The sequence below is a fragment of the Mucilaginibacter aquatilis genome, from assembly GCF_009755275.1.
Lineage (GTDB): Bacteria > Bacteroidota > Bacteroidia > Sphingobacteriales > Sphingobacteriaceae > Mucilaginibacter > Mucilaginibacter aquatilis.
In genome coordinates this window covers 115,343-173,013 of the sequence record NZ_WQLA01000005.1, presented here as the reverse complement: position 1 = coordinate 173,013, position 57,671 = coordinate 115,343, and the positions used below count along the sequence as shown (strand labels likewise).

51 protein-coding genes (2 of these 51 running past the window's edge) are annotated in these 57,671 nt (G+C 41.4%); 20 read left to right on the top strand and 31 right to left on the bottom strand.

Translation table 11 applies throughout. From position 1 onward, the window contains the following. Positions 1-613 carry the 5' portion of a DUF5107 domain-containing protein gene (locus tag GO816_RS13440; RefSeq protein ID WP_157542453.1) on the bottom strand. 2,741 nt of this gene lie to the left of the window's left edge, so only the first 613 of its 3,354 coding nucleotides appear in the window; the start codon lies at positions 611-613; its stop codon lies off the left edge, out of view. A 14-nt stretch (positions 614-627) separates the two neighbouring features. Next, on the bottom strand, positions 628-1,977 hold the full coding sequence (locus GO816_RS13435) for a sugar porter family MFS transporter (RefSeq protein ID WP_157542452.1): 1,350 nt from the start codon (positions 1,975-1,977) through the stop codon (positions 628-630). Positions 1,978-2,109: 132 nt separating this feature from the next. On the opposite strand from GO816_RS13435, the gene GO816_RS13430 reads away from it, so the two are divergent. Together GO816_RS13430 and GO816_RS13425 are read left to right on the top strand one after the other, a co-directional pair. Then, positions 2,110-3,000 carry an AraC family transcriptional regulator gene (locus tag GO816_RS13430; protein ID WP_198171519.1) on the top strand — a complete coding sequence of 297 codons (891 nt, stop codon included), beginning with the start codon at positions 2,110-2,112 and terminating at the stop codon, positions 2,998-3,000. A 119-nt stretch (positions 3,001-3,119) separates the two neighbouring features. After that, a complete protein-coding gene (locus GO816_RS13425) occupies positions 3,120-4,403 on the top strand; it encodes an MFS transporter (protein WP_317163636.1) in 1,284 nt (427 codons plus the stop codon). Between the two features lie 28 nt (positions 4,404-4,431). Here the strand turns inward: GO816_RS13425 and GO816_RS13420 are convergent, their stop codons facing one another. Continuing rightward, positions 4,432-5,835 carry an MBL fold metallo-hydrolase gene (locus tag GO816_RS13420; protein WP_157542450.1) on the bottom strand — a complete coding sequence of 468 codons (1,404 nt, stop codon included), beginning with the start codon at positions 5,833-5,835 and terminating at the stop codon, positions 4,432-4,434. Between the two features lie 152 nt (positions 5,836-5,987). On the opposite strand from GO816_RS13420, the gene GO816_RS13415 reads away from it, so the two are divergent. Both GO816_RS13415 and GO816_RS13410 read left to right on the top strand, forming a co-directional pair. Continuing rightward, positions 5,988-6,359, top strand: coding sequence for a BlaI/MecI/CopY family transcriptional regulator (locus GO816_RS13415; protein ID WP_157542449.1), 372 nt, complete (start codon positions 5,988-5,990; stop codon positions 6,357-6,359). 15 nt (positions 6,360-6,374) lie between these two features. After that, positions 6,375-8,069, top strand: a complete 1,695-nt coding sequence (locus GO816_RS13410) for a M56 family metallopeptidase (protein ID WP_157542448.1) — start codon at positions 6,375-6,377, stop codon at positions 8,067-8,069. A gap of 12 nt (positions 8,070-8,081) precedes the next feature. On the opposite strand, the gene GO816_RS13405 is transcribed toward GO816_RS13410, so the two are convergent. Continuing rightward, positions 8,082-9,116 (bottom strand): glycosyltransferase family 4 protein, encoded by a 1,035-nt coding sequence (locus GO816_RS13405; protein ID WP_157542447.1) that lies wholly within the window; start codon positions 9,114-9,116, stop codon positions 8,082-8,084. A gap of 775 nt (positions 9,117-9,891) precedes the next feature. On the opposite strand from GO816_RS13405, the gene GO816_RS13400 reads away from it, so the two are divergent. After that, on the top strand, positions 9,892-12,045 hold the full coding sequence (locus tag GO816_RS13400) for an LruC domain-containing protein (protein WP_157542446.1): 2,154 nt from the start codon (positions 9,892-9,894) through the stop codon (positions 12,043-12,045). Between the two features lie 100 nt (positions 12,046-12,145). After that, positions 12,146-14,272 carry an LruC domain-containing protein gene (locus tag GO816_RS13395; protein WP_157542445.1) on the top strand — a complete coding sequence of 709 codons (2,127 nt, stop codon included), beginning with the start codon at positions 12,146-12,148 and terminating at the stop codon, positions 14,270-14,272. Between the two features lie 72 nt (positions 14,273-14,344). Here the strand turns inward: GO816_RS13395 and GO816_RS13390 are convergent, their stop codons facing one another. From GO816_RS13390 to GO816_RS13360, 7 genes are all read right to left on the bottom strand, one after another. Next, on the bottom strand, positions 14,345-15,298 hold the full coding sequence (locus GO816_RS13390) for a tryptophan 2,3-dioxygenase family protein (RefSeq protein WP_157542444.1): 954 nt from the start codon (positions 15,296-15,298) through the stop codon (positions 14,345-14,347). 60 nt (positions 15,299-15,358) lie between these two features. Then, entirely contained in the window at positions 15,359-17,815 is a 2,457-nt protein-coding gene (locus GO816_RS13385; protein WP_157542443.1) for a S9 family peptidase, read from the bottom strand. 172 nt (positions 17,816-17,987) lie between these two features. Further along, positions 17,988-18,647 (bottom strand): hypothetical protein, encoded by a 660-nt coding sequence (locus tag GO816_RS13380; protein WP_157542442.1) that lies wholly within the window; start codon positions 18,645-18,647, stop codon positions 17,988-17,990. Then, on the bottom strand, positions 18,644-19,477 hold the full coding sequence (locus GO816_RS13375) for an ABC transporter permease (protein WP_157542441.1): 834 nt from the start codon (positions 19,475-19,477) through the stop codon (positions 18,644-18,646). The genes GO816_RS13380 and GO816_RS13375 overlap by 4 nt, the downstream gene beginning before the upstream one ends. Continuing rightward, positions 19,474-20,328: an ABC transporter ATP-binding protein gene (locus tag GO816_RS13370; RefSeq protein WP_157542440.1), complete on the bottom strand. Its 855-nt coding sequence runs from the start codon at positions 20,326-20,328 to the stop codon at positions 19,474-19,476. The genes GO816_RS13375 and GO816_RS13370 overlap by 4 nt, the downstream gene beginning before the upstream one ends. Beyond that, entirely contained in the window at positions 20,329-20,871 is a 543-nt protein-coding gene (locus tag GO816_RS13365; protein ID WP_157542439.1) for a hypothetical protein, read from the bottom strand. A 146-nt stretch (positions 20,872-21,017) separates the two neighbouring features. After that, positions 21,018-23,477, bottom strand: a complete 2,460-nt coding sequence (locus GO816_RS13360; protein ID WP_157542438.1) for a PIG-L family deacetylase — start codon at positions 23,475-23,477, stop codon at positions 21,018-21,020. A gap of 286 nt (positions 23,478-23,763) precedes the next feature. Here GO816_RS13360 and GO816_RS13355 point away from each other — a divergent pair, with 286 nt between their 5' ends. From GO816_RS13355 to GO816_RS13340, 4 genes are read left to right on the top strand one after another with little or no spacing between them, the layout of a single operon-like run. Further along, the gene (locus tag GO816_RS13355) at positions 23,764-24,411 is read left to right on the top strand and encodes a TetR/AcrR family transcriptional regulator (protein ID WP_157542437.1); all 648 of its coding nucleotides are present in this window, start codon (positions 23,764-23,766) and stop codon (positions 24,409-24,411) included. After that, on the top strand, positions 24,395-25,762 hold the full coding sequence (locus GO816_RS13350) for a TolC family protein (RefSeq protein WP_157542436.1): 1,368 nt from the start codon (positions 24,395-24,397) through the stop codon (positions 25,760-25,762). The genes GO816_RS13355 and GO816_RS13350 overlap by 17 nt, the downstream gene beginning before the upstream one ends. Positions 25,763-25,786: 24 nt before the next feature. Beyond that, positions 25,787-26,848, top strand: coding sequence for an HlyD family secretion protein (locus GO816_RS13345; protein WP_157542435.1), 1,062 nt, complete (start codon positions 25,787-25,789; stop codon positions 26,846-26,848). 5 nt (positions 26,849-26,853) lie between these two features. Next, positions 26,854-28,401, top strand: a complete 1,548-nt coding sequence (locus GO816_RS13340; RefSeq protein WP_157542434.1) for a DHA2 family efflux MFS transporter permease subunit — start codon at positions 26,854-26,856, stop codon at positions 28,399-28,401. 241 nt (positions 28,402-28,642) lie between these two features. On the opposite strand, the gene GO816_RS13335 is transcribed toward GO816_RS13340, so the two are convergent. The 4 genes from GO816_RS13335 to dinB form a co-directional block, all read right to left on the bottom strand. Beyond that, positions 28,643-29,227, bottom strand: coding sequence for a carboxymuconolactone decarboxylase family protein (locus GO816_RS13335; protein WP_157542433.1), 585 nt, complete (start codon positions 29,225-29,227; stop codon positions 28,643-28,645). A gap of 227 nt (positions 29,228-29,454) precedes the next feature. Further along, entirely contained in the window at positions 29,455-30,000 is a 546-nt protein-coding gene (locus GO816_RS13330; protein ID WP_157542432.1) for a peroxiredoxin, read from the bottom strand. 118 nt (positions 30,001-30,118) lie between these two features. Further along, complete coding sequence (locus tag GO816_RS13325; protein WP_157542431.1) at positions 30,119-30,679, bottom strand: hypothetical protein; 561 nt, start codon at positions 30,677-30,679, stop codon at positions 30,119-30,121. A 37-nt stretch (positions 30,680-30,716) separates the two neighbouring features. Further along, entirely contained in the window at positions 30,717-31,820 is a 1,104-nt protein-coding gene (gene dinB / locus GO816_RS13320; protein ID WP_157542430.1) for a DNA polymerase IV, read from the bottom strand. Between the two features lie 97 nt (positions 31,821-31,917). Here dinB and GO816_RS13315 point away from each other — a divergent pair, with 97 nt between their 5' ends. Continuing rightward, positions 31,918-32,388 (top strand): helix-turn-helix transcriptional regulator, encoded by a 471-nt coding sequence (locus GO816_RS13315; protein ID WP_157542429.1) that lies wholly within the window; start codon positions 31,918-31,920, stop codon positions 32,386-32,388. A 154-nt stretch (positions 32,389-32,542) separates the two neighbouring features. Beyond that, positions 32,543-33,079, top strand: coding sequence for a DUF4199 domain-containing protein (locus GO816_RS13310; protein ID WP_157542428.1), 537 nt, complete (start codon positions 32,543-32,545; stop codon positions 33,077-33,079). A gap of 13 nt (positions 33,080-33,092) precedes the next feature. Here the strand turns inward: GO816_RS13310 and GO816_RS13305 are convergent, their stop codons facing one another. The 3 genes from GO816_RS13305 to GO816_RS13295 form a co-directional block, all read right to left on the bottom strand. Continuing rightward, positions 33,093-34,229 (bottom strand): glycosyltransferase family 2 protein, encoded by a 1,137-nt coding sequence (locus GO816_RS13305; protein WP_232336572.1) that lies wholly within the window; start codon positions 34,227-34,229, stop codon positions 33,093-33,095. After that, positions 34,213-35,184, bottom strand: coding sequence for a lysylphosphatidylglycerol synthase domain-containing protein (locus GO816_RS13300; protein WP_317163635.1), 972 nt, complete (start codon positions 35,182-35,184; stop codon positions 34,213-34,215). The genes GO816_RS13305 and GO816_RS13300 overlap by 17 nt, the downstream gene beginning before the upstream one ends. A 222-nt stretch (positions 35,185-35,406) precedes the next feature. Further along, positions 35,407-36,963, bottom strand: a complete 1,557-nt coding sequence (locus tag GO816_RS13295) for a Do family serine endopeptidase (protein WP_157542426.1) — start codon at positions 36,961-36,963, stop codon at positions 35,407-35,409. Between the two features lie 184 nt (positions 36,964-37,147). Between GO816_RS13295 and dapF the strand changes: the two genes are divergently transcribed. Together dapF and GO816_RS13285 are read left to right on the top strand one after the other, a co-directional pair. Then, positions 37,148-37,972, top strand: a complete 825-nt coding sequence (dapF, locus tag GO816_RS13290; protein ID WP_157542425.1) for a diaminopimelate epimerase — start codon at positions 37,148-37,150, stop codon at positions 37,970-37,972. Positions 37,973-38,003: 31 nt separating this feature from the next. Next, the gene (locus GO816_RS13285) at positions 38,004-38,387 is read left to right on the top strand and encodes a hypothetical protein (protein ID WP_157542424.1); all 384 of its coding nucleotides are present in this window, start codon (positions 38,004-38,006) and stop codon (positions 38,385-38,387) included. Between the two features lie 25 nt (positions 38,388-38,412). Here GO816_RS13285 and GO816_RS13280 read toward each other — a convergent pair whose 3' ends face one another. From GO816_RS13280 to rplM, 9 genes are all read right to left on the bottom strand, one after another. Then, positions 38,413-40,197 (bottom strand): ABC transporter ATP-binding protein, encoded by a 1,785-nt coding sequence (locus GO816_RS13280; protein WP_157542423.1) that lies wholly within the window; start codon positions 40,195-40,197, stop codon positions 38,413-38,415. A 236-nt stretch (positions 40,198-40,433) separates the two neighbouring features. Next, positions 40,434-42,191, bottom strand: coding sequence for an ABC transporter ATP-binding protein (locus GO816_RS13275; protein ID WP_157542422.1), 1,758 nt, complete (start codon positions 42,189-42,191; stop codon positions 40,434-40,436). A 157-nt stretch (positions 42,192-42,348) separates the two neighbouring features. Continuing rightward, positions 42,349-42,912 carry a ribosome recycling factor gene (gene frr / locus GO816_RS13270; RefSeq protein WP_157542421.1) on the bottom strand — a complete coding sequence of 188 codons (564 nt, stop codon included), beginning with the start codon at positions 42,910-42,912 and terminating at the stop codon, positions 42,349-42,351. A 117-nt stretch (positions 42,913-43,029) separates the two neighbouring features. Continuing rightward, the gene (pyrH, locus tag GO816_RS13265; RefSeq protein ID WP_157542420.1) at positions 43,030-43,734 is read right to left on the bottom strand and encodes a UMP kinase; all 705 of its coding nucleotides are present in this window, start codon (positions 43,732-43,734) and stop codon (positions 43,030-43,032) included. A gap of 17 nt (positions 43,735-43,751) precedes the next feature. Next, entirely contained in the window at positions 43,752-44,885 is a 1,134-nt protein-coding gene (nagA, locus tag GO816_RS13260) for an N-acetylglucosamine-6-phosphate deacetylase (RefSeq protein ID WP_157542419.1), read from the bottom strand. A 62-nt stretch (positions 44,886-44,947) separates the two neighbouring features. Beyond that, complete coding sequence (gene tsf, locus GO816_RS13255; protein ID WP_157542418.1) at positions 44,948-45,799, bottom strand: translation elongation factor Ts; 852 nt, start codon at positions 45,797-45,799, stop codon at positions 44,948-44,950. Positions 45,800-45,947: 148 nt separating this feature from the next. Further along, positions 45,948-46,793: a 30S ribosomal protein S2 gene (gene rpsB, locus GO816_RS13250; protein WP_157542417.1), complete on the bottom strand. Its 846-nt coding sequence runs from the start codon at positions 46,791-46,793 to the stop codon at positions 45,948-45,950. A 21-nt stretch (positions 46,794-46,814) separates the two neighbouring features. After that, positions 46,815-47,201 (bottom strand): 30S ribosomal protein S9, encoded by a 387-nt coding sequence (gene rpsI, locus GO816_RS13245; RefSeq protein WP_157542416.1) that lies wholly within the window; start codon positions 47,199-47,201, stop codon positions 46,815-46,817. Between the two features lie 19 nt (positions 47,202-47,220). Further along, entirely contained in the window at positions 47,221-47,664 is a 444-nt protein-coding gene (gene rplM, locus GO816_RS13240) for a 50S ribosomal protein L13 (protein WP_295770001.1), read from the bottom strand. 196 nt (positions 47,665-47,860) lie between these two features. Between rplM and GO816_RS13235 the strand changes: the two genes are divergently transcribed. After that, positions 47,861-48,520, top strand: coding sequence for a hypothetical protein (locus GO816_RS13235; RefSeq protein ID WP_157542415.1), 660 nt, complete (start codon positions 47,861-47,863; stop codon positions 48,518-48,520). A gap of 48 nt (positions 48,521-48,568) precedes the next feature. Here GO816_RS13235 and GO816_RS13230 read toward each other — a convergent pair whose 3' ends face one another. Continuing rightward, entirely contained in the window at positions 48,569-49,027 is a 459-nt protein-coding gene (locus tag GO816_RS13230) for a response regulator (protein ID WP_157542627.1), read from the bottom strand. Continuing rightward, positions 49,014-50,135 carry a sensor histidine kinase gene (locus GO816_RS13225; RefSeq protein ID WP_232336571.1) on the bottom strand — a complete coding sequence of 374 codons (1,122 nt, stop codon included), beginning with the start codon at positions 50,133-50,135 and terminating at the stop codon, positions 49,014-49,016. Before GO816_RS13225 ends, GO816_RS13230 begins: the two co-directional genes overlap by 14 nt. Positions 50,136-50,419: 284 nt before the next feature. On the opposite strand from GO816_RS13225, the gene GO816_RS13220 reads away from it, so the two are divergent. From GO816_RS13220 to GO816_RS13210, 3 genes are all read left to right on the top strand, one after another. Beyond that, positions 50,420-51,460, top strand: a complete 1,041-nt coding sequence (locus GO816_RS13220) for an LLM class flavin-dependent oxidoreductase (protein ID WP_157542414.1) — start codon at positions 50,420-50,422, stop codon at positions 51,458-51,460. A 159-nt stretch (positions 51,461-51,619) separates the two neighbouring features. Then, complete coding sequence (locus GO816_RS13215; RefSeq protein WP_295770015.1) at positions 51,620-52,357, top strand: acyl-CoA desaturase; 738 nt, start codon at positions 51,620-51,622, stop codon at positions 52,355-52,357. Positions 52,358-52,521: 164 nt separating this feature from the next. Beyond that, positions 52,522-53,775 (top strand): pyridoxal phosphate-dependent aminotransferase, encoded by a 1,254-nt coding sequence (locus GO816_RS13210; RefSeq protein WP_157542413.1) that lies wholly within the window; start codon positions 52,522-52,524, stop codon positions 53,773-53,775. Positions 53,776-53,871: 96 nt separating this feature from the next. Here GO816_RS13210 and GO816_RS13205 read toward each other — a convergent pair whose 3' ends face one another. Next, the gene (locus GO816_RS13205; protein ID WP_157542412.1) at positions 53,872-54,993 is read right to left on the bottom strand and encodes an acyltransferase family protein; all 1,122 of its coding nucleotides are present in this window, start codon (positions 54,991-54,993) and stop codon (positions 53,872-53,874) included. Between the two features lie 161 nt (positions 54,994-55,154). Between GO816_RS13205 and GO816_RS13200 the strand changes: the two genes are divergently transcribed. Further along, positions 55,155-55,865 (top strand): SAM-dependent methyltransferase, encoded by a 711-nt coding sequence (locus GO816_RS13200; protein WP_157542411.1) that lies wholly within the window; start codon positions 55,155-55,157, stop codon positions 55,863-55,865. Positions 55,866-55,932: 67 nt separating this feature from the next. Next, the gene (locus GO816_RS13195) at positions 55,933-57,552 is read left to right on the top strand and encodes an FAD-dependent monooxygenase (RefSeq protein WP_157542410.1); all 1,620 of its coding nucleotides are present in this window, start codon (positions 55,933-55,935) and stop codon (positions 57,550-57,552) included. A 15-nt stretch (positions 57,553-57,567) separates the two neighbouring features. Here the strand turns inward: GO816_RS13195 and miaE are convergent, their stop codons facing one another. Next, a protein-coding gene (gene miaE / locus GO816_RS13190; RefSeq protein WP_317163634.1) for a tRNA-(ms[2]io[6]A)-hydroxylase crosses the window boundary here: on the bottom strand, positions 57,568-57,671 show its final stretch. It continues 496 nt past the right edge of the window; only the last 104 of its 600 coding nucleotides appear in the window; its start codon lies beyond the right edge, outside the window; it ends in the stop codon at positions 57,568-57,570.

Genomic DNA, 57,671 nt, shown 5'->3' with positions numbered 1-57,671 from the left:
ATTGGTAATCATCATTAACTTTTACAGCCGGGTTAGCCCACCATAAAAACGTTTGTGGTAATGGTGTACGGTTAAATAGTTTTGCTTTTATTTCAAGGTATGCTTTGTCGGGGTGTAGCGTAAAGCCCGCCATTCCCTTGGTTCCAAACATGCGCTCAACTTCGTTCACCCACACCGTTTTGCTTCCGTCGTTATTTTCGGTGATTTTGTAATCAACCGGCTCAAACGTACTAGGGCGATGGTGCTGCGGCCAGTTAAATTCAATTCCGCCTGATATCCATGGACCGGTAAGGCCAACCAGGGCAGGTTTTATTACCTGGTTATAATATACAAAATGCCGCTCTTTAATTTTATCATATGCCATTTGAACACGGCCGCCCAATTCAGGCAGTATCATTATTTTCAGGTACCGGTTCTCTAGGTAAAGGGCATTGTAGGTTTGATCGTGTTTCTCGTCGTAAATTTTTTCGATAACCGGGTTGGGGTAAACTGCACCACTGCTACCCTGGTAAACCCGTTTTTCAAAAAACATAGGATTTTTGTCGGGCTTTCCAACGCTATAGGTTGGTATTACAACTTGTTCTTCCCAAACCTGTACGCCGGAATAATTCATGTGTCAATAAAAATTTAGTGTGCTGAAAAACTTTGTTCTAATTGCTCGAGTGTTTGTCCTTTGGTTTCCTTTACCTTTTTCAGAACAAACAAGAATCCGAGGAAGCAGATGACTGAGTATAGGTAGAAAGGGCCGTATGTTCCCAGCTTTTGAGCTAAAACCGGGAATGTAAAAACCAGGATAAAATAAGCGCCCCACAGCGATACAATAGCCACAGATGACGCTACTCCGCGGATTTTGTTCGGGAATATCTCTGAAATGAGTACCCACGTTACCGGAGCCAGTGACGTTGCGTACATGCTTATTGCCAGCAGCACCAGCAAGGATATTAAACCTGCTGCTGCTTTGTTTTGCAGAAAGTAAGCCAGTAAAATATAAGTTACCGAAAGGCCTATTGAACCAATAAGCATTAGTGGGCGGCGGCCAAGCTTATCAACCTGCCACATGGCAATTAGTGTGAAAAAAAGGTTTACTATGCCTATAGCTACGGTTTCGAGCAGTTGCCTGTTTAAGTTTGCACCAACCGATTCAAATATGGTTGATGTATAATTGAATACTACATTAATGCCGCAAAGCTGCTGGAAAACTGCAAGGGTAATGCCTACCATTACAGCGGGGCGCACAGCTTTATTGAAAACAGCAGAATAGCTTTGTTTTTGAATATCACCCCCGAGCGATTTTTCAATATCATTTATGGTGCTGTTTACGAAATCAACCGAACCAATTTTTTGAAGTACTTGCCGGGCTTTATCATCATGCCCTGCCTTAAGGAGCCAGCGCGGACTTTCAGGCAGCCATAGTACGCCTAATAAAAATAACCCTGATGGTATAACGCCCAAGCCAAACATCCAGCGCCAGGCCTCGGGGCCGTTATCGGCCAGGGCGTAGTTAACCAGGTTTGTAATGAGTATGCCAATTACTATGGTTAGTTGGTTAATGGCTACGTTGCGGCCGCGTATTAATGCAGGCGATACCTCGGCAATGTACATAGGGCTTAGCATTGACGCCATGCCTACGCCAATACCGGCGGCAAAACGCATGGCAACAAAAAAGAACAGATTGCCTGCAACGGCCATCCCAAAAGATGAAAAGGCAAATACTGCGGCAGACAGCATCAGTCCTGGTTTGCGGCCATACCTATCGGCAAGATTGCCGGCTATGAGGCAACCTGCAATGCATCCTAATGCCAGTGAGCCGGTTAAAAAGCCTTCCCACCACGCATCGAGACCGAAAGCGGTACGCAAAAAAGGTAAAGCGCCTGATATTACAGCAAAATCGAACCCAAACAAATATCCCCCTAAGGCCGAAATGAAGGAAATGCCAATGATATAGCTATTGTTGAAACCTGCCTGTATTTGAGCCATGAAGTATTATTGGTTAATAAAATTGGTTGCATAAAGTTACACATAGGACATTGGCTCGAAATGGATAAAAATTTTTAAAAAATGGATTATCTTACGATTTTATATCAGTTTAATACATATTGGATTGCAATAATGGATAATTTGACGATGGTAACAAATAAGGTTTCTGAGGGCTTCATTGGGCAGCGAAGTGTGTTGGTTCCAACAAACAACCAAAGCAAGCTTGCATTAAATCCATTATCGTCCATGCTGTATGTTACGGCTGCAGGTTATTATCCGTTAGCTTTAAACCATGATAGGGAGCGTACGTATGGCAGCGAAGATTATATTTTAATTTATTGTGTAGATGGCAGCGGATGGATTGAAATTGACGGCGTGCGCAATATTGCAGAGGCAAATACCTTTTATATTATTCCTCCGGGGCAGCGGCACCATTACGGCAGTTCGGGTAAAAACCCGTGGAGTATATACTGGCTGCATTTTACTGGCAGCAATGCTGCTGTAATATACAATAGCTATGAAAGCTTCGCTTTAAAAAACAACTATGTGGTTTATAATCAAAATCGCATTGATGAATTCAGCTACTTAATGGATCTATTGGAAAGTGACCTTAACCCTTATTTTTTAGAAGTTGCCTACGTAAAACTAATAGGACTTTTAGGAACATTTATATTTGCCGGTGATGCCGGTTATACCCCTGAGCCAGATAGCATTGATGCTTCTGTTGCGTTTATGAAGCTGCATATTAAAAGCAACTTTTTAATAAGCGACTTTGCCAGGCAAGCCAATTATTCGGTATCACGCTATTCAGAACTTTTTCGACAGCGTACGGGTTACGCGCCAATGCAATATTTTAACCATTTAAAAATTCATATGGCTTGTCAGTACCTCTCATTTACCTCCATGAGCGTAAAGCAAATTTGTAATGAACTTGGGTATGATGATCAGTATTATTTTTCGCGCCTGTTTAAAAAAATAACAACTCATCCACCGTTAAAGTACAGGAAAGCAAATAAAATTTGATGCAAGTAGTATGGGGAACAACCGTCATGGTATGAAGAATCATACTTTTATATTTTAAATTTTACAAATCTGCTTGCTTCAAATGCCTTAACTTTGCCAGGCATTAACACTTATAGGTTGTGGAAGAACGACAGGAGACCCCCGAGAAGAAAGATTCATTTGCTGCTTTACGATACAAGGACTTTCGCGCATACATAGGTATGCGTTTCTTTTTTACGTTTGCCTACCAAATGCAAGCGGTGGTACTTGGGTTTTATATTTACCAGCTTACCCACAGCAAGCTAGCCATAGGTGCTATTGGTTTATGTGAGGCCATACCTGCTATCACCATAGCTTTATACGGCGGATACATTGCCGATAAGTATGAAAAACGTAAGCTGCTGCTTACCATATTTTCTGTTGTGCTGTTTTCTTCTTTCTCCATATTTTTAGCAACGCACGATGCTATGAGGCCATATATACCGGCCAACCGCATTGCCACCATTATTTATGCAATGGTGTTTTTAAACGGTGTTGCCCGTGCATTTTATGGTCCGGCTACCTTTTCTGTTTATGCGCAAAGCATTCCTAAAGAACTTTATCCAAACGGTAGCACCTGGAGTAGTTCGGCGTGGCAAATTGCAACCATATTAGGGCCCGCTACAGGAGGTTTGATTTTTGGACATTGGGGTATAACGCCAACATTTGTATTGATTGTAACGCTTTTGGTTATTTCATTTGTGCTTACGTATTTGCTCAGGCAGTATCCGGCTATATTTGTTCCTAAGGAAAGTATATTCAAAAGCTTATCTGAAGGAATTAATTTTGTGTTTAAAAATAAAATGATGCTTGGAGCCATGAGCCTTGATTTGTTCTCGGTATTTTTTGGCGGAGCTATAGCCTTATTACCTGTGTTTGCTCATGATATTTTAAAGGTAGGCTCAGAAGGTTTGGGTTTTATGCGTGCTACAACAGCATCAGGTGCGGTACTTACCATGTTGGCCATGACGCGGTTTTCGCCCATGAACAGGCCATGGCGCAATCTGCTTATTGCGGTTGCTGGTTTTGGGTTGTCAATACTATGTTTTGGCTTGTCTAAAAACTTTTATATATCGCTCATCTTTTTGTTTACCGAGGGTGCTTTTGATAGTATAAGCGTAATTATACGCAGTACACTTATGCAACTGCTTACGCCCGATAATATGAGGGGACGGGTTTCGGCGGTAAATTCTATGTTTATCGGGTCATCTAACGAAATAGGCGAATTTGAGTCGGGGCTTACCGGTGAGCTAATGGGTACGGTGCCATCAGTGGTATTTGGTGCATGTATGACGCTATCAATTGTAACTATAACATTCTTTAAAACGCGTAACCTTATACCCGTTAAACTTAAAGACATTAACAGCGCTAACGAAAAAGGCTAAGCATATTTGCTTAGCCTTTTTAGGGTTATTAGTCAAGATCGGCACGTTCGTGTTGGTACGGAATCTCGATGTTTTTGTAACCTTTTTGCACAAGGGTTTCCGCAAACTTTTGCTGGGTATCATATTCGCCGTGCACTAAAAATATCTTTTTAATTTTGTCTGCATCCTGGCAGTTTAAAAAGTGCAGCAAGTCTTCATAGTCGCCGTGTGCACTCATGCTTTTAATTACGCAAACTTCGGCTTTCACCTCATACTTGTCTCCAAATATGTATACATCCTTATCACCACGAATAAGGTGACCGCCCAACGAGCTGGGTTCGGCATAGCCAACCATTAGTATGGTGTTTTTTGAGTTGTTGATATTGTTACGAATATGATGCCTGACCCGGCCGGCCTCGGCCATACCCGATGAGGATATGATAACACATGGCCGCGTATCGGTATTTAAAGCCATCGACTCTTCTGTCGATTCAACAAAGCGCAGATTTTTAAACCCAAACGGGTCTGCATCAACCTTCATTACTTCCTTAACTTGCTTATTATATTCTTCGGGGTGGTCTTTAATAACCTGTGTAGCTTGCAAACTCAACGGACTATCAACATAATACTGGGTGTCCGGCAACTCCCCTCGTAACTCAAGCGCATTTAAGGCGTAAAGTAGTTCCTGGGTACGGCCTACACTAAAGGCCGGTATAATAACTTTTCCTTTTCGTACTATGCAGGTTTCATGAATTATATCGCGCAACGAATCTTCAATAGGGCCAAGGTCTTTGTGAAGCGAATCGCCATAAGTTGATTCAAGCATAACGTAATCGGCCTGCGGGAATTTTTGCGGGTTGCGCAGTAGTAAGTCTCCATAACGGCCAACATCTCCGCTAAAAGTGATATTGGTGGTTTTACCCTCTTCGGTAATTGCCAGGTGTATAGCAGCGCTTCCTATTACGTGGCCGGCATCGGTAAGAATGAATTTTATATCTGGCGTTATTTCTACTTCTTCATTGTATTCTACAACCTTGAATAAGCTCAAAGCCTCCCTGGCCTGGTCTTCGTTGTAAAGCGCGGTCAATTCAGCCTCGTTATTTTTTTTGCGTTTGCGGTTTATATAATCCGTGTCCTGTTGCTGTATTTTGGCCGAGTCGAGCAGTAGAATACGGGCTAGCTCCATAGTAGGGGCGGTACAGTATATGGGGCCATCATAGCCTTCGGCAACTAATTTGGGAACTAAGCCGCAATGATCAATATGAGCGTGCGACAGTATCATATAGTTTACCTTGCGCGGGTTAAAACCCAGGTGTTCGTTCATGTCCTCAGTTTTTTCGCCAAGGCCCTGAAACATACCGCAGTCAAGCAGTATGCTGGTACCGTTATTAAGCTGAACAATATGTTTGCTGCCGGTAACATTGCGGGCAGCACCATGAAATGTTATATGCATTTGTAAGTAATTGGTACGAATTGAACTTACATGTTGTACTAAATGTTCTGCAGGTACCAAAAAAAGTTTGACCGACTAAGTAATTAGTTGTAGATTTAAATATTGTTTACAAGCGGTTTGCATTGCTGCCGTTTACTTAAGTGTTTAAAAATATGGAAATTAAGGAGCTAACCCGTGCAGAGGAACAACTTATGCACGTGCTTTGGCAAATAAAAAAAGGCTATGTTAAGGAGGTAATTGAGCATTTACCCGAACCTAAACCGGCCTATAATACGGTATCAACCATTATTAGAATTTTAGAAACCAAAGGGTTTGTTGGCCATACGGCTTATGGCAAAAGCCATGAATATCATCCGCTTATAAGTAAAGATGAGTACCAGAACTTTGCCTCTGATAAATTGCTTACCGGCTATTTTGATAATTCGGTAAAGCGCATGTTCTCGTTTTTTGTGCAAAAGGAAAAGATTGATGTGAAGGAGGCCGACGAGATAATGAAACTGATAGAAAAACTTAAAGATAAATAATAAAACTGTTTGCTTATGACCTGGTGGCACTACCTGTTGCTCAGCAACCTGTATCTCATCCTGTTCTTCGGTTTTTACGCTTTACTGCTTCAGCGCGAAACGTTTTTCCAGCTTAACCGCGTTTACCTTGTAGGGTCGGCATTGTTATCGTTTTTTATACCGGTAATACATCTTGATGTAGTTCAAAGCTGGTTTATTACCCAAAAGGTACATCAAACCATATACAACGGTAGTGCAGATGCTGTATACGTTTTTAACGCCCAGCCTGACCGCCTTACCTTGGGCGAAGTTGCCGGGATGATATATATAGCCGGCATAATTATACTAACGTTTAAGTTGGTTTGGCAGCTAAGTGCGCTAAGTCAAATTATCAAAAGTGATCAAATAGCTGCACCGTGGTCGTTTTTCGGAAAAATCAAGGTTGATGAAAGTATACAGGGTCAGGATGCCATTATAGCTCATGAAAATGTACATGCAAAGCAATGGCACTCGGCCGATGTACTGCTTATTGAAATACTAATGATCATTAACTGGTTTAATCCGGTAATGTATTTGTACCGCAGGTTCATAAAGCAAACGCACGAATTTATTGCCGACCGTGATGCCATTAAAGCCGGAACGGGCAAGGCCGAGTATGCGATGTTGTTGCTTAACCAAACCTTCAATAATCCTGCGCACCATCTTTTAAATCCTTTTTTTAGCAACAGCGTGCTCAAAGAGCGGATAAAAATGCTGCAAAAGAATAAGTCGGGTTATACAGCTTTAATTAAATATGGCTTTTCGGCGCCGTTGTTTGCATTAATGCTTGCCTTGTCATCTGCCACTATAAACAACAGTAAGGTGGTTAAAAAAATACAAAGCGAAGCTTTGGAGGTTTTTGATGCCCCAGCAAATATTATAAGCGGGACACCCGTACAAATTGAGGAACTTACGGTTAAAAAACCCCAACAAGAGGAGCTTACCGCAAATACACCGGCATTTAAAATGAACGATAATATGCTGGTAAAAGATGAACCAGTATCGCATGAACTCGCTTCATCAACTACTGATAGTGCTAAAACCAGTGAAAATAGTGAAGTGTTTACATCGGTTGAAAAGCTGCCAAACTTTGTAGGCGGAGTCTCCGGCTTCATTACTTTTTTAAGGCAAAACCTGCGTAACCCCAATAACCAGCAGGGGCGGGTAAACGTAACATTTATTGTTAAAAAAGATGGAAATTTAGCAAACGTACAAGCATTGCGCGTAACCGACCCGGCACTTGCTGCAGAGGCTATACGTGTGGTAAGTGCTTCTCCGCGCTGGATTCCGGGAGAGCAAAATGGGCATAAGGTTAACGTGCAGTACACCGTGCCTGTAATGTTTGTAAACAGTAACGAAAGTGGGGCTGATACAACAAAGCGTGTACAGAGTATAACGTTTCACAAGTTCTCGAATGTTAGGACTGCTAGCGCTACTTTCGATTCTACGAAAACAATGGCTAGCGCGGCTACTGAAAGAGCAATGGTTTATGCGTTTAACGGTACGGCTGGTGGCAAGTCACCCCATTTTATTATAGACGGAAAAGATGTAACCGTTGATAAGGTAAAGGCACTTGACGCAAAAAACATCGAGAAAATCCAGGTTTTTAAAACTGAAGAATCTGCCAAGCAATTTGGTGTAAAATATGACCAAAATGGCGTTGTAGCAATTACTACCGTAAAAAGGCAGTAAGTATAATTGTTACTAAAAGTGTTCAATCACTTTCTTAGTCACAGCCATCCTGTTACGCTGGCTATACCATAGTCTTAGCTTATCACGAACGGCCTGCTTGTTTGTTATAGGTAAAGGTGAATTATAGTCAAAGTAATCTACATTGCGCGTTAACCCATCCAAAAGCGGCTGATTGAGCTCATTGAAATTAATAGGTATAACTTCAAATGCCGCATAAGCCGATTGTATGCCAGATTTTCCTAAAAAACGTATAGGGTACTCAATGGCTCCGTAAGTTGCCTTGTTTAAATAAACGGCAATGTCTTCAGCCGGCAATTTGCCCAATTTTTTGAATAGTACGCCAGGTACGTTGCAATTCATATCGCCTGCGCCAATATCATAAATGGTTTTCACACCAAGCTTTTCTATTACACTTGCAAAATGTGTGCTTGTGTATATATTACTGCGTGATGTTGCCGAACCGAATATAACCATGCAGCTTTCATCTTTAGCGATATTATGATCATAGTAAGCTTCGGGGATATTAGAATATAAGCCAGTTATTATCACATTATTAGGCTTGCCCCCAAGAGCATTTGATAAACGGGTTTTATAATAAACACAATTGGTAAATGTTTGATCGGCAAGGTTGTATAACTGGCGTACTATTATCTTTTGCAATGGAAATATGAAGAAGGCCGACGAAAGAACATTTGTTGTTACGGCGTACAATTCGTGGAAGTATACCAATATTTTGCAACCAAGCGTTTTTTTAAGTTGCTTAACCACTTTTGGCATGTAAAACGGTAGTCCCTTTTTTTGATACGCGTAGATTACAAAATGTATTACCACCACATCAGGGTTTTGCTCAAACACCTTTGTGTACAAATTGCCGGCATTGAAGTCAATTACTTTAAATTCTAAATCACCTGGCGGTAAGTCATTTACAGCAAATACAATTTCGGCTTCAATAAGCTCCTTTGTCGTTTGAGCCATTAAGTAAGAAAAATCTCCAAGTCCGTTAATTGCAGGAGGTAGCGTAGGTGTGATGTGTACAATTTTTTTCATAAGCTGCTTAAGCGCCAAACTATCCTGTGGTTTGCAGGCACCGGCTTTAAAGCTTCGGTAGTGTAAAGCTGCACTATTCAGTGCAACTGCAGTGAGCTATAAAGTTATAAATTTTATGCTTGTCAGAAGCTTAACTATTTTGAAAGATACTGATACTCTTTTTGTGTGTTTAAGTTAAAGTAAATTTTCTTTACAATTTAAAGTTTAAACATATATTTTTTAGTGGGTATAATAAACTATACCTAATATTATAAAGCATTTTGTGTTAGAATATAGGTGTCATTTTGGAGTAATAAATACATGAAATCTTTAATTATTTCTCTGTAAGAAAGAATTTAGATAAATTATTCGTAGCTCGAAATTGAACAAATATCGTATAATTTTATTTCAAGTGAAGATTCTTTTACTGTAAAATACTGTTAATTAGGTGTTGTAACATTTAAGAGTAATACTTGAAGGAATACTTCTAAATTGTTTTAATCTTAAAAAAATTTTTCTCTATAGTTATTGTGAATATTTTATCATTTGCAGAAATATTTATAATAAATCTGAAACATATTTAAAACTGTCGGCGTATAACACCTCAAGTTGATTACCAACGCCGGCAATTAATAATTAACCCAGCTGTGTAAAGGCAGGGTGTTTAAACAAAATTTCCAGGAAGTTTTTCTTGGTGTTCTGTAACCCTGATGTATCGCCCCTAAGATGCAAATGGGATTGCTATGTCCTGCCCTAAACAGATACCTGATTGAATTAGACTATTGATTAAACTTTAATGAAAAGAAATTTTACCCCTATTCTATTAGCTGGGTTGGTTGCGTTTTCTGCTTGTAAAAAGGACACTTTGTTTGAAGAAACGAAGCCTGCCACAAAAGAAGAAGTGCCAATTGCTGTCACACCGGAGATTCCCTATGTTGAAGGTTTTAACTTTAAAACCACAAAAGATGTTAAATTCAATTTAGCATTACGCACTAATAATGATGCCCCACTGGCCGGTGTAATTGTTAGTTTGTACTTGCCAACTGATGAAAAGCGTGAAGCTATATTTAAAGGCGTTACTGATAAGGCTGGCAACTTACAAGGCTCAGTAACTGTTGCGGCATCTGTTGGTTCATTGATTATTGATCCGGCGTACATAGGTTTAATACGTGATGCGGAGGCTGTTATTTCGGCAAGTAATACCGTTACAGCCACTATTGGCGGTAAAGATGGTTACAGTGGTAATATTGTGGCCGAACAAATTTCATTCAGTCCTAAAGCGACTGATGTTAGAGCGTTGTCTTACAAAACATCGGGATATCAAACTAACGGCTTACTTGCAACCACCTTTGCCTACCCTGGCACTTATACAGCCACTACCGCAATTTCCAATACGGCTACTTATCCAAAGGCCCTTGGCAGGCCGGTTTACATGGAAGCAAGCGGAGATGTGCTTGACGCTTCTTTGCTTTCCTATATTAATGCTTCGCTGCCCGAAAATCAGCCTCTAACAGCAACTCATCCGGGTTATTTGAACAGTGCAGTTACATCAACACTTAACGTTACGGCCAAAACAGATGTGTATGTAACCTTTGTATCAGAAGGCGCTGCACAAAAAAATACTTTAGGTTATTATACCTATCCAACAGGAACAGCACCAAGCGTTGGCGCAAGTTTGCTACCAGTACTAGGTGGTATTGATAAAGTAACCTGGATTTTTCCCAATGCTTCGGCCAATGGCTCGGGTGGAGGGTTAAGGCCAGGCGATAAAGTAAAGCTAGGCAACTTTGCTGCAGGTACCACCATTGCCTTTATTATGGTAAAGGATGGCTGGAACGGTAGCGATGTGGCTGCCGGTAATACCAAGTTTTACTCAAACGATACTTACAACCCCGGTGCTAAAAAGCAATCCATATTGCTTTATGATGATGTGCACAAAAAGTTCATTTCGAGTTTTGAAGACATTGACCGTACCGGAACAACCTCTGATAACGACTTTAATGACTTGGTTATCTACAGTTCATCGTCGGTTGCAGGTGCAATATCTACAACAGGCGTTGCCACTATTGACCGCGGTGGCGACACCGATGGCGATGGTGTGCAGGATGCGCAGGATGAGTTTCCTAATGATGCTGCCCGCGCTTACACCAGCTATTACCCTTCAAAAAGTACCACCGGTACTTTAGCTTTTGAAGATCAATGGCCAAGCAAAGGCGATTATGACATGAACGATCTTGTGGTAAGCTATTGTTACACTTACGAAGTAAGCGCAACAAACAAGGTAGTTACGCTTAAAGGTGATTACAATGTATTGGCATCGGGCGGTACGTTTCAAAATGGCTTTGGCATACAACTGCCTGTTAACGCAACAGGTGTAAGCTCGGTAACGGGGCAAAAAATTACCGGCTCGTACTTAAACATGGCAGCTAACGGTGTTGAAGCCGGACAAGCCAAAGCGGTTATTATTCCGTTTGATAATAACCACTCGCTGGTACCTGCCGGTAAAAGTGCAAACTTTATGAATACCGTTCCGGGTACTGCCAAAGTGGTATGTAACCCGGTAAATGTTGTAGTGAATTTTAGTGCACCGGTTGATCTTACCTCTTTAAATGTATCATCACTGAATCACTTCATCATATGCGACCAAAAAAGAGGTGCTGAAGTTCACCTGCCTGGCTATAAACCAACAGACAAAGCAAACACAGCCTTATTTGATACAGGCGATGATGCAACTGTTCCGGTAAATGGCAAATACTATGTAACGCTGGAAAACAAGCCCTTTGCCATCATGGTAAACGGCGCCTTCAGCTACCCCGTTGAAAAAATAATGATAAGCAAAGCTTACTTAAACTTCAACACCTGGGCAACCTCAGGAGGTAATACTCACGCCGATTGGTATAGCAATGTATCAAGCGGTTACCGTTACGCGCAGGGAATTTTTACCAAATAATATAAAAACAAGTAGCCTGAATGATTTGCCGTATTGCCTGCCAAGACAATTATCGGCTTTAAACAACTAAGCATTTATTAACTAATATCAAATAAATACAATGAAATCAATTTTTACTTATGCGCTTTTAGCAGGTGTAGTAGCTCTATCAGCCTGTAAAAAAGACAACAACCAAACCGATGATGGGCCGGTAACTCCGGCTAACAAAATTGCGCCTGACGGCTTCAATTTTAGCACCACTAAAAATGTGAGCCTGAATGTTGCACTTAAAACCAACAATGATCAGCCTTTGGCCGGTATTGTGGTGAGTGTTAACAATACTGCAGGTGTAACCGTATTTAAAGGCGTTACCAACAGTGCAGGTGTACTGCAAGGCATTGTTACTGTGCCGTCATCAACCACTAAACTGGTTATTGACCCTGCTTATTTAGGTGTGATGCGTAATGCTCAGGTAGCCATATCATCAAGTAACGCAGTTAATGCTGTATTAGGTGGTAAAGATGGTTTTGGTGGAGATGTTATTGCTGATGCCATTAACTCAACTGCTACAGGAACAGCCTCATCTAAAAACAACACCGGTTTATTAGCAACCGATTACGTTTATCCGGGTTCATATTCTTCTTCTACAGCTTTTGTAAACACAACCACTTATCCCAGAAACTTAGGTCGTCCAGTTTACCTGGATGGCACACCTGATGTGATCAGTGCTTCAATGCTTTCATTCATCAATGCATCATTGCCAGAAGGTAGCAAAGTGCAAAACCTGCACCCTGAATACCTAGCCAGCACTGCCGTATCAACTATTAACGTAACTAAAGCAACCGATGTATTTGTAACGTTTGTTGCAGAAGGTGCCGGTTACCAAAGCGCATTAGCTTACTATACTTACCCAACTGGTAATCCGCCGGTATTTACTTCGGCAGGCACTTTATTGGGTGGTATTGATAAGGTTACTTACGTTTTCCCTAACGCTTCGGCTTATGGCTCAGGCGGTGGCTTAAAAGCTGGCGACAAAGTAAAGCTGGGTAATTTTGCCGCAGGTACCTCTATCGCATTCGTGTTAATGCAGGATGCCTGGAATGGTAGCTCAGTAAGCACTGGCGGTCAGAAATTTTCTACCGATGCATCTTACAACCCTGAAAGCAATGCCTCATTAAGAAAACACACTGTTACTTTATATGATGACATAAACAAGGTGTTTATTACCGGTTTCGAAGACTGTAACCGTCAATCGTCAAGCAGCAACGTAAATGGTTATGTTTCTGATGAAGACTTTAACGACCTTGTGTTTTATACAACTACCAGCGTAGCTAGTTCTATTTCAACTGATGGCGTACCAGCTGTTGACAAAGGCGGCGATAGCGATGGCGACGGTGTGCAAGACACTCAGGATGCATTCCCTAACGATGCAACACGCGCTTACATCAGCTACTATCCATCACAAAATGGTTATGCAAATATTGCCTTTGAAGACAACTGGCCTAAAAAAGGTGATTACGATTTGAACGACTTAGTAGTTAGCTACCGTTATACTTTCACCAGCAACGCCAGTAACCAAGTGGTTGATATGCAGGGTGATTACAGCGTAGCTGCATCAGGTGCATCATTTAAAAATGGTTTTGGTGTGCAATTGCCGGTTGCTGCTTCAGCAGTTACTTCGGTAACAGGTCAAAAAGCTATAAGCAATTACCTTACCATGGCAAGCAACGGTGTTGAAGCCGGCCAGTCTAAAGCGGTAATTATTCCGTTTGACAATCACGAGGCTTTAATTAAAAACCCTGACGGTGCATTTTTCATCAACGTGTTAGCGGCAAAAGACAAAGTAACCAGCAGCACAGCTACGGTAAAAGTAACCTTTGCTTCTCCCGTTCCTTCGTCAACCTTACAGGTGTCGGCCTTCAATCCGTTCCTGATTAGTGATATGCGTCGTGGTTACGAAATTCACTTACCAGGTTTTGCCCCAACCGACAAAGCTAACAAAGCGCTGTTTGGTACTGATGATGATACCTCAGTTCCTACAAGCAATAAGTATTATGTATCAGGTGAAAACTGGCCATGGGCTATAAGCTTCGGCGGTTCGTTCAGCCATCCGTTTGAGTTACAACCAATCAATGAGGCTTACCCTCGCTTTGGCGACTGGGCTTCTTCGGGCGGTGCAAACTATACCGATTGGTACAGCAACACAGCAAGCGGTTACCGCGATGCTTCTAAAATCTACAACAAGTAGTAGTTTCAGAGAAATATAAATTGTGTAATAACGAAAGGCGGCCCCGCGATGGGGCCGCCTTTCTTGTTAATACTATTCCTCGTTCAATACCTTATACACCCAGGCCTTACCCCAGTCTTCAATTTGCTCGGCCGACCATACCATTGGGTAAAATATCCTTTTTTGAAAACGGGGAGGCAGATACTTTTGCCAGTTGGTACCTCCGGTAGCGCTGATCTCCTCGGGTTCGCGGTGCAGGTAACGCACGGCCGATTTATAATGCGACAACGGCCAGTTAACATTCACGTTCACATCAAGCTGGCGTAGTTCGGCCTGTAGAGCAGGGGTGGCATTGCCCTGTTCGAGCATTTTGCGGTAAAGGGCATAAAAGTTGGTGTTGATCCGCTCCTCACCCAGCTCTATAAATCTTTTAGCATACTTTTTCTCAAACTGTTTAAGCGTAAGCGTTTGCTTTCCGGTTGAGAGTTCAGTTGCGCCAAACTTCCAGTATATGTGGTTAAATTGCTTTTCTATAGATGCGCCCAGCAACTCCTCACGTTTGTCTTTTGCCACAAGGTTTATAAAATCAGTGGCATAAATTTCAATCATCCGGTACTGCCCAGATTGAAAACCGCTGGCAGGTAACAATGACATCCGGAATTTAAGAAACTGCTCCTTTTCCATGCCATCTACCATAATCTCAAAAGAATTGGTTAGTGCCTCAAAATAACGGTTAATGCGTTTTAGACGGGTAGTAAAAAACTCAACAGTAAGATTTTTATGTTCTGCAATTTGCTCACACTCATTTAACGCCAGTTTAAAATACAATTCGGTTATCTGATGGTAAATGATAAATATTTCCTCATCCGGAAAAGGCGTTTTTGGCTTTTGCAGGCTGAGCAGCGTATCAAGGTTAATATAATCCCAATACGTTAAAAAATCGGCATATAGCAAGCCATCGAGGTAGGAGTTCATATCCTGTCCCATGGCCTCATACTTTTGTTGTAGCTGCGCTAGTCGCTCCTGAATTTCGGGGGGGAGTTGCATTAAACAAAGTTAAAACTAATGAGCAAAAAATAACCCCGCTTGGTAGGCGGGGTTATTTCGTTATTTTTTTAAGGTCTCTTCAAATAATTTATAGATACGTTTATATTCATCAGTCCAACTGCTGGGCTGTACAAACCCGTGGTCTTCTACCGGGTATGAGGCCAGTTCCCAGTTCTCTTTATGAAGTTCAATTAATTTTTGTGTTAAACGTATAATGTCCTGGTAGTTTACGTTAACGTCAACCATGCCATGTGCCATTAATAAACGGCCTTTTAAGCCATTGGCAAAGTAAATGGGCGAACTTGCACGGTAGGCTTTTTCGTCATTATATGGTTCGTTTAAAATGTTAGCGGTATAGCCATGGTTGTAATGTGCCCAATCGGTAACTGATCGCAAACCGGCCCCGGCAGCAAATACATCGGGTTGGGTAAACATGGCCATCAGCGTAATAAAACCACCGTACGATCCACCGTATAAGCCTACATTCTTAGGATTAACGCCATACTTTTCAACCAGGAACTTTACACCGTCAACCTGATCGTCAAGGTCTTTGCCACCCATGTGGCGGTAAATGCCTGTACGCCAATCGCGCCCGTAGCCGGCGCTGCCGGTGTAGTCTATATCAATAACCGTGTAGCCATTATCGGCAAGCAGGTTATGAAACATATATTCATGATAGTACTGGCTCCACCAGTAATGGATGTTTTGCAAGTAGCCGGCGCCATGCACAAATACCACGGCAGGCTTTGACTGATGCGGTGTTTTAGGTGCATACACGCGAGCGTATACATCTTTACCGTAACGATTTTTAAATGTGACCATTTCAGGGTCGCGCCATGGGTATGATTTAAATTCAGTACTGGTTGAGTGTGTAATTTGTATTGCTTTAGCACCTGGTTTATTAGGTTGTAAGTAAAGCTCCCAGGGTTTATTTGAATAGGAGTAACGGATAGCCAGCCACTTTTCATCGGGTGATAGTTCTACCTCATTGCCGCCCTTCATAGTAGTAAGCTTAACCGGACTGCCACCATTAACAGGTACCCGGTAGTAATGGCTTATACCAGGGTGCTCCACATTGCCTGTAAAATAAAACCACTTTTTATCATTAGATAAATGCAGGTCTGATACTTCCCACTTACCGCTTGTTAACTGTTTTTTTGCACCCGTAGCAACATCAACCACGTAAATGTGTGAGTAGCCGCTGGCCTCGCTCTGAAAATAAAATTGCGTATTGTTAAGCCATCCTGTGTTGCCGCTTACAAAACCGCCACCGCTTATTCCGGGGCCGCCAATCCAGGCTTCATCACGCTGACGATCAAGCGGAGAAAGTTTGCCTGTGGCTGGGTCAAGTTTCATTACCCAGCGGTCTTTATTGTCCTGCGCGGTAATAATAGCAACGGCATATTGGCCATTAGGGCTCCAGTTCGGGCCTTGTATAACTACATTGCGGTCTTCATTGCGTTTGGTGCGGTCTTCCAGTTGTTTAGGGTAATCCTTCACATAGTCAGGCAGGTCTTTTATTCCTGGAATTTCTTTGGTTGATATTGCATATACGGTGTCGCGCTGCGTATCAAACACATAAGATTGCGATGTTGACATAGGTGCACCTACCTTGGTACGGTTAGGAATATCTTCGGTATAGCCCGATGCTGTTACATAGCTGGGTACAATGGTCGATTTGGCACCATCGGCCGCCTTAATTAGTCGGTAAGTAATGTAACGGCCATCAGGGCTTTGTTGCACAAAACTTAGTGACTGCTCACCAATTGGTATGGTCTTTAATGCCTTTCCCTGTAAAGCTTTTCGTTCTGCTGCATTATACTTTTCATCTTTGGCTTTTTCGCGTATTACTTCAAAAAGTTCGGTTTGCTGGTTGCGAAGCCATGCTTCCTGTTGGTTACCGCCAGCTACTCCGCCCTGGCGTGCATTAAAACCTGAGGTTGCTCCACCTCCCTGGCGGCCACCGCCACCTCTTTGACCAAAGCCGGCTGCAGCTACCGGTGTTGCACCTGCCGTAGTGCGGGTAAAGTTGGTTAACTGGCGTAACTCACCATTATTCAGGTTAAGCGAAAAAAGATTATCACCCCGCATAAAAAGCACTTTGCTTTCATCAGCGCTAAAAGTTGGGTTGCTTTCCCTATCGGTAGTTACTGCAAGCGAAATAACTTTGCCCGTCTTCAAATCGCTTAAAAAAATGTCGCCGCCTTGTTCAAATAGTTTCCGGGTATGGTTTTTATTCCATGTGCCGCCGTTGGTAAGGGCTTTGCGTTCTGCCAGGTCGACCTTTTGAGGTTTTGTATTTCGGGTGTTAATGGCGTACAGGCTCGTATGATCAGCAGCCTCAGGATTCCAGTTAAAGTATATCTTCTTGCTGTCGTCGCTCCATCTAATGGCATCGGGCGAGGTGCCCATCCATTTGGAATCGCTCATTATTTTTTCGATGGTGAGTTTTTCGAGCTTTTGAGCATAAGCCCCCGTTGCAGCCGAGATGAGTAAGAGTGTAAAAATTTTTTTCATTCTTATGGATGATATTTAGCAGTTAATAGTTATGCTAAATATAAGTGCTGCAAGGGTAAAAGATAGTTTCTAATACTATTTTTACAAAGGCAGCTATCCAAAAGCCGGCTTAAGTTAAACCAATTAACACATCGAGTTGGAAGTGAGCTCGAAATTGTAAACGTAAGGCAAGTTAGCGGAGCGTAATTTTATAATCGCTCATCTTCATTTTTATTTTACCGGTTTTAGTATCCATGCCGCGCATTTTCTTGCGGTCAATTTTGGTATCCTTGCCCATAAAGTTAAACGGTATCTTGAGCTTTTCAATAGCGAAGGCAGCTTCTACATAGTCAGGCAATATATTTTTGGCTGCATTATATTGCATTAGCAGCGAGTACGATCCATCTTTGCGGGTGTTAATATCCGACTCCATAATGCGTGCTGCTTTCGTATCCATGTACAGGGTAACCAATACCAAATCAGACTTTGCATCAGTAGGAATAACGTTTAGTGTTTTTAGAGCTCTACCATTGCGTTTTTCGGTACCACGGTCAACCGTGATAAACGGATACTTGAAAATTTCTGATAAAGAGAAATCCAACCCCCGTTTGGGTAGCATCACAAAATCTTTAGATGTAAACTGCATGCGCTTTCCTTTGGTGTAACTTACCAGGGCTTTTTTTGTAGGCATTTGTATAAACGGAACATCTAAATTAAGGGTTACCGTAGCGGTAAACTTAACAACCGAATCCATACGTTGCTTAATGCGTAACAAATCGGCATCAACCTTTTGGGCATATACCAATGAGGTGGTTAGTAATGTAAAAGCTAATAAAAACAACCTCTTCATCATCCAATATCCTTTTTTTGAAAAGCAAAAATTCCTAGTGCGGCAAAGCCAAAGCAGTAAAACAGCAGCATAAAGTTATTTAAGCCAATTTGTTGCCAGTCAATTTTATAGTTAAACAGCTGCTGCCAGGTATCAATTAGCTTAGGGAAGAAGAAACTGTTAAGCCCGGCGGGTAAAAAATCAGCTTTTAGTAACAGGTTGGTAATTATTAAAAACAGTGCCGATGCAATCCAGGTTTTGGCAGCTTCTTTTATAAAAATAGCAATGGTAATGCTGGCCGTGCTGTAAAATATCATGGCAATACTGCCCGATGCAAATGCCCAGCATATGCGATTAAACGCTTCCTTTGCTTCAAAAAAGTTAAGTGTGCCAATGTACACTACTAAGTCACCGCTGCCAAAAACCGCATACGCAAGTGCAAAGCTGCTTAGCATCATAAACCCAATTACCATTAAGGTAAATATGGCAGCGGTAATATATTTTGCCAGTATAAACTTCCATTTGTTTACCGCTTGCAGCATTACGGTTTGCAGGGTGCCATCTTTGTGCTCATCAGTCAGTAAGCCGGAGGTTACAATCATAAGTATGAGCGGCACGTTAAACCACAATGAATTAAGTACGATATACAAAATCAGATTGCCGTTAAGCAATGAACCTTCAAAGTAAAAGTTTTGCCGCAGGGTGTTCAACAATAAATCTAATATGGTGCTCCCCTGGTAGTAGGCGGTAATAAATATAAGCAGTTCAATAACGGCAATAGCAACTAATGCATAGTAGGTTTTACTTTGCTTTACTATTTTCACAAACTCGGCGTATAACAACTCTTTCATCATAGCAGCGGAGTGTTAACCAGTTGTTCTAATGACAGCTCGGGTGTACATGAAGTTACCAATATGCCCTCGGCCAGCAGCTGGTTAAGCAAAGCCGGTATTTCATCGGCATTACATACAATGCTTGCACCGTTTACACCAATGGTGGGGCTGTATTTTTGCAGTACTATTGATGAAGTAATGTTTTGAGCCGTAATGTTAAAATTATGAATATGATGGCCAATAAGCTGTGCAGTGGTGCCTTTGTTTACCAGCCGTCCCTTATCCATTACATACAAGTAGTTGCAGCACCTGGTAAGTTCGCCCATTAGGTGTGATGAAAGCAGGATAGAAATATTTTCCTTTACGGCTAAATCAGTTATCAGGTTGATTAGTGCAGTAACACCAATAGGGTCTAAGCCTGAAAAAGGTTCATCAAGCACCAGGTATTCGGGGTTGTTAAGCAGCGCAATAGCTATGCCCAGGCGCTGCTTCATTCCTAATGAAAAGTTGCGAACCGGATCTTTACGATCAACAGGCAGGCCAACTTTAAGCAGGCTTTGATGTATAGCCTCTTTGTTTGCCGGTGCGCCTTGTATACCGGCAAAGAGTTTAATATTGTCGTAAGCGTTAAGATATGGGTATAAACCCGGACGTTCGATAATGCCGCCAACCGGCTTGTTGCGTTGTGATGCCATGACCATTTTACCCGAATCGGGTTTGATAAGGCCGCATAGTATACGAAAGAGCGTAGTTTTACCTGCCCCGTTGCGCCCCAGTAAACCGCATATTTGGCCCGGCAGCATTTGTATAGATACATCATCAAGAGCTTTGCCTGATGAATAAGATTTACTTAAATGAATAGCTTCGAGCATTTACGCAGGTAACCCGGCAGATAATTCCCGGTAATTAAATTTTGGCTCGTAATGCTTTTCCATAAAAGTACGCGACCAAAAATATTTTTTAAATAAAAAGAAAGGGTCTTTAATCATAAAGTGAGGTACGAAATGATACCACTTTATGCCTAACCGGCGGTAATATCTCAGTACTTCATCTTCCATACCCAGTTCACGGGCGGCTACTAAAAATGCAGTGCGCTGGCACTTTGAGCCTTTATACAAGCGGGCAATTTTAGGTGTAAAGCCATGCACAAAAAGGTAATCTTTTATACGCTTGTAGTTTTGAAAACGCGACCAGCCATCCATCACCACCATAAATACATGGCTGAAAGCGAATATTACGCTACCTAACCAAAATATACTAACGAAAATAGCTTCGTCGGCATATGCTGCTTTAAATCTGTTCCAGTAAAAAAGCGTCTCTAGAAAAAACAGGATGGTTGAATAATACAACAGCGCTCCAACATTCCAAAATGAGATAATGGTATTGGGTTGTTTGGGAAGCGTTAGTATATTCATTACGGTTGTAAAGATACTTTAACGGTTAATTAACACAAGTAATATAAATTAATTCAACAAAAGTTAGAGCCATAGAACTGATGAAAGCACGCTGTGGCATAATGTACACAACATGGTTTTACCTATGAAAGTTAGTATTGTTCGTCTTACTTTTTAGGCTGACTTAGCAGGTTAACAAATAAGCGATAGGCTCCAGGTACACCTGCAGGTAGTTGCCTGAAAAATGCCAGCGATGTATATACATAACGTCCCTTACCGTAATTTGCAGTTATTAATGATCCGCTTTTAGGCGCTTCGCCCGGGTCATTCATTTCAAACACTGTTTGATACTCCGGTGCAACAGCGCTTACAAAGTAAAGGCCACGCTCCTGTACCCAGCCATCAAAATCAGCTTGAGTTATTGTGTTAGGATAATTAAGCAAAGCGCTTTGAGGATTGGTAACGGTGATTTTAGCAAACTCATCAGTTACACGCTCATTAACCGGACGAAAAGGGTAGGGGCCCAGCTGTTGCGTTGCCAACCCTGCCGGGTTATTATACTGCACTACCAAATTGCCTCCGTTTTTTACATATTCCATTAGTTTAGGTTGCTCAAAAGCCAGGCGCTCATCAACGTTATAGGCACGAACGCCGGTTATTATAGCATCGTAAACTGAAAGGTCGCTATTCATAATTTCGTTTTCGGTAAGTATGTGAACATCATAACCAACCTGTGTAAGGCTCTGAGCAACAAAGTCGCCGGCCCCGTTAATGTAGCCAATTCTTTTACCCGCCGTTTTAAGATTGATATTTACCAATTTAGCTTGAGCTGGTGGAAACAAGCTTATGTTAGGAATGTGCTCATATTGTATGCGTTGTAAACCGTAGCCGTAGTTTTTGCCGTTTACGTTCACAACTGCTTCGGCGGTGCCGTTATATGCGTTTGTTTGCGGGGTAATAATGAAATTGGCGGTCCATTCATCGCCCTTCTTTTTATTATTAAAAAAGATTTTGGTTGGGCTTATTTGCCAGCCGGCTACAGGTTTAATACTGATGCTGCCATTGCCATTGATAAAGCTTTTTAGCTTTACCTGTAGCGTTTGCGGTTGTTTTGTGCTGTAAACGTATACTTTGTTGCTTATTGTTGCGGTAACGGGCGGAGCTATTTCAATGGGTTGGTATAGCTCGCCACGTACCGGATCTACATATTTATAAACCAACTTACGATTGTATAGAATTGATTTACCAGCAATTTCAAAAGTGTACGAAACGCTTAAAACATCAGGGTTTTCGGGATTACCGGCAACCTCGTTGTTGGGTAATGTATAAGTGCCAATGCCGTGTGGAGCATCAAGCCAGTAAGGCTGCGTAATTTTGTTAGCAATAGCCTTTTGATTATATATTTTTAGCTCATTGGCTTGTATAACCTGTGCATTGCTTGTAAACGTTTGAGAGTCATTCTGAATGCTTAGGCTTTGCAGTTTTATGGCGTTGCCATAACGGCTAAGCACTTGCGACCGGATAGCAATGCTGTCTCCAAGGGCATATGCTGCTTCGGCGGCGTAACTTTCAAACCATAGCCCGGCACACGATGCTATTAAATTGTCAAGTTCAGTTAGTTTAAGCGTGCGCCAGTAGTCATCATCCACTTTTTCAATCTTTGTTCTGAGCTTTATTAATTCAGGCACTGATTTTTCAGAGGCATCGGCATTAAAGTCCTTTGTAATAGCTGCTAAGTTTTTTTCAATGTCCTCGCCGCTTTTGATTCTTTTCCAGGTGGTGTTGGTTCCATCAAGCAACCCTTCTTTAGGAGCATCGCCCAAAAGGTTTTTAAAGTACTCGTATGATTGTCCGCGTTGACGGGCCGAGCCAAACCCCTGCGATTTATGGTTTGAACGACTTTCGGCAGCAATTTCGCCGTAGCCTTTGCCTAAAACCGGGTTGTACACGCCGACATCAATCTTAAACTGATCGGGCGCGGTAGTATTAGTGCTTCCAAAATTAAAGGTATTCCACATCAGGCGTTTGGCCTGCCACGGGTGTACATACTTAAGTTGTTCGGGAAAGCGCTTTGCATCGGCAGCTGCACTGAAAGCTTCCTGCGCTAATATGGCTGATGAGGTATGGTGCCCGTGTCCGCCCTCGCCAGTGGTTGGAAAGCGGCATATCATTACATCGGGCTTAAACTGGCGTATAACCCATACCATATCACCCAGTATTTTGTCGCGGTCCCAAATTTTTAATGTTTCATCCGGCCCTTTGCTAAAGCCAAAATCATTTGCGCGGCTAAAAAACTGCTCTGCGCCATCCACCCGGCGGGCAGCCAGTAACTCCTGCGTACGTATTAAACCTAATAGCTCAGCTTGCTCATTGCCAATCAGGTTTTGACCGCCGTCTCCACGTGTTAAGGCAAGGTAGCCGGTGCGGTAGCCTTTCTCTTGAGCCAGGTAAGCTAACAAGCGCGTGTTCTCATCGTCGGGGTGGGCTGCTATATAAAGCACACTCCCTAGTATGTTTAGCTTCTTAAACTGTTGTTTTATGGTACTTAAATCGGCGGGTGGCGCAGTTTGTGCAAATACAGCAGTTGTAGCAATTAGAGCAGTAAAAAGGCTTGTTAAAATTTTCATAAAAGGATGCAACTGTAATATACCGGTACTTAATGTACAAATATCACTTTATAATGCTAATTGCCAAATAATGGGCGTCTATCCATAAACAAGTTTTCACAATAAAAGGCATTACAATCCTCTTGCAACTTATTAAAAACAAATTAGAAAATTTTCTATTTACATTTTAAAATCCTAAGTCTTTCAGCATAACCAATTAAAGCCTTAATAACCATTTTACAAAAGCATTACAAAAATGGAATATATTAATCAATCGTTTGATTAACTTTGTGCCATCAAAAAAGTAATGGAAAAAGAAAAGACTGATAAAAGAGATCATATACTGGATGTAGCCGAAAGGGTGTTTTCAGAACATGGTTTCGATGGCGCTTCAACCCGTTTAATTTCGGGCGAAGCCGGTGTTAATATGGCCATGCTTAATTACTACTTCGGTTCAAAAGAGGGGTTGTTGCTATCGTTGTTTGAACGCCGCACATCAACCTTTCACAGCCTTATTCAAGGTATAGGCAACAATGAAAACATGAGCTCATGGCAAAAGGTGAGCGAATACGTTGAAGCTTACATTAACCGTGTATTTAGCAATAACTGTTTTCAAAAGGTAGTGCATCAGGAGTTGGCCGTACGTCGCACGGGTGAACTTGCTGATAAGATTACCGATATGATTATGCAAAATGTAATTGAATTTAGGAAAATTTTACATGAGGGCATTGAACGCGGAGAGTTTAAAAATGACATTGATACCGAAATGGTAGTTGCCACGGTTTTTGGCGTTAAAGCGCAAATTGTTAACGCATCACACATATCATCATTAATGCTTGGTTATGATACGCAAGACCCTCAAAACATGGTTGATAAGTTAAAGCCAAGAGTTACCGACTACCTCAAAAAACTGTTAAAAGCATATTTACTTACAGAACATGACAACGCTAAATAATACAACCACTATCACTTACGCCTTTAAGCGGGTGCCCAAATTGGTACGTTTGGGTATTTTAGCCGCTGCAACGGGCATGCTGTTTGGCAGTACAGCATACGCCCAGGAAAGGACGTTGACGCTGGAGGAGGCCATTAAGCTGGGCCTCGAAAACAGCAAAACCTTAAAACTGTCGCAATCAAAAATAGATCAGGCCGTATCACAGTACAACCAGGCTAAAGACAAAGCACTGCCAACTGCATCGGCAAGCTTTATGTACAGCAGGGCGCAAATACCTGCAAACACGCTGAATCTTGGTCAGGAATCATTAAGCCTCCCTAAAAGCGCAAATGCTAACCTGGGCATTGTATCAGTTGAAGAGGTTATCTATGGCGGCGGACGTTTTCGCTACGCCAAAGAATCAACCGATTTGCTGGTTAATGTGGCCAAACTTGATGTAGAAAAAGACCGCGAGCAAATTGCTTACAACATTGTAAATGCTTACTACGATTTGTACCGTGTTGTACAAAGCAAAAGCGTGGTTGAACAAAGCCTTAAGTCAATAGATCAGCAAATACACCAGGCGCAACGTTTTTTTGAACAAGGCCTGGTTACTAAAAATGATGTATTGCGTTTTCAATTACAGCGCTCAAACATTGAACTGAACGGTATTGATTTGGAAAACAACCGTAAGGTAATCAACTACAACCTTAATATATTATTAGGTCTGCCTGATGAAACACAATTAAACGTGTCGCAAATTCCGGTTGCACAACGCACGGTTGCTCCATTGCAAAGCTACCGCGACAGCGCCCTCTCTATTCGTGAGGAATTGAAGCAGCAGGACTTGCGTACCAAATATGCTGATGTAAACATCAAAAACATTCAGGCCGAAAAGCTGCCAACCCTTGCTGCAACTGCAGGTTTATATTATGTTAATGCATCGGCCAATCCGCTGCCTAACAGTGGTAAGTATATTACTCCGCTTACTGCAGGTTTAGCACTATCATGGAACTTCGGCTCTTTATGGACCAACAAAAACAAGGTTAATGAAGCCCGCATACAACGCGAGGAAACTGTGATTAATAAAGGTATTATAACCGATAATATTAAGAATGAGGTTAACCAAAGCTATCAAAACTATATGAAGGCAGTAGATAAAATAAAGCTGCTTGAAACATCAATAGCGCAGGCAAATGAAAACAACCGCATATTGACTTCAAAATATGCAAACAGTACAGCATCAGCTACCGATCGTGCTGATGCCGAGACCCTACTCTACCAGGCGCAAATTAATCTGGAACTGGCCAAGGCCGATGCCGGATTAGCCTACTACAACCTTTTAAAAGCAACCGGAAAACTTACTAAATAAAATACTCTACAACGCAATAACAAAATGGCACAAGAACAAGAAATACAACAGGAAGAGAAAAAGAAACCTAATAAGGTTATTCCTATTATATTAGCCATCGTTCTGATTGGTGGCGCAATATTTGGCGTAAAGGAATACATTTATGCCAGCAAGCACGAGGATACAGATGATGCTCAGATTGATGCTGATATAAGCCCGGTTGTGGCACGTGTTGGCGGATATGTTGACAGCATATTTTTTGAAGATAACCAACACGTAAACAAAGGCCAGGAACTGGTTAAAATTGACGACCGCGATTACAAAGTTAAATTAGAGCAGGCACAGGCTTCCCAGCAAGGTGCGGGCGCTAACGTTGGTGTTGGCCAGTCACAAATTTTTACTACACAGGCTAACTCGGCCAGCGCTAAAGCTGAGGTAACCTCGGCAGCTTCAAAGCTGGAGAAAACTCAGAAAGATTATGCCCGCTATGCTAACCTGGTAAAAGATGGTTCAATTACCCAGCAGCAATTTGATCAGGCAAAGTCTGACCTGGACGTTGCCCGCGCTAACTATAAAGCGGCGCAAGACCAGTATAAAGCAGCACAAGAGCAGGTTAACACAACCCGCAAACAATTAAAGGTTACTAACACAGGCGTTGATGCCCGCCAGGCTGATGTTGATTTTGCTAAGCTACAATTAAGCTATACTACTATTAATGCTCCTGCCAGTGGTATTACCTCTAAAAAGAGTGTACAAATTGGTCAGTTGGTACAAGCAGGTCAAACCTTGTTTTCGGTAGTTAATGACAATAGCTTGTACATTACCGCCAATTTTAAAGAAACCCAGTTAGAGCACTTGCGTAACGGCCAAAAAGTTAAAGTTGAGGTTGACGCGTTCCCTGATTTAGAGTTGGAAGGTTCGGTGTATAATTTTTCTCCTGCTACAGGCGCACGCTTTTCACTTCTGCCGCCAGATAACGCTACCGGTAACTTTGTAAAAGTAGTTCAGCGTGTACCGGTAAAAATAAAAATTAATGCTAACAAAGAAACTTTAGACAAGCTGCGCGCTGGTATGAGCGTAAACGTATCGGTTTCTATAAAAGACTAATTAAAATGGCCGAAGTAGGATTTAAAAAGTGGATCATTACCATTACGGTAATTACAGCTTCTTTACTGGAGCTGATTGATACCACTATTGTAAACGTATCCTTGCCAACCATACAAGGTAATCTTGGTGCCACGTTAGAGGACGTAGCCTGGATTACCACGGGCTATGCCGTAGCTAACGTAATTATTCTGCCTATGTCGGGTTGGCTGGGTAGTTTTTTTGGGCGGAAAAATTACTTTTTAGCCTCTATTGTGATTTTTACCATTGCCTCATTCTTATGTGGTAATGCAACCAGTTTGGCTGAGCTGGTTATCTTCCGAATTTTGCAGGGTATGGCTGGTGGGGGCTTAATATCAACCTCGCAAGCTATATTGCTTGAAACTTGGCCGCGCGAGCAGGTGGGTACAGCAACTGCATTATTTGGTTTAGGCGCGGTAGTAGGTCCAACGGTGGGCCCAACTATTGGCGGTTATATAACCGATCATTACTCATGGCCGTGGATATTTTATGTAAATATTCCGGTAGGTATTCTTGCAGCCATATTTACCATAATGTATGTACGCAAAACGCCACGCACCGGGCGCGATAAGCCTATTGACTGGTGGGGTATTTTATTACTTGCCGTTGCAGTGGGTAGTTTGCAAACCATTTTGGAGAAAGGTGAATCAGAAGATTGGTTTGCAACACCATACATCACCGCATTAACTGCAACATCAGTAGTAGGTGTGTTACTATTCATATGGCGCGAGCTCACAACCGATCACCCTATAGTAAACTTTGGCATCATGCGGCACCGTAGCTTTGCCATAGGTATGTTTACCTCGTTTATTTTAGGCTTTGGCTTGTACGGTTCGGTGTTTGTGTTCCCTATATTTTGTCAGGCTTTGCTAGGATTTTCAGCGCAGCAAACCGGTGAGCTTTTATTCCCAGGTGGATTATTTACCATTGTAATGATGCCTTTTGTAGGTAAAATGCTTAATAAAGGGGTGCCGGCGCAATTTATGGCTACTGTAGGTATGTTCCTGTTCTTTGTGTTTACCCACATGCTCAGTAACTCTACCCTGCAAACCGGTGAGGGCGACTTCTTTGTACCGTTGGCTATCCGCGGTGTAGGTATGGCGTTATTATTTGTACCGTTAACTACACTGGCAATATCAGACCTTAAAGGTGCTGAGATAGGGCAGGGTGCAGGTTTGAATAATATGATGCGTCAGTTAGGAGGTTCGTTTGGTATTGCAGCCTTAACAACTATTATACACATCAGGCAGCAAGGGCACCGCAACAACCTATTGGTTAACATAAACGAGTATAACCCTGCATTTAACGAACGCCTGCAGGGTATGATTCATAATTTTATGGCACATGGCAAAAGTATGTTAGATGCAACCAAAATGGCTTACGCAGCTATGGAAGGTACAATAACTAAACAGGCTATGTTGCTTACTTATGATGACGCCTATTGGCTTACCGGGCTGGTAATGCTGTTTTCAATACCGTTACTGTATTTGCAGCCGTTTAAAAAGAACTTAAAACCGGTTGCCGACGCTCACTAAAGAGAAAAATAAAAGCCGTTCTGGAGTCATGCAGAACGGCTTAAAAAAACAATTAAATTGTTGTTTGTTTATTCTCAAAGCTTGCTAACCTGGTTGAAACAGATAGCCTGCTAAAAGAACGTTTAATCTTGGTTATAAATATAGCTTTACTTTTAATTAAAAACAAGCGTATTTAACGATAGAATTAAAAAGGGGTGGTTTCACTGTGTGAACCACCCCTTTTTATTACGTAACATTTTTGTTAGAAAATTATTTTGCCTGCTGACGTTACTAATGAGGATATACGTACAGCGTCAAAAATACGCTCTTCGGTAGTTCCTAATTTAATTAATGAGTCTTCATGAGCATTTACACACATTTCACAACCATTAACAGCCGAAATAGCTAAGCTCATCAACTCAAAAAACTCTTTACCGGTTACGGGTTTCATCATCAGCTGCATACGTATACGTGCAGGTATCTGGGTATACTTTTCTTTTTGCGTAAAATGACGAAAACGGTAAAATATATTGTTTGATGCCAATAATGATGCACAGCCTGCAGCCTCTCCTGTTTCAGCAGCAGTAGCACCCTGCTCTTCAGCATACTTAGTAAAGTAAATGGTGAGCGGCTTGTTGTTGTTGTTAATAGCAGTGCTTAAAGCAATTAAAGCACATTCTTTGGTGCTTAAATGCTCAGAGGTAAGTGTACTGCTTAAGTTCAGCTTTAAATCGCGCAGGTAGCGTGATTCGCCTTTCTCCAGCAGGGTTAAACTTTCGGTACGGTAGTCTTTATCAACTGCAACGCTTTGCAGTAGTTCTTGTATTACTTCGGTGCTTTCGCTCATGGTATTATTTTTTTAGGTGATGTAGAGAATAGTTAATTTTTAATTCCCGTTAATAAGACATGTCATTTCAAACGATAGAGAGAAATCTTGTTCATTATGAAAAACAGGGTCCGCTCTAGCAGGATTTCTCCCGATGGTCCAAATGATAAGTGGGAATACATTTGCTCCCGACCAAAAACAACAATCCCCGTAAAAGTTAAGTCACGGGGATTGTATTATGTATTAACTTATGCAGTTAAAGTTTCCTGACCTTTTTCCCAGTTACAAGGGCAAAGTTCGTCGGTTTGTAAACCGTCAAGTACGCGTAAAACTTCTTTTACGTTACGGCCAACGTTTAAATCGTTAACACACACCCAACGTACAACACCGGTTGGATCAACGATAAAAGTAGCGCGGTAAGCAATTTTTTCGGTAGGTTCTAAAATGCCTAAGTCTTCAGCTAACGATTTTGAAGTATCAGCCAACATAGGGAATTTAAGGTCACGTAAATCTTCGTGATCTCTTCTCCATGCAGCGTGAACAAATTCTGAATCAGTTGAAGCACCAATTAAACGTGCATCACGATCACGGAATTCACCGTATGCTTTGTTAAATTCAGCAATTTCTGTAGGGCATACAAAAGTAAAGTCTTTTGGCCACCAAAACATTACTGTCCAAACGTTATCATCGTTAACAAGGAACTCTGAAGTGATATCTTCAAACTCTTTGCCTTTTTCAATGCTAACTACTGCTTTTTTATTAAACGAAGGGAATTTTTCGCCAACTGTTATCATAATGTATGTTTTGTTATAATGTTCACAAATATACATCAAAATACCAGCTCATTTCATTCTAATAATTTATGGCTTATAGTTTTTATCTATGCTGTATTTGTAAAGATATAAACTGAATTTATCTTAATAAATCATCGTCTTCGGGCACACGGTATTTGCCTTGTCTTTTTTTAAAACTAAACTTATAAGCTACTCTTAATCCAACTAAGGCCGGAGTTTCAAGGTACTTGGGTAGTACATCTGTACGTAACGACAACTCTACACTGCTGTAAGTGTCAAACGGCCAGTCGTAAGCTAAGCCAAGGCTTGCACCCGGGCCAACTACACCTTTGTCGTTTCCCCTTACATATAAAGATGGCCCGGCAAAAGCTGCTATTGAATAGCCTAGATAGTATTTTGCCGACAGATTTAAGAATGCCGTATTAGTTTCCTGCCCACCGCTTTTCTTAATTCCTTCAAGGCCAATTACCGTCATCGCCGAGAATTTATTACGGGCAAAAAAGTTAGCTTGCAAAATGCGGTCGCGCCCGGGTTTGTAGCCATGTGCTAAGGGTTGACTTAGTCCGGCGCCTATACCTATACTATTTCGGGCCTGGGCAAAAGTAAATGTGTAAATTGAGCTAAACCAAATTGTGAGCAGCCAAAAAAGAATAGATAAGCGCATTGAATAGCTAAACATTGCTTTTGTTGAATAGTTTAACGGAGCCATTCCACATTTAAAACAACTTTAATTGATCTGTTGGTTCGTCGCCTCTTGTTTTTGTAACCAAAGGACCAAAGTTTGATACCGAAATACCCAGCAAGCGTATCCGTACATCGTTAATATCTGTTGCGGCAAGTAACTGTTTGGCTGTTTGCGCAAGTGTACCGGCATCGCCCACAGGTTGAGTGAATGATTGATTGCGGGTGATTTGTTTAAAGCTGCTGTATTTAACTTTAAGTGTTACGGTTCGGCCTTTAAGCCCATACTTATCAAGCCGGTTGGCAACGGTTTGCGCAATCTTGTCTAACTCCGTTTCCATTTCATCCAATGCTGTAAGGTCATAAGCAAAAGTATCTTCGGCACCCATTGATTTTGTTTCACGGTGGGGTTGTACGGGCCGGTCATCAATACCCCTTACAATTTGGTAGTAAAACTTGCCGGGCTTTCCAAACCTTTTGGTCATTTCCTCCTCGGTTAGTTGTTTTAAATCGGCGCCGGTATGCAGGCCCATGTTTTTCATTTTTTGAGCAGTAACCTTACCCACACCAAAAAATTTTTCAACCGGCAGTTGTTCCATAAAGGCTTCTATTGACGATGGGCCTATAAACTTTAAGCCATTTGGCTTATTAATGTCAGATGCTATTTTGGCCACAAACTTATTTATCGATACTCCGGCTGATGCTGTAAGCTGTAACTCCTTAAAAATAGCCTGCTTTATTTGTGTTGCTACCTCAATGGCCGATCCAATGCCCAATTTATCTTCAGTTACGTCGAGGTAAGCTTCATCTAACGACAAAGGTTCAATCAAATCAGTATACCGCGAAAATATTTCACGTATCTGTCTCGATACTTCTTTGTAAACATTAAAACGTGGACGCACAAAGATTACATCAGGGCATAATTGTATGGCTTTTTTTGATGGCATGGCCGACTTAACACCAAACTTACGTGCCTCGTAACTTGCCGTTGCCACCACACCGCCCCGCCCTTCGGGCATCCCACCAACGGCAATAGGCTTGTTACGATATTCAGGATTATCGCGCTGTTCAACCGATGCATAAAACGCATCCATATCAATATGGATTATTTTACGGTATGAAGCAGGCGCTGTTGACATGTTTGGCAAATATAATTACGACTTAAGCTTGGTTTTATTTTCTTTTCCGTTCAAGCTTAAAACTTTATAATTTTAATTAACTATTTGAATCCAACTGATGATAAGCAGTTTTATTAAAACACACAAGCAAAGTATTGTTTACGGCCTGGCCATGGCCGTAATGCTTTTTGTACTCAAATGGCTTGAGTTAAAATTCATTATTATCAGGCATTCGTTTGAAATTTACGCCGGTTTAATAGCGGTTATATTTACCGGTTTAGGTATTTGGCTTGCCCTTAAGCTGGCACGGCCCAAAGAGAAAACCATTATTGTTGAAAAGCCGGTATATGTTAGCCATGAAAATTTTATAGTTAACGATGAAGCATTGCAGCAAACTAACATGAGCCGCCGCGAACTTGAGGTGTTGGAGTTAATGGCAGAGGGACTAAGCAATCTTGAAATTGCAGGCAAATTATTCGTATCGCTCAATACGGTAAAAACACATTCGGCACGGTTGTTTGAAAAACTGGATGTTAAGCGTCGTACCCAGGCGGTTGACAAGGCAAAGCGCATGGGGATTCTTAAATAGAAGATATTATCTTTTGCCTGGTGCCTGCGCTATTTGATGAATGGTTTTATAGTTATAAAGGATGATATAATGGCGCAAATTGCAAAATCACCCTAAAGTATGAAGCCTGTTAGCAGCTTTTGATTGAATTTTGGGCTATTCAAATAATATAATCATGAAAAAAATCATCTGGACCTTTGGTGTAATTGCCGGGATTATTGCAGCCTCGTTTATGGTAGCATCTACCATAGCTTGCTACAGGAGCGCTAAGTTTGAAAGCAGCATGCTGCTTGGCTACACCGGTATGCTCATTGCCTTTTCGTTTGCCTATGTAGGCGTTAAAAACTATAGAGATAAGTTTAACAATGGCGCCATAACCTTTTTACGGGCTTTTAAAATTGCCGGCCTTATTACCTTAATTGGCTGCACCTTTTACGTAGTTGTTTGGATGATTGAATACTACGTTTTTGTACCCGACTTTATGGAGAAGTTTACAGCGCATGAACTGAAGCAAGCGCGAGAAAGTGGGTTAAGCCAGGTTGAGTTGAATAAAAAAATAGCGGAAATGGAAGACTGGAAAAAGATTTACAGCAATCCGCTTGGTTTAATGCTCATGACCTATCTTGAGCCTTTGCCAGTAGCATTTGTAGTAACCGTTGCTACTGCACTTTTGCTTAAGCGCAAGGCGCAACCGGGACAGGTTGCAATATAAAATATAATGGCTTTTATTTAACTATACGGTCTTTCCAGCGATATTTACTTGTGTTGCCCATTAGCCCAACGTACACAAAATAAAGTATGTGTATTGGCGAAAGCATAATTAGCAAAAGCATAAGATTTTGGCGCTTGAAAAATGACATGATAGGTAGAAGAAAAGCAGCCTCAAACGTATACTTAAAAAGCATTTGAAAGGCAAACACCTGCCAAAGGTAAAAGTTAAAAAAGCCACCTACAGCATTAACCAGTAAGCTTAGGTTAAACAGCCATATACCAACGGCTAAGGCTACAACATTTTTGTCTTTATACCGTGTTGACTTTGAAGCCCATCTGCGCCGTTGTTGCATAAACTCGGTGAGGGTGGGCTTAGCTTCAGTATATACAATGGCATCGCGTTGCTTTAAAAAACCTATACGGCCGGGGTAGCGTTCAGCAACTTTTTGCAGTAAAAGTTCGTCATCGCCCGAGGCTAGGTCATCAATGCCCTTAAAGCCGCCAACCTCATAAAATACGTCTTTACGGTAAGCAAAATTGGCACCATTGCAGGTTGATGCTCGGCCGTTGCCAATAAAGGCAGCCCCAATGCCAATGAGATAAGAAAATTCAAGCGTTTGCAGGCGCTCAAAAAGGCTCTTTTCTTTAAAGTATGTTACCGGAGATGATATCATCACCCAGTTATAGCTTTCATAATATGATACAACGCTGCTAAGCCAACTATTGCCCATACTGCAATCAGCGTCGGTTGCTACAATCAAATCTCCTGTTGACTGGCTTATGGCTGTCGCTATAGCTTTTTTCTTGTATGAGTTAAGTTTTTCGGTTTCGTTAAGCTGTAAAAGCTTAATCCCCTGTGGTGCATAGCTCCTTATAATATCTGCAGTGCTGTCTGTAGAGTGATCATCAATAATAATTATTTCGAGCAGGTGTTTAGGGTAATCCTGAGCTAAAACATCTTCAATGGTAGCCCTGATGTTGTCTTCTTCGTTACGGGCGGCAATAAGCAAACTTACTTTGGTGCTTAATTGGTTTGCCGGTATTAGTTTTTTTGGCTGACGTAAAGCAGCCCAGCCTTTCATTAAGTAAACAAGCACTACAAGGTATAAACCTGTAAGCAGTAAAATGATGATGTTATAAGTTGTTATCAAAAAACTTCAATTTAAAAACAAAAACAGAGCCTAATATAGCCGGCACAATGAGGTTGGTAAACCAAATTAAAGCTACAGCTGCCATTACAGCAATATGCTGCTGGGTTACGTATTCAAATAATTTATCAGCAGTTGCGCTGCGGACGCCAATGTCAACAATATCAATAGTTGGTAAAACCGACTGGATAAAGAAGAATACAAACGTAAGCAATAATATTTTGAACATCGGAATCTCGGGCAGTAACAAGTGCATGATGAGATAATACTGAAACGAATAGGTTGCAAACCTAGCCACGCAATAACCCATAACGTGCATAAGCTCATTAAAACGGTAGCGTTTCATCACATCAAAAAAGCGGTGGTACTTTTTCAGGAATGGAATGCTGTTAAGTAAGAACACCACCCAACGCACGTTGAAGTAAAAAATCAGCATTAGTACAATGAAGCCAATACCCGTAGTGAGCATAGCAATGTATACCCATTGATTTATGTGTAAAAAGTAATATACAAACCAAAGTAAAGCCGCCGAGCCGGCTACGCACGTTACCACTAATTGTCCAAAAGTGCCCACAGCCATTGCAAATACGCCGTGCACACGCCTGCGAGGGGGTAAAAACATCACACGTCCGCCAAATTCACCCCACCTGTTAGGTGTAAATATGGCTAGTGATAGTCCGCAGAAAATTGATTCGATAGACTGCCATAAGGATATTGGTGCCCATTTATGAGTTAAATATCTCCACTTCATGGCTTCCAGCAGGTAGTTTAACAACATAAGCGCTGCTATAACACCAACAACAATTATAGCTGCCGAGCGGTTAACCTGGGTTATAATGTCGGTAAAGTGCTTGAGTCCTTCGCTGTTACTCAACCTTCTGTAAATAAATACAAAGGTAAGTGCCACCAGTATGGCCTTAATTGCCCATGAAATCCACTTTTTGGTTTGACCCGTCACAATTTGAACGCTTAACAATTTTGTGCAATGTTATTAAAAAAGGGCAAGCATTACGCCCGCCCTTTAAATTTATGTTAATAATGTGGATTAGCTATGGTTATAATAAGTGAAGCCTTAAATTCAATAACCAAAATGCTTAAACATGAATTTTTGATTAGTGTTTTAAAAATAAATAAAAAAAGCCCGGCAAAATGCCGGGCTTATAATTTTGATGTTGCTTAATTATCTAACATCAAAGCTGTTACGGAAACGTGATCCATCTGAAGAGTAACCTTCAATAACCATTTGTCCGTTTTTAAGGTTAGTGATGGCTTTGTCAATATCCTGAACACTGTTAATAGCCATACCGTTTATACCGGTGATGATTGAACCAACAGGAATATCATAGTTTTCAAAGAAACCACCGCGACGTACCTGTGTTACCACAACGCCCGAATTTAAACGGAACTTAGATTTTTGAGCCGATGTTAGTGGCTGGAAGCTTGCACCTAATTTGTTGTAAAGCTCCTCGGCCGATTTGCTCATGGCCGTTTTATTGGTGCTAGCAGTAGGCTCGCCTTTTAATGTAATGGTAAAGTTCTTTTCGGCACCTGCACGCAATACGGTTATGCGTATTTTATCACCAGGTTGTAAACGGCCAACACGTTCCTGTAAGTCTGATGATTCGTAAACAGTGTTACCTTCAACTTTAGTAATAATATCACCTTTTTGAAGGCCTGCTGCTTCTGCTGCGCCGCCATCAACCAGCTCATTTACGTATAAACCGTTTGTAGTTTTGGTTTTAAGTTCGGTAGCAACATCAGGGTTTAGCTCGGTAAAGCTTACACCAATATAGCCACGTTTAACCGAGCCATATTTTTCAAGGTCGTTCAGCACCTTTTTAGCTAAGTTAACAGGTACCGCAAAGCCGTAACCTTCGTATGAGCCGGTGTGTGATGCAATGGCCGAGTTTATACCAATAAGCTCGCCTTTGGTGTTTACCAATGCACCGCCACTGTTACCCGGGTTAATGGCCGCATCAGTTTGGATAAATGACTCAATTGCCTTATTTAAACGTGGCTGTTGAGGCTGTTGCTGGTAACGGCTGCGTCCAAACGGATTTTGCTCCTCTTCTTCGCGGCCAAGTATGCCTATGTTACGGCCTTTGGCACTTACAATACCGGCAGTAACGGTAGAGTTTAAGTTAAACGGGTTACCTACAGCTAAAACCCATTCGCCAACACGTACATCATCTGAGTTACCTAATTTAACAATAGGCAGGTTTGTGCCGGTTACTTTAATAAGTGCCAAATCGGTGTTAGGGTCGGTACCAATTACCTTTGCTTGTAAAGTGCGGTGGTCGTTAGTAGTTACCTCAACTTTACTTGCATTAGCTACCACGTGGTTATTGGTAACAATGTAACCATCAGTACTGATAATTACACCCGAACCTGATGCACGTTGTGGTTGAGCGCGTTGCGGTTGTACACGCTGACCAAAAAAATCGCCAAACATGTCCTCAAACGGATCATTACCGCCACCACTGCGGCCTTGTTGAGGCGAGTAAGTGGTACGTATGTAAACCACTGCCGGCGTTACTGCGGCTGCAGCCTGGGTAAAATCAACATCACCTGCAGACGATACCACGTTTGATGTAGGACGGTTGTTTGCAAAATATACTTTCTGGCGTTCCTCAAAAGTTAATCCTTCCTGAGGGTCTTTTTCGAATACCTTGTAGGTACCGAGCGCCATTGCACCGCCAACAAATGCGGTCAATAGGGTTAAACCAACTTTTCTCATATTTCTTTTTATGTTTTAATTCTTTATTGTTGATTGGGTTTATCAACACCGTTCAAATTTAATACCATTAAGACGATAGGAACAATAAGAAGTTATTGCCATTTTTGTTAAAAAATGTTAAAGTCGGGCTGGCGCAGGTTTTACGGTGTTTAAGTTTGTTGGCCTGTTTAATTATAAACGTAAAATGAAGCTTAATTTTTATAAATATCAAGGTGCCGGTAACGATTTTATTTTAGTTGATAACCGCGAGGGTAGAGTGAATCATCGCAATCCTAAGTTAATCAGTACTTTATGTGACAGGAGGTTTGGTATTGGCGGTGATGGTATGATGTTTTTGCAAAAGCAGGAAGGTTACGATTTTGAAATGGTTTACTATAACGCCGATGGCCAGCCAAGTAGTATGTGTGGTAACGGAGGACGTTGTATAGTAGCGTTTGCTAAGTTTTTGGGTGTAATAGAAAATGAAACCAACTTTTTGGCAGTTGATGGCCCGCATTATGCCAAAATTTCAGCATCTGGTGACTGGGTTAGTTTGCAAATGATTGACGTAGACTATGTAACCCGCGACAATGAGGCTTACGTGATGAACACTGGGTCGCCGCATTATGTACAGTTGGTGAATGATTTGGAATATAAAGACGTGTTTACCGAAGGCCGTGCCATACGTAACAATCCAACGTATTTATCAAAAGGCATTAACGTTAATTTTGTACAACCCCTTGATGAAGGATATTTTGTACGCACATATGAGCGTGGTGTTGAAGATGAAACTTATGCTTGTGGTACAGGAGTAACTGCCGTTGCACTTGCCATGGCCAAAGAAAATAAGCAAACCGGCACCATCAGCACACCTATTAAAGTTTTAGGTGGAAACCTTAATCTGCATTTCAATTATGACGGTATTAGGTTTACCAACATTTTTTTAGAAGGTCCTGCCGTTAAAGTGTTCGAAGGCGAGGTAGAAGTTGGCGATCTGGCTGAATACAAAGCTGAGGAGCAAACTGTGTAAACAAGTCTACCCAGTATTATAATTATTGTATATGAAATTCATTGGCCATAACTCAGATATTATCAATTACCTTGTTAATGATCTTACCTTACTCAATTCAACTTTAAAACAGTTTAAAGAGCATGAGGTTGACGGCGAACCTGCAATAAGTTTAATGTTTGAGTTAGCATATACTGATGCCGATGTGATGTTGGTATTTCGCAACGTATTTAAAAACGGCTTTGATGTTAACCCTGCTGCCGAAGCTTATGAGGTTGATTCCTGCAAGTTTTATCACATTGGAAGTAAAGTATATTTATCGCTCGATCCGGATGAAAGCGAGGATGGATATGACGGTATATCTGCCGATGATAACGACTATGTGCTAGCAAGCGATGTAGAAGGATATATATTTGAAGATGATGAACACGCGTAAATTAACCCGTGCTCATTGTCTTTAATTAAACCTCTTCGCTCTCGGTATAAGCATCAAGCTCTTCCTGTAAACGGCGCTCACCCGATTGCTGACGCCACATAGCCCAATATAATCCTTTCTCTGCTACTAATTGCTGATGGTTTCCAATTTCAACCACGTTACCGTTTTCGAGTACGTAAATTCTGTCGGCATGCATAATAGTGCTCAACCTGTGAGCTATAATAAGTGTTATACGGCTTTTAAGCGATGATATATGCTGTACCGTTTTGCTTATTTCTTCTTCGGTAATAGAGTCAAGCGCAGACGTAGCTTCATCAAATAACAAAATGTCGGGATGGCGCAGCAGTGCTCGGGCAATAGATAAGCGTTGCTTTTCACCGCCCGATATTTTAACGCCACTTTCGCCAATGAGTGTATGAATGCCGTTATCGGCCCGGGCAAGCATAGCCTGGCAGGCTGCTTTGTTTAAGGCAGCTAAACATTCTTCATCAGTTGCGTCGGGCTTTACAAAAGTCAAGTTGTCCTTTATAGTTCCCGAAAATAGCTGCGTGTCCTGTGTTACAAAGCCCAGCCTGCGGCGCAGCGCATCCAGGTGGAAGCGGTCACTTTCTGTGCTATTATACAAAATGTCGCCGCTAACGGGCTTATATAAGCCTATAAGAAGTTTAATAAGGGTTGACTTACCTGAACCTGATGGCCCAACAAATGCCACCGTTTCGCCTTTATTGGCGTAAAATGATACATCATTAAGTGCATACCGCTTAGTACCATTGTACCTGAATTTTACCTGGTTAAAGGCAACCTGGTTAATATGCGTTATATCTGCCGGGTCATCGGGTATGGTTTCAAGCGGACGGCTCATAATGCGTTCAAAGTTTGATAACGATATTTGTGCCTCGCGCCACGTTAATGACATATGACCAAACTCCTGCAATGGTCCAAACAAAAAGTAAGCATAAAGTAAAAAGCTGAAGTACTGTCCACCGGTTATTTCTTTATCAAAAATTAGTACCAATAGCACAACTACCATGCTGCTGCGTACAACGTTAACCGTTGTGCCTTGCACAAAGCTTAATACACGTAGCAATTTAGTTTTTGCAATTTCCAGCGTTAAAATTTTGAAAGTTGTTTTATTGAGGCGATCAATTTCCTCGTTTGCTAAACCATGGCTTTTTACCAGTTCAATATTACGGAGTGATTCTGTGGTGCGACCTGCCAATACCGATGTTTTAAGCACAATGGCACGGTGTATAACCTTAATTTTGCGCGATAGTGTCCAGCTTAACCATGTAATAATGGGTACAGCAATAAAAAATACCAGTGTAACCTTGTAGCTTATGGTGAATGAGTAAACCGCAATGAATATGATACCAAACAAAGTCATGAATGATACATTGATACTTGCCTTTATAAGGTTCTCAATGTCACTGCGTATGCGTTGCAGCATGCCCAGCTTTTCGCCGCTGCGCTGATCCTGATGCTCATGGTAGGGCATAGCCAATGCATGCTTCATGCCATCGGCATAAACTTCGGCAGCAGATTTTTGTGCTATAGTTACGGTGTAATAATCCTGAAAGTTATTAGCTATGCGTGAAAATAGGGCTGCAATAGCGGCCAGGGTTATAAGCCATAAAACGCCGGCAATAAAATCGTGGCGTGTATAAAGATCTTTTTTGCTTATATAATCGTCAAAGAGTTTTCCGGTAATCAATGGCTCAACCAATGCAAAGCACTGGTTCAATGCCGTCATGAGTAACGCCATGGCCACTGCCCCTTTATGTTTTTTTAGATACGAGAGCAGAATTTTCATATAAGGCTGAGTGTTATTGCAAAATATATAACAATAACAACGCCCTTAATAGGGATATGCTTATAAACAAACCTATTTTTTTAAATAATTAAAAAATGGCTTCTAATAATTCAAAAAATGAAAATTATACACAACTATGTTGTGTCATTGTTTGAGTATCCGTAAAAATTAAAATTTAATAAGAAACACTATAGTTGTAAGAATTTGAATACAGGTGTTTGAAATTACTTACAGTATCAAGCGTTATCATTATTAAACTTTTCGCCTATCTGCTGTCTCCACATGGCATAGTACAAGCCTTTTTGAGTTAACAGCTCCATGTGTTTCCCTTGTTCAATGATGTTACCTTTCTCGAGCACGTAAATTCTATCAGCATGCATAATTGTGCTTAAGCGGTGTGCAATTAATATCGTTATGTGGTCCTGGTACTCCGAAACATCTTTGATTGTTTCTGTAATTTCCTCTTCGGTAAGAGAATCAAGCGCCGATGTTGCCTCGTCGAATACCAAAATATCAGGGCGGCGTAGCAGAGCACGAGCTATTGAAAGACGCTGTTTTTCTCCACCTGATACTTTCACACCGCCTTCGCCAATAACGGTATCTAAGCCTTTATCGGCCCGGGCAAGCAATCCTTGGCAGGCTGCGCGGTGTAGCACATGCATACATTCTTCATCTGTTGCTCCCGGGCGGACAAACTGCAGGTTCTCTCTTATTGTTCCTGAAAAGAGTTGTGTGTCTTGTGTAACGAAGCCAATTTTTTCCCGCAAACGGTCAAGGTCTATCTCTTTGCTTGGCACGCCGTTGTACAATACATCACCTTCCAAAGGCTGGTACAACCCAACAAGTAGTTTTACCAGCGTTGTTTTACCCGAGCCCGACGGACCTACAAATGCAATGGTATTACCTGTTTTAACATCGAAGCCAATATGGTTGAGCGCGTTACGGTTAGCTGTCAAATGCTTAAAGCTCACGTTACTGAATTCAAGATCTTTAATTTTTTCAAGCATTACCGGCTTTTCGGGTTTGATATCAACCGGGGTGTTAAGTATGCGTTCAAAATTCCCTAATGATATTTGTGACTCGCGCCACGCTAGTATTACATTACCCAATTCCTGCAAAGGATTAAACAGGAAAAATGAATAGAAAAGGAAAGTAAAGTAATTGCCGGGAGATATATTTCCTTTAAAAATAAGCAACAGTAATATTACTACCATTACGCTACGCACCAGGTTAACGGTAGTGCCCTGCACAAAGCTCATACTGCGTACGTACTTTACTTTCTTCAGCTCCAGGTCTAGTATTTTATAGGTGGTTTTATTCAAGCGTTCAATTTCCTGGTTTACCAGTCCAAGGCTTTTTACCAGTTCAATATTGCGTAAAGATTCGGTTGTTGAACCTGCCAGTGCTGTGGTTTCGGCCACGATGGTGCGTTGTATATTTTTTATTCGTTTGCTGAGTGCGGTACTCATAAAGGCTATGATGGGTATAGCCGCAAAATAAACCAGTGTTACTTTGTAGCTAACGCTAACCGAGTATACAATTACAAACACCATACCCACCAAACTCACAAATAATACGCTGATGAAAGAGGTAATGAATTTTTCGCTATCAAGGCGTACCTTTTGTAATATGCCTAACGTTTCGCCGCTACGCTGGTCTTCAAATACCTGGTAGGGCAGTTCAAGCGAATGTTTTAAACCGTCGGCATACATATCGGCACCAACTTTTTGCACAATGATACTGGTAAAGTAATCCTGAAAGTTTTTTGCAATGCGCGATACCATTGCCGCACCTACAGCCAAACCTACAGCGGCAAGCACACCCCACGTAAAATCATGCTCGGTAAGTGTTTTGCGCTTTTCAATAAAATTATCAACAATGCGGCCTGTGATCAGCGGATCGAGAAGTGAAAAACCAATGTTAAAGGCGGCCAGCAGCAAGGCTACAAATACCACCCCGCGATATTTAGAAAGATAGGATAACAGCAATTTCATGATATGCTGCAAAAATAGAAAAGGGAATGATGCCGTTAGGCCATTCCCTTTAATTTGACTTTGGTTTAACAACCGTATTTACCTGCTTCATTTGCCAAGAGCAAGGTATTGTTTTCTGTACATCAAAATTTTAATGCTGATATGCAGAAACTCGGTTTTAAACGGTCATGATATCTTTTTCCTTAGCGTCAGCTAACTGATCTACTTTTATAATATAGGTGTCAACCAGTTTTTGTACTTCGCCTTCGCCGGTTTTAATTTCATCTTCAGATACACCTTCTGATTTCAATTTCTTGATTTTATCATTAATGTCTTTACGGATGTTACGTATTGCTACTTTTCCGTTTTCGGCTTCACCTTTTAGCTTTTTAACCAAATCACGACGACGCTCTTCGGTTAAAGGAGGTACATTAATGCGGATAATGGTACCATCGTTTTGAGGGTTAAGGCCTAATGAAGATTCTTTGATAGCTTTTTCAATCGGCACTAACAAAGTTTTTTCCCATGGCTGTATAACCAAAGTACGGGCATCGGGCGTATTAACGCTGCCTACCTGTGCTAAAGGGGTTGGTGTGCCATAGTAATCAACGGTAATGCCATCTAACATTGCAGGATTTGCTTTTCCGGCACGTATTTTTGATAACTCGCTATCTGCATGCACAATAGCTTTTTCCATTAAAGCTTTTGCATCATTCAGTTGTTTTTTAATGAGTTCGCTCATTGTTGAATTTTTTAAGTATGCAAAGGTAGAAAATTAGAGTCAAGAGCCAAGAACCAAGAGTCAAGACTTTTTAACTCTTAAATTCATATCTTCCTTCTTGGCTCTTATCTCTAAAGTTTATTTTACTATTGTTCCTACCGGTTCACCTTGGGCTATTTTCATAAAATTGCCTTCACGGTTCATATCAAATACGATGATAGGCAGGTTGTTTTCCTGGCATAAAGTAAATGCAGTCATGTCCATTACGTTAAGGCCTTTTGCATATACCTCCTGGAAAGTAACCTCATCATAACGTGTTGCCGAAGGGTCTTTTTCCGGATCGGCGGTGTAAATACCGTCAACACGTGTGCCTTTCAGTACTACATCAGCTTTAATTTCAATTGCGCGCAATGATGCTGCAGTATCAGTTGTAAAATAAGGATTACCTGTACCGGCACCAAAAATTACCACTTTACCACTTTCTAAATGCGCCATTGCTCTGCGGCGAATGTAAGGCTCGCATATTTGCTCCATTTTAATAGCCGATTGCAGGCGGGTATCAACACCAATGCCTTCAAGCGCACTTTGCAGTGCCATACAATTAATTACGGTGGCTAACATGCCCATGTAATCGGCCTGAGCACGCTCCATGCCCGATTTTTCGGCACTTAAGCCTCTGAAAATGTTGCCTCCGCCTACTACTATGGCTACTTGTATGCCGGCATCAACCACGCTTTTTATGTCATGCGCATATTGCAGCACGCGGTTATTGTCAATACCATACTGGCGCTCACCCATTAATGATTCGCCACTAAGCTTCAGCAAAATTCTGTCGTATTTCATGCAGATGATTGGTTTTTTTATATGAGTGGTTGATTGTTTTTTTGGTGTACTTTACCTTTATAAATTGTAAACGCCGTATTAAATCCTGCGTCAAAAATAATTAAATCTGCGTCATATCCGGCTTCAACTTTTCCTTTAGTTGCCAGGCCTGCTAACTGCGCCGGATAAAGCGATGCCATGTTCACCGCTTCGGCCAGTTCAAAACCGGCATGCTCAACACCGTTTTGTACAGCTTTAAGCATGGTTAATGCCGAGCCGGATAGGGTTCCATCGGGCATAGTATATTTGTTGCCCTGGCGTATGTGCTGATAGGTGCCTGTTTTGGCTTCGGTTACCGCATCAGTTATAAAAAATAACTTATTGCCCAATTCGCGTTTTGCCAGCCGTACCATGGCGTAATCAACATGTATACCGTCGGCCACAATGCTAGTGTAGGGGCGCTCTTCAAAAATTGCGGGTATTATGCCCGGTTCACGGTGATGTATAGGCGGCATGGCATTATATAAATGTGTAACCGCGTTTATAGTTTTGTTTAAAAACCGTTTGGCCTGCCTGTATGTAGCGTTACTATGTCCGGAGGAAAGAATGATACCTTGTGCGTTCAGGTATTTAATTACTTCCTCATCCTGTAGTTCAGGGGCCAGGGTTATCATTTTTATTTCGCCCTCGGCCCGGTTAACCCATTCTTCAATTTCTGTTAGGGTAGATTTTTTAATGTACTCTTCAGGATGTGCGCCTTTTCGCTTGGGATTAATGTACGGTCCTTCGAGGTGTAAGCCTAGAAAGTTGCCATTGCTGTGCGGGCGCCATTGTTTAGCGGCCTCAATTGCATCGAAGACAACATTGTTGCTATTTGTAGCTACTGTTGCGAAAAAACCGGTACAGCCTTCATTAAGCAGGGCGTTTTCCATGTCCTGTAAAGCGGCTACAGATGGTAGGCTGCCAAACAAGCTTTTTCCTGCCCCATAAATTTGCAAATCAATAAACCCTGGCGCTACAAATGCTCCTTTAAGATCAATTTTTTGGGCTCCGGCCGGGATGTCACTTTCTGCAACTATCTCAATAATATGTCCGCCCGAAATAATAACAGCCTTGCCCCGGCAAACTGCTCCGGCAGATACAATTTGAGTATTGTATAGTGCTGTTAACATGGGTTATAAAAATGTATAGGCAAAAAAAATCCCCGCCTTTAAAAAAGGCGGGGATAATATAATTAAGCTCCTAAAGCAACTCGCTTGAAAGCAGTTACCTTTAAGTCTTTATCAACACCGGTAAGGAACTGAGCAACACTCTTAGAAGAGTCTTTCACAAACTCCTGGTTTACCAGGGTAGAGTCTTTGTAGAATTTGTTTAGTTTACCGGCAGCAATTTTTTCTACCATTTCTTCCGGTTTACCTTCAGCACGAATTTGCTCTTTGGCAATAGCTAATTCACGCTCAATAGTAGTAGCATCAACACCGTCTTTATCTAAAGCAACAGGGTTCATAGCAGCAATTTGCATAGCTACGTCTTTACCAGCTTCTTCAGCACCTGCAGGGTTAGCGTTTAAGCCAACCAATACACCTAAACGGAAGTTACCGTGAATGTAAGCTACAATTTTTTCGCCTTCTAAAACAGCGTATTTAGATACACCGATTTTTTCGCCGATTTTACCAGTCATGGCAGTGATAGCCTCGCCGATAGTAGTACGACCGGTTTCGGTATCAATTTCCAAAGCGTTAACACCGTCAACGTCAGCAGGAAGGGTTTGTACAGCCTCGTTAGCAATAGCGTTAGCAAATGCAATAAATTCAGCATTTTTAGCTACGAAGTCAGTTTCGCAGTTAAGCTCAACAATTACACCTTTTTTGCCATCTTCAGAAGTGCGTGCAATAACCACACCTTCGTTTGATTCTCTGTCTTGACGGCTGGCAGCAACTTTAGCGCCTTTTTTTCTTAAATAGTCAATAGCTGCTTCGAAGTCACCGTTAGTTTCGGTTAAAGCTTTTTTGCAGTCCATCATACCGGCACCTGTTTGTTGGCGCAGTTTATTTACGTCTGATGCAGAAATTTGTACTGTAGACATTGTTCTTTTTTTGTTATCTGTTGTGATTTACCTTTAGTGGGAGTTCACAGCAAAGATGAATGATTTATTGTTAAATTGAAAGTTGCCAATTGTAAACTGTTGCACCATGTACACGCAGCCCACAACCGGCAACTCTCAACAAATAATATTACTCTTCTGTAGATTCAGCAGCCTCAGCAGCAGGAGCTTCAGTTTCAGCCTCGGCAGTTACCACGCCTCTTCTTTTACGACCGCCTTCAGCGTCGCCACCATCAGCTTTTGCTTTAGCAGCTGCGCCTTCTTTTTCAGCTTCGTCATCTTTCTCGCGTTTACGCTCGTCTAAACCTTCCTGAATAGCCTGTATGATAACACCGGTAACCAAAGAGATTGATTTAGTAGCGTCATCGTTAGCCGGGATAGGGAAGTCGATGTTTGAAGGATCAGAGTTAGTATCAACCATTGCAAAGGTTGGGATGTTTAACTTCAATGCCTCAGATACTGCAATGTGCTCTTTTTTAACGTCGATAAGGAAAAGCGCAGCCGGTAAGCGGTTAAGGTCAGATATACCACCTAATAAGCTTTCCAGTTTTACACGCTCACGCTGAATCATCAAACGCTCTTTTTTAGAAAGATTACTGTAAGTACCGTCTTTAGTCAATTTATCAATGTTTGACATTTTTTTGATTGACTTGCGTACAGTAGCAAAGTTAGTTAACATACCACCTAACCAACGCTCGGTTACGTAAGGCATGTTTACTGATTTTGCATAATCAGCTACAATATCTTTTGCTTGCTTTTTAGTAGCAACAAATAATACTTTACGGCCTGATTTTACAATTTGTTTTATAGCTGAAGCAGCTTCTTCAACCTTTGTTAAGGTTTTATTTAAATCGATAATGTGGATACCGTTGCGCTCCATGAAAATGTACTGAGCCATTTTCGGATCCCATTTGCGGGTAAGGTGACCAAAGTGTACACCTGCATCCAGTAAATCCTGATATGTTGTTCTTGCCATTGTTGTGTCCTCCTTAAAAAATTAACGTTTACTGAATTGGAATCTTCTACGAGCTTTGCGGCGTCCTGGTTTTTTACGCTCAACCATACGGTCATCACGGGTCATTAAACCTTTAGCACGCAATGCTGGTTTCTTTTCAGCATCAAGTTCAACAATAGCTTTAGCAATAGCTAAACGAACAGCTTCTGCCTGTCCTTTTACACCACCACCTGCAACGTTTGCAATAATGTCAAATTTACCTTCGCTACCAGATACTAATAACGATTGAGTTGCAACGTATTGTAAAGGTAAAGTAGGGAAGTATTCTTTGTAATCTTTACCGTTAACGGTAAGGGCGCCGGCACCTTCGTTTAAGTAAACGCGGGCAACAGCTGTTTTTCTTCTGCCTGAAGTGTTAGTTGTTGGCATTTGTTTTTCTCCTTAAAAATTAAAAGTTAATGGTTGTTGGGTTTTGTGCGGCATGAGGATGCTCTGCACCGGCATATACATGCAGGTTGCCATAGATTGCACGGCCCAAACGATTTTTAGGTAACATACCACGAACGGCTTTCTCAATAACGCGCTCAGGGAATTTAGCCATTAACTCCTTAGGAGAAATGAAACGCTGACCACCTGGGTAACCAGTGTAAGAAACGTATTGCTTAGCGGCAAATTTGTTTCCGGTCAGTTTTACCTTGTCTGCGTTGATAACAATAACGTTATCACCACAGTCTACGTTTGGAGTGAAGCCTGGTTTGTGTTTTCCTCTGATGATTGCAGCAATCTTAGAGGTCAAGCGCCCCAAAATCTCGCCTTCCGCGTCAACAACAACCCATTGTTTGTTAACGGTCTTTTTGTTGGCTGAGACAGTTTTGTAACTTAACGTATTCACTTGCTTTAAATTAAATTATATTAAACAGTTTACTATACCCCGTAATTTCGGGACTGCAAAGATACGAGTATATGTTTAATTTACAAGTGGTTTGTAATAAATTGTTACTACAAGTAGCACGTGTTTATTTGATATAAAGTCGGGTTGTAAAACAAGTGCTGTATTTATATATTTAGGCAATCAAAAATCTTATTGCATGAAAAAATATTTACTTGTCCTTTCCTGTATTACTTTGTTATTTACCGCTAACTCTTGCAAAAAGGAAAGCGATGCCGCTGAAGAAGAAACTGTAAAGGGTTCTGACTCATACCAGCCTGCAACTGCGGGCTCATACTGGAAGTATTCGGGTACTGCAGCCGGCTTTGCCGAAACCAGCACTTTTACTGTTACCGGGAAAACTAAAGTATTCAATAATAAAACCTATGTTGAGGTAACTCAAGCTTCTCAAAACTTTGGAAACCAAACCGGTTACTTTTATATAGGTGATGGCAGCTATGCCCAACGCGCAAGTACCTATATAAACGGCATAACCGTTGAACTCCAGTATTTAAAAACTAACCTTGAAGTTGGCTCAACCTGGACAGCCAACATTACAGATAACGGACAATTGAATGGTATACCTGCCCGTATTATTGGTAAGATATTGGAGAAAGACGCAAAGCGTACAGTTAATGGTAAAAGCTTTGCCAATGTGATACATACTTCGCTCGATCTTCAATATAACATATCGGGCTTTTCGACAGTTATGACCTACGAGTTTTACGTTGCCAAAGGTGTTGGTATTATTGAAATTAAGAGTACATCAGGAGGGACTGTGATGTCGTCGTCAAAAATTACGGAATATAAAATCAAGTAGTTATCAAAAAGAAATGCCCCTTAATTCATATTCAGGGGCGTTTCTTTTTTAATTAAGCTCCGGGACTGTTCTATTTTCCCCAAGAGCAAAGTGCTTATTCACCAGCTCCATTACCATTTCGGTGCGTAGGGGTTTGTGATAAAACGTAGCAATGTGATCATCGTTAAGGGCACGCTCGCGGTCATCGGCATTTAAAGAGGTGGTAAGCATTATAACCACTATTTTTGCTTTTTGGCTGGCCGATAGTTGTCTGTACTCTTCCATAAACTCCCAACCGTTCATGCCCGGCATGTTGATGTCTAAAAATATAATTCCGGGACGGCTAACATGATTTGTATCGGCATATTTGCCCGAACATTTTAAAAACTCAAGTGCTTCGGTTGCTGAAGTAAGTGCCTGCACCTCAACTTCAAGTCCGGTTTTCTCAATAACTCTTTTGTGCAGAAAATTTGTTGGCCTGTCATCATCAATCAGCAACACACATCCCAAATCATTAATTTTCGTCATTTCGTTTCTGACCATCTATATTTAAAGTAAAATAAAATCTGCTTCCTGCACCTGCTTCTGACTGTACGCTGATGTTGCCGTTGTGCATGCTAACAATTTTTTTGCAATTAGCTAAACCAATACCATTACCCGGATACTCATCGCGGTTATGCAACCGCTGAAAAATGAGAAATATCTTTTCGTGGTACCTTGCGTCAACGCCAATACCATTGTCTTGCACGGTAAACTCCCAACCGGTAACATTGTTCGGTGTTGCCGTAATTTTTATAACCGGTGGTTCGTCTTTCTTTGAAAACTTAATAGCATTAGTTATTAAATTTTGAAAAAGCTGTCGTAACTCGGTACGGTAGCCGGTAACCACCGGTAGGTTGTCGAAAACAATTTGCGTTTGTGTGGCTGCAATACGGGTATCTAAATCACTTATTATGTGCTGTAGCAACTCGTTTACATCAACTGGTTCGGTTTGTTTGGTTTTACCCAGCCTCGAATAGTCGAGCAAATCTTTTATGAGATTGCGCATGCGCGATGCAGCATCTTCAATAAAGCCCATGTAAAGCTGTGCATCATCATCCTGCAGGGCATGCCCGTAATCAACCTTCAGCATATCAATAAAATTGCTGATGGTAAGTAGAGGCTCCTGTAAATCATGCGAGGCTATGTACACAAACTGTTCCAGTTCCTGGTTTTGAACCTGCAGTTGTGCCAGGTGCAGGCTTGCTGCTTCGGCAGCCGTCATTTTATCAGTTAAATCGCGTGTTACTTTAGTGAAACCTATAACATTGCGTTCATTATCATGTATGGCTGTTATGGTAATACTTCCCCAAAATCGGGTGCCATCTTTACGCACGCGCCAACCTTCATCAATGGCGCGGCCTTTAGTGCGGGCCAGGTTTATTAGTGTTTCGGGTTTCTTGATGGCTTTGTCGGCATCAGTGTAAAACATGCGGAAATGTTGGCCTACTACATCTTCGGGCTTATAGCCTTTAATGCGTTGCGCCCCTTTGTTCCAGTTTTCGATGTTGCCGTTACTGTCAAGTACAATTATGGCGTAGTCTTCAATTTCCTCTATCATGTTGAGTATGCGGAGGTGTTTCGCGTTCTCATTCATCTTTTAAAAAAAACAAGGTGGTGGTATAATTAATAAACAGGCTGGGGTTTCCGGTTTTGTTCAATGTAGATAAAAATGCGGTTGCTGTTATAAATAGTTATTAAAATAAACCTGTTGATTGTGTTATTAATAGAAAGGTTAATTAAATGTTTCTCTAAAATTAATATTGATTGTTGAGTATCAAATCGCAATGTGATGTTTCAATTGTAACCCCTGCGCCATAAAATGACAGGCATGGTGTTTAGTAAATGCAATTGCCTCACTTTTGTACAAAAGGTTCTCATATGAAAAGTATACGATTAAGCGTGCTCGATCAGTCGCCCGTGCGTAAGGGCGTAACACCCGCACGCGCAGTGCAGGAGACTGTTGAACTTGCTAAACTGACAGATTTATTAGGATATACGCGTTTTTGGGTATCTGAACATCATAACACCGGTAGTTTGGCCGGTTCTACCCCCGAAGTTTTAATTGCCCACTTAGGTACGCAAACCCGCAATATACGCTTAGGCTCGGGCGGTATTATGTTGCCTAACCATAGCGCACTAAAGGTGTCTGAAAACTTCAGAATGCTTGAAGCAATGTATCCGGGCCGTATAGACCTGGGTATGGGCAGGGCGCCGGGTACAGACAGGCTTACAGCGTCTGTGCTTAATCCATCAAATAAATTCAGCGAACAGGATTTTGTTGAACAACTGCTTGATTTGCAAAATTATTTTCATGATACAGCAGAGGAAGGACCGGTAGCCGCAAAAATTCGTGCTATACCGCAGGTTGATACCGTGCCTGGTATGTGGTTGCTTAGCTCAAGCGGGCAAAGCAGTTTATTTGCTGCTCATTTTGGGATGGGATTTTCATTTGCCCATTTTATAAACCCGGTAGGTGGTGCGCAAGCTGTTGAAATGTATCGCGCCCGCTTTCAGCCTTCTTTAGATTTAGCGCAACCCGAAGCGAACGTTGCAATTTTTGCCTTCTGCTCGGAGGATGAAGAAAAGATAAGGCAGCACCAGGCTGTGATGGATTATCGTTTCTTGCAGTTTGAAAAAGGGGGCGGCATTAATCCATTATCATATGATGATGTGAAAGATGCTGAATACACCGCGCAAGATATGGAGCGTATTCGCATGAATCGTAGGCGTATAATAGCGGGCACACCTTCACAAATGAAAGACATCATAACAAGGTTGGCTGATACTTATGATGTTGATGAGGTAATGCTGGTTACCATAGCCGAAGACTTTAACGACAGGCTGAAATCATATGAATTACTTGCCGAACAATTTAGTTTGCCGCAGCAACATCAAGATGCTGCTCATGCAATAATTTAACATTTACAGCGTTTATAATATTCCTGACCGGCCCTGCGTAAGGCCGGTTTTTTATTGTGGAAAACTATTAACATCTTGAATTATTAATGTTACCTTTGCGCAAACAATTTTAAGGTGCATTATTTTATATAATACACTATAACACACACTTGTATAATCGTGATAATTGTCATTTTTTTTGTTGCCCATTGGTTCTTATCTTTGTTCTTTCAAACGTTTTATCTGCACCGTTATGCTGCTCATAAAATGTACAGTACACCAAAATTTACCGAACGTGTTTTTCATTTCTTAACGTTCGTAACTCAAGGCTCTTCTTTTTTAAATCCGCGTGCTTATGCTATTATGCACCGTGAGCACCATGCTTATAGTGATACTGAAAAAGATCCGCATTCGCCTCACTTTTTTACCGATGTATTTCAAATGATGTACCGTACTGCCATTAGTTTCAGGCTTTACGAAAAACGTGTGAAAGAACCTGATGCTCAGTTTAAAGGTAATTACCCAGAGTGGCGTCTTATTGACTACTACGGCTCGCATATGATAACCCGTATAGGCTTTGGTTTATTATACGCTGCTTTTTACGCCGCATTTGCTACAGCATGGTGGCAGTGGCTTTTATTGCCGTTGCAATTTATAATGGGCCCTTTACACGGTGCTATTGTAAACTGGTGCGGTCACAAGTACGGCTACTCTAACTTTGATAACGGCGATAAATCAAAAAATACAACACCGTTTGACTTTTTGATGCTTGGCGAGTTGTTTCAAAACAATCACCACAAGCGTCCTAACAGCCCTAACTTTGGTGCCCGTTGGTTTGAAATTGACCCGGTTTACCCTGTTATGAAAATGATGCACTGGATGCGCATCATTAAGCTGAGAAAACCGGTAGCAGCGTAAAGAAAAGATTCGGGAATAAAGAATCAAGCATATAGATATAAATTCAAGCCGTTAGCAATAGCGGCTTTTTTTACGCATTCAATTTTGGGTTCCAAAAGTCTTGATTCCTTACTCTGTATTCTTGATTCCAAAGCCTTATCTTTGCGGCTCATTAACAAACTACTATGAGCGTATCGGTATTGGCTCAAACCCTAAAGGGTTCTGAGATTATTAAAATAGGTAACGAAATAAATGAACTTAAGCGCCAGGGACAGCAAATAGCCAACTTAACCATCGGCGATTTTGATCCTGCTATCTATCCTATTCCTGATGAACTGCGTGATGGAATAATTGAGGCGTACCAAGACAATCAAACCAATTATCCGCCTGCCGATGGTATACTTGACCTACGCAACCAGGTAGCTGCATTTTTAGCTAAGCACCACAATATACAGGTTTCGGCTAATGAAGTGCTGATATCAAGCGGATCACGCCCTATTATTTATTCCATATTTTTAGCGCTGGTTGACCCGGGCGATAAAGTGATCTATCCGTCTCCATCATGGAATAATAATCACTATTGCCATATTACAGGGGCATTGGAAGTTCAGATACCAACTACGCCCGAGAATAACTTTTTACCTAAAGCTGCCGATTTAGCTCCACATTTAAAAGGAGCTACGCTACTTTGCCTTTGCTCACCACAAAACCCAACCGGCACCATGTTTGAAAAGGCCGATTTGGAGGAAATATGTGATTTGGTTATTGCCGAGAACGCCACCCGCACCCAAGGTGAGAAGCCACTGTACATTATGTACGACCAAATTTACGCTATGCTTACCTTCGGTAAAAAACATTTTGATCCGGTTACATTGCGCCCCGAGTTAAAAGATTATGTAGTTTACATTGACGGTTTGTCAAAATGTTTGGCGGCAACCGGTGTAAGGGTAGGCTGGGGTTTTGGACCGGAGAGCGTAATTTCCAAAATGAAATCTATTGTAGGTCACATGGGCGCCTGGGCACCTAAAGCCGAACAGGTTGCAGCAGCAAAGTATATACAGGCTGATGAACAATTGCACAATTACCTTGATACTTTTAAGTCGAGGATTCAGGATAGCTTAAACACATTGTATAACGGCTTCCAGCAATTGAAAAGCGAGGGCTTTGCTGTTGATGCTATTCAACCTATGGGTGCAATATATTTGACTATAAAGGTTGATTATGTAGGCAAAACCACACCCGAAGGCGACGTTTTAAGTACCCCAGCCGATATAAATTTCTATTTGATCAAAGCAGCACGCGTTGCATTGGTTCCATTCTCGGCATTTGGTACAGGTGACGATGTAGCATGGTTCCGCGCATCGGTAGGTACATCAACACTTGAGGATATACAAGGTATGATACCACGTATAAAAGAAGCGCTAAGCTTGTTGAAATAAAAGAAATTAAGCGCCGGTAGTAAATAGCAATATTCAACACCGGCGCTTTTTTTTGACCTTTACAGCCGTCAACTAAAGTTATGCAATTTTATAAACTCACTTAACGGTACTAAATCTCGCTTTAAGTTTTAAGAAGTATTTCTCGTATAGGTGATACGATGCTACTGCAGTTACTGCCAGTAATATCAAGTTTAAAATTACCGAATTGCCATACGGCAAATTAGCCCAGGGCTGCTTAAAGGTAAATAACTCCTGCCAAATATAAATGCTATAGGATAAGGTGCCTAGGTAGCGAACGTACTTATTGTTTAGAATTTGGAATATAAAACCCTCTTTGTTTACAATAGTATAAATAATAGATAATGCTATAAATAAAGCAGAAATTGTACTATTTATATTCATGAATAATCTGTGGTTAAAAAAGAAAAAGCTTAATGCCATCAGTAAAATTTGAAACAACGCGATATACTTTGATTTCAAAATAAACAAATGCTCGTACTTGCACAAAAATATAGCGGCAAGGCTACCAACAAGTATGATACTTATACCATTACCTAATAAGTGGTAAATAACATTTAATATAAAATCTACAATTAATAAGTTAGTATGGAGATGGAAATATACATACGTTATAACCAATATTCCGGGTATTAAGGCAATTGCCGTTATAATGTAGTTTTTAAGACTTCGTGCAATCAGAAACGGAAAAATAAGATAAAATTGTTCTTCCACACTTAAGCTCCAAAAGTGGCCCGCTAACGTATAGCTTGAGTGATCTCCAAAATTTTCTACAAAGAATAGTGGCCTCAAAAAGCTTGCTGCACTTAAATTTAATTTGAATATAAAATTTAACGCAAAAAGCACTGCCAGGAATAAATAAGCTACCGGTAATATTCTTAAAAAACGACGGATGTAAAAATTTCTTAGTGAAACGCTTTTGTAGGTTACCTTTTCCTTTATAAGTAATGAGGTAATTAAGAAGCCGCTTATAACAAAAAATACATTTACGCCAAACGTGCCGTACTTGGCTAGCGTATCATTATTGTAGTTGTATGATATGTGTGCAATTAAAACGAGTATAATTGAAAAAGCTCTGAAACCGTCAAGGGAGGGAACATACTTTTGCTTTAAAAATGGTGGAAGTTCATTAACCTCTGCAAAAAAAGGCGGTTTTTCAGTTGTGGTGTTAAGGTCGTGATTTACTTCTGTAGAAGTCATTAATTAATTTTTTATAAAGATAATAACCTTTTGCCGCTTTTCTTGATTGTTAAATAATATCCTTTTAATAATATTGAAATTTTTAATGATGGAAAAATGCGATTGCCTTTGTAATATTTATTATTTGAGCGATCATTAAAATAAAAGTCCACCTTTGCAATATGCCCACCGGAACTCTATATCTGATACCTGTTCCGCTTGCTGACGATGCAGCGGTACGTTCAAATACGCCATACCTCGTTCAAACCATTAATCAAATTAATGAGTACATAGTTGAGAACGAGAAAACCGCACGTAAATTCCTTAAACAAGCTGGCCTCACCATACCTCAAAGCGAACTTGTTATTCATGATTACGGTAAGCATAACCGTGATACAGACTTGAAAGAGTTTTTTAGCGGGTTACTTGCCGGTAAAGATGCCGGACTAATGAGCGAAGCGGGGTGCCCCGGAGTGGCCGATCCTGGGGCTGACATTGTAGCTGAGGCACACCGGCGTGGTATTAGGGTTGTGCCATTGGTAGGGCCAAGCTCAATACTGCTTGCGCTTATGGCATCAGGCTTTAACGGGCAAAGCTTTACCTTTCATGGCTATTTGCCTATTGATAAAGTACAGCGCAGTAAACGCATCAAAGATATTGAACTGCAGGCCGAGCGGTTTAATCAAACTCAGCTTTTTATAGAAACTCCATTCCGCAATAACCAGTTGCTCGAAGAGGTCATTAAATCTTGTAAGGCATCAAGCCGGTTGTGTATTGCATGTAATGTAACTGGGGCTGATGAGTTTATTGCAACCAAAACTGTTGGTCAGTGGAAAAATCAGTTGCCCGATTTACATAAAAAGCCAACAATATTTCTTCTTTACAAATCATAAAATGTTCGCTGTACCGCCGGTGTTTATTATTAGTTAATATTCCCGGTTATTTTAATCATATTTGGGTATGGCACCTATACCACAAAGTCCGGTTAAAGTACTCATCATTGGCGCCGGTCCATCAGGGTTAATGATGGCTGCGCAGCTATTGCGGTACGGAGTACAACCGGTAATAGTTGATAGCAGGCAAGGTCCAACGCAATACTCCAAGGCGCTTGCTGTACAAGCGCGTTCACTTGAAATCTATCGTCAGCTAGGCATTGTAGATACCGTGTTAAATGGAGGCAAGCCCGCAAAAGGCTTTAACTTTCATTATCTGGGGAAGCCTAAAGGGACATTCAAAGTTGCGGAATCAGGGGTGGGGCAAACGCCATATCCATTTATACACATTTACGAGCAGCACAAAAATGAACGTGTATTGCTCGATTACTTAACCCTTAATAGCTGCCCTGTTTATTGGAACACCACGTTAACATCATTACAACAGGGCACCGGCGTTGTGAGTGCAAGGCTCACCAACCAAACTGAAGAGTATAGCATTGTTGCCGATTATTTGATAGGTGCCGATGGTTCACATAGTGCAGTGCGCCGATGGCAACACGTTCACTTTAACGGCGATACTTATAACAGTAGATATTATCTTGCTGACGTTGTTCTTGAAAACAGTGGTGAGGAGATGAACATGTACCTTACCGCCCAAGGCTTTGCTGCGTTCTTCCCGATGCCTGATGCTGGTGCATGGCGTATTGTAGGCAACTTGCCCGATAAACTTATTAATGCGGAAAATTTAACAATAACTGATGTGCTTCCGGCCCTGCGCGAAAAGCTGCGCAAGCAGTTGGTAATTAAGGAATGTCGCTGGTTTACCACATATGGCCTGCACCACCGCATGGCAGATAAATTTAAAATTGGCCGTTGCTTTTTAATTGGAGATGCTGCACACATTCACTCGCCTGTTGGCGGGCAGGGTATGAATACTGGTATACAAGATTCCTATAACCTGGCCTGGAAACTTGCGGGTGTTATTAAAGGGCATTTAAAGGCCGATGTTCTCAATTCTTATGCTGCTGAACGTATGCCTGTGGCGTCGCGCTTGTTGAAAACAACTGACAGGGCATTTAAAGTTATAATGTCGCGCGGGGTAGTTGCCGGGTTAATTAAGCGCTTTGCATTACCTGCACTAATGAACTGGGTATGGAAAAGCGAGAAATTCAAATTTGAGGCGTTCAAAACGTTATCACAAACTGATATAAGCTATCAAAATAGTGAATTAAGTTTGCACCTTAGCCAACTGCAAACGGTAAAGGCCGGCGATAGGTTGCCGTTACTGAAAATATTTGATGAAAAGAAAATGCAGGAAACCGATTTGCACGCCTGGTGCAGCAAGCCGGGCTTTACCCTCATTACCATGGGGCCGTTACAGGAGTTATATTTATTTAGCCTTGCAAAATGGATAACTCAAAACTACAATGGATGGCTCAATTTTTTCCATTTGCCACCTTCAGTAAAAAATCAGCATGTTTACGATTACTTTGATATTAAAGAACATCAAAACAAAACCATAATAGTAAGGCCCGATATGCATATCGGGCTAATAAATGACATTGTGGACTTAGAAATGATGAAAAATTACCTCGAAAATGTGGCAGGTTGTATTCCTAATAATACCGGCGGAGCTGGTAGCTAACGCTCTATAAAGTATTTATCCGTGTATGGTTTCACGCTTGCCGTAGTTTTGTATAACCTGCGCTTCGTAAGCTAAGTAGTCTTTCCAGCGGGTTTCAACATCAATCTTTCCGGCGTATT

What these genes read in the sequence shown, in the direction of transcription:
- GO816_RS13435 (WP_157542452.1), bottom strand. Translation starts at nt 1,977, where the DNA reads ATGGCTCAAATACAGGCAGGTTTCAACAATAGCTATATCATTGGCATT.
- GO816_RS13430 (WP_198171519.1), top strand. Translation starts at nt 2,110, where the DNA reads ATGGATAATTTGACGATGGTAACAAATAAGGTTTCTGAGGGCTTCATT.
- GO816_RS13420 (WP_157542450.1), bottom strand. Translation starts at nt 5,835, where the DNA reads ATGCATATAACATTTCATGGTGCTGCCCGCAATGTTACCGGCAGCAAA.
- GO816_RS13415 (WP_157542449.1), top strand. Translation starts at nt 5,988, where the DNA reads ATGGAAATTAAGGAGCTAACCCGTGCAGAGGAACAACTTATGCACGTG.
- GO816_RS13410 (WP_157542448.1), top strand. Translation starts at nt 6,375, where the DNA reads ATGACCTGGTGGCACTACCTGTTGCTCAGCAACCTGTATCTCATCCTG.
- GO816_RS13405 (WP_157542447.1), bottom strand. Translation starts at nt 9,116, where the DNA reads ATGAAAAAAATTGTACACATCACACCTACGCTACCTCCTGCAATTAAC.
- GO816_RS13400 (WP_157542446.1), top strand. Translation starts at nt 9,892, where the DNA reads ATGAAAAGAAATTTTACCCCTATTCTATTAGCTGGGTTGGTTGCGTTT.
- GO816_RS13395 (WP_157542445.1), top strand. Translation starts at nt 12,146, where the DNA reads ATGAAATCAATTTTTACTTATGCGCTTTTAGCAGGTGTAGTAGCTCTA.
- GO816_RS13390 (WP_157542444.1), bottom strand. Translation starts at nt 15,298, where the DNA reads ATGCAACTCCCCCCCGAAATTCAGGAGCGACTAGCGCAGCTACAACAA.
- GO816_RS13385 (WP_157542443.1), bottom strand. Translation starts at nt 17,815, where the DNA reads ATGAAAAAAATTTTTACACTCTTACTCATCTCGGCTGCAACGGGGGCT.
- GO816_RS13380 (WP_157542442.1), bottom strand. Translation starts at nt 18,647, where the DNA reads ATGATGAAGAGGTTGTTTTTATTAGCTTTTACATTACTAACCACCTCA.
- GO816_RS13375 (WP_157542441.1), bottom strand. Translation starts at nt 19,477, where the DNA reads ATGATGAAAGAGTTGTTATACGCCGAGTTTGTGAAAATAGTAAAGCAA.
- GO816_RS13370 (WP_157542440.1), bottom strand. Translation starts at nt 20,328, where the DNA reads ATGCTCGAAGCTATTCATTTAAGTAAATCTTATTCATCAGGCAAAGCT.
- GO816_RS13365 (WP_157542439.1), bottom strand. Translation starts at nt 20,871, where the DNA reads ATGAATATACTAACGCTTCCCAAACAACCCAATACCATTATCTCATTT.
- GO816_RS13360 (WP_157542438.1), bottom strand. Translation starts at nt 23,477, where the DNA reads ATGAAAATTTTAACAAGCCTTTTTACTGCTCTAATTGCTACAACTGCT.
- GO816_RS13355 (WP_157542437.1), top strand. Translation starts at nt 23,764, where the DNA reads ATGGAAAAAGAAAAGACTGATAAAAGAGATCATATACTGGATGTAGCC.
- GO816_RS13350 (WP_157542436.1), top strand. Translation starts at nt 24,395, where the DNA reads ATGACAACGCTAAATAATACAACCACTATCACTTACGCCTTTAAGCGG.
- GO816_RS13345 (WP_157542435.1), top strand. Translation starts at nt 25,787, where the DNA reads ATGGCACAAGAACAAGAAATACAACAGGAAGAGAAAAAGAAACCTAAT.
- GO816_RS13340 (WP_157542434.1), top strand. Translation starts at nt 26,854, where the DNA reads ATGGCCGAAGTAGGATTTAAAAAGTGGATCATTACCATTACGGTAATT.
- GO816_RS13335 (WP_157542433.1), bottom strand. Translation starts at nt 29,227, where the DNA reads ATGAGCGAAAGCACCGAAGTAATACAAGAACTACTGCAAAGCGTTGCA.
- GO816_RS13330 (WP_157542432.1), bottom strand. Translation starts at nt 30,000, where the DNA reads ATGATAACAGTTGGCGAAAAATTCCCTTCGTTTAATAAAAAAGCAGTA.
- GO816_RS13325 (WP_157542431.1), bottom strand. Translation starts at nt 30,679, where the DNA reads ATGTTTAGCTATTCAATGCGCTTATCTATTCTTTTTTGGCTGCTCACA.
- dinB (WP_157542430.1), bottom strand. Translation starts at nt 31,820, where the DNA reads ATGTCAACAGCGCCTGCTTCATACCGTAAAATAATCCATATTGATATG.
- GO816_RS13315 (WP_157542429.1), top strand. Translation starts at nt 31,918, where the DNA reads ATGATAAGCAGTTTTATTAAAACACACAAGCAAAGTATTGTTTACGGC.
- GO816_RS13310 (WP_157542428.1), top strand. Translation starts at nt 32,543, where the DNA reads ATGAAAAAAATCATCTGGACCTTTGGTGTAATTGCCGGGATTATTGCA.
- GO816_RS13295 (WP_157542426.1), bottom strand. Translation starts at nt 36,963, where the DNA reads ATGAGAAAAGTTGGTTTAACCCTATTGACCGCATTTGTTGGCGGTGCA.
- dapF (WP_157542425.1), top strand. Translation starts at nt 37,148, where the DNA reads ATGAAGCTTAATTTTTATAAATATCAAGGTGCCGGTAACGATTTTATT.
- GO816_RS13285 (WP_157542424.1), top strand. Translation starts at nt 38,004, where the DNA reads ATGAAATTCATTGGCCATAACTCAGATATTATCAATTACCTTGTTAAT.
- GO816_RS13280 (WP_157542423.1), bottom strand. Translation starts at nt 40,197, where the DNA reads ATGAAAATTCTGCTCTCGTATCTAAAAAAACATAAAGGGGCAGTGGCC.
- GO816_RS13275 (WP_157542422.1), bottom strand. Translation starts at nt 42,191, where the DNA reads ATGAAATTGCTGTTATCCTATCTTTCTAAATATCGCGGGGTGGTATTT.
- frr (WP_157542421.1), bottom strand. Translation starts at nt 42,912, where the DNA reads ATGAGCGAACTCATTAAAAAACAACTGAATGATGCAAAAGCTTTAATG.
- pyrH (WP_157542420.1), bottom strand. Translation starts at nt 43,734, where the DNA reads ATGAAATACGACAGAATTTTGCTGAAGCTTAGTGGCGAATCATTAATG.
- nagA (WP_157542419.1), bottom strand. Translation starts at nt 44,885, where the DNA reads ATGTTAACAGCACTATACAATACTCAAATTGTATCTGCCGGAGCAGTT.
- tsf (WP_157542418.1), bottom strand. Translation starts at nt 45,799, where the DNA reads ATGTCTACAGTACAAATTTCTGCATCAGACGTAAATAAACTGCGCCAA.
- rpsB (WP_157542417.1), bottom strand. Translation starts at nt 46,793, where the DNA reads ATGGCAAGAACAACATATCAGGATTTACTGGATGCAGGTGTACACTTT.
- rpsI (WP_157542416.1), bottom strand. Translation starts at nt 47,201, where the DNA reads ATGCCAACAACTAACACTTCAGGCAGAAGAAAAACAGCTGTTGCCCGC.
- GO816_RS13235 (WP_157542415.1), top strand. Translation starts at nt 47,861, where the DNA reads ATGAAAAAATATTTACTTGTCCTTTCCTGTATTACTTTGTTATTTACC.
- GO816_RS13230 (WP_157542627.1), bottom strand. Translation starts at nt 49,027, where the DNA reads ATGACGAAAATTAATGATTTGGGATGTGTGTTGCTGATTGATGATGAC.
- GO816_RS13225 (WP_232336571.1), bottom strand. Translation starts at nt 50,135, where the DNA reads ATGAATGAGAACGCGAAACACCTCCGCATACTCAACATGATAGAGGAA.
- GO816_RS13220 (WP_157542414.1), top strand. Translation starts at nt 50,420, where the DNA reads ATGAAAAGTATACGATTAAGCGTGCTCGATCAGTCGCCCGTGCGTAAG.
- GO816_RS13210 (WP_157542413.1), top strand. Translation starts at nt 52,522, where the DNA reads ATGAGCGTATCGGTATTGGCTCAAACCCTAAAGGGTTCTGAGATTATT.
- GO816_RS13205 (WP_157542412.1), bottom strand. Translation starts at nt 54,993, where the DNA reads ATGACTTCTACAGAAGTAAATCACGACCTTAACACCACAACTGAAAAA.
- GO816_RS13200 (WP_157542411.1), top strand. Translation starts at nt 55,155, where the DNA reads ATGCCCACCGGAACTCTATATCTGATACCTGTTCCGCTTGCTGACGAT.
- GO816_RS13195 (WP_157542410.1), top strand. Translation starts at nt 55,933, where the DNA reads ATGGCACCTATACCACAAAGTCCGGTTAAAGTACTCATCATTGGCGCC.